Annotated in this window: 61 protein-coding genes (2 of these 61 running past the window's edge); 27 read left to right on the top strand and 34 right to left on the bottom strand. The window is 70.5% G+C overall.

The genetic code is table 11. The annotated features are described in order from the left end of the window. Positions 1–441, bottom strand: the 5' end (the start) of a protein-coding gene (locus RISW2_RS05870; RefSeq protein ID WP_043767841.1) for a porin. 699 nt of this gene lie to the left of the window's left edge; the window shows 441 of its 1,140 coding nt (coding positions 1–441); its start codon is at positions 439–441; the stop codon falls past the left edge of the window. Between the two features lie 282 nt (positions 442–723). Here RISW2_RS05870 and RISW2_RS05865 point away from each other — a divergent pair, with 282 nt between their 5' ends. Beyond that, positions 724–1,230 carry a DUF3576 domain-containing protein gene (locus RISW2_RS05865; RefSeq protein WP_043767839.1) on the top strand — a complete coding sequence of 169 codons (507 nt, stop codon included), beginning with the start codon at positions 724–726 and terminating at the stop codon, positions 1,228–1,230. 12 nt (positions 1,231–1,242) lie between these two features. Here the strand turns inward: RISW2_RS05865 and RISW2_RS05860 are convergent, their stop codons facing one another. Beyond that, positions 1,243–2,502, bottom strand: coding sequence for a glycosyltransferase (locus RISW2_RS05860; protein ID WP_043767837.1), 1,260 nt, complete (start codon positions 2,500–2,502; stop codon positions 1,243–1,245). 231 nt (positions 2,503–2,733) lie between these two features. Here RISW2_RS05860 and leuS point away from each other — a divergent pair, with 231 nt between their 5' ends. The 4 genes from leuS to RISW2_RS05840 all read left to right on the top strand — a co-directional run bounded on the left by leuS (position 2,734) and on the right by RISW2_RS05840 (position 7,486). Further along, entirely contained in the window at positions 2,734–5,310 is a 2,577-nt protein-coding gene (gene leuS / locus RISW2_RS05855) for a leucine--tRNA ligase (RefSeq protein ID WP_043767835.1), read from the top strand. Further along, on the top strand, positions 5,297–5,794 hold the full coding sequence (lptE, locus tag RISW2_RS05850; RefSeq protein WP_043767833.1) for an LPS assembly lipoprotein LptE: 498 nt from the start codon (positions 5,297–5,299) through the stop codon (positions 5,792–5,794). Before leuS ends, lptE begins: the two co-directional genes overlap by 14 nt. Further along, positions 5,791–6,816, top strand: coding sequence for a DNA polymerase III subunit delta (gene holA, locus RISW2_RS05845; RefSeq protein ID WP_043767830.1), 1,026 nt, complete (start codon positions 5,791–5,793; stop codon positions 6,814–6,816). The genes lptE and holA overlap by 4 nt, the downstream gene beginning before the upstream one ends. Positions 6,817–6,895: 79 nt before the next feature. Beyond that, a complete protein-coding gene (locus RISW2_RS05840) occupies positions 6,896–7,486 on the top strand; it encodes a glutathione S-transferase family protein (protein ID WP_043767828.1) in 591 nt (196 codons plus the stop codon). Positions 7,487–7,504: 18 nt separating this feature from the next. On the opposite strand, the gene RISW2_RS25910 is transcribed toward RISW2_RS05840, so the two are convergent. Both RISW2_RS25910 and RISW2_RS05835 read right to left on the bottom strand, forming a co-directional pair. Continuing rightward, entirely contained in the window at positions 7,505–7,651 is a 147-nt protein-coding gene (locus tag RISW2_RS25910) for a hypothetical protein (protein ID WP_425277785.1), read from the bottom strand. Then, complete coding sequence (locus RISW2_RS05835) at positions 7,651–8,706, bottom strand: TIGR03862 family flavoprotein (protein WP_341872007.1); 1,056 nt, start codon at positions 8,704–8,706, stop codon at positions 7,651–7,653. Before RISW2_RS05835 ends, RISW2_RS25910 begins: the two co-directional genes overlap by 1 nt. Positions 8,707–8,799: 93 nt before the next feature. Here RISW2_RS05835 and RISW2_RS05830 point away from each other — a divergent pair, with 93 nt between their 5' ends. Continuing rightward, positions 8,800–9,108, top strand: a complete 309-nt coding sequence (locus tag RISW2_RS05830; RefSeq protein WP_043767961.1) for an HNH endonuclease family protein — start codon at positions 8,800–8,802, stop codon at positions 9,106–9,108. A 6-nt stretch (positions 9,109–9,114) separates the two neighbouring features. On the opposite strand, the gene smc is transcribed toward RISW2_RS05830, so the two are convergent. Further along, positions 9,115–12,570, bottom strand: a complete 3,456-nt coding sequence (gene smc / locus RISW2_RS05825) for a chromosome segregation protein SMC (RefSeq protein WP_043767825.1) — start codon at positions 12,568–12,570, stop codon at positions 9,115–9,117. A 172-nt stretch (positions 12,571–12,742) separates the two neighbouring features. On the opposite strand from smc, the gene RISW2_RS05820 reads away from it, so the two are divergent. Continuing rightward, complete coding sequence (locus RISW2_RS05820; protein WP_043767823.1) at positions 12,743–13,204, top strand: GNAT family N-acetyltransferase; 462 nt, start codon at positions 12,743–12,745, stop codon at positions 13,202–13,204. Here RISW2_RS05820 and RISW2_RS05815 read toward each other — a convergent pair. From RISW2_RS05815 to RISW2_RS05745, 15 genes are all read right to left on the bottom strand, one after another. Further along, on the bottom strand, positions 13,194–13,598 hold the full coding sequence (locus tag RISW2_RS05815; RefSeq protein WP_043767822.1) for a hypothetical protein: 405 nt from the start codon (positions 13,596–13,598) through the stop codon (positions 13,194–13,196). The genes RISW2_RS05820 and RISW2_RS05815 overlap by 11 nt on opposite strands. Positions 13,599–13,634: 36 nt before the next feature. Beyond that, complete coding sequence (locus RISW2_RS05810) at positions 13,635–13,850, bottom strand: hypothetical protein (protein ID WP_043767819.1); 216 nt, start codon at positions 13,848–13,850, stop codon at positions 13,635–13,637. A 1-nt stretch (position 13,851) separates the two neighbouring features. Next, entirely contained in the window at positions 13,852–14,661 is an 810-nt protein-coding gene (locus RISW2_RS05805) for a division plane positioning ATPase MipZ (protein WP_043767817.1), read from the bottom strand. A gap of 197 nt (positions 14,662–14,858) precedes the next feature. Then, a complete protein-coding gene (rpmE, locus tag RISW2_RS05800; RefSeq protein ID WP_043767816.1) occupies positions 14,859–15,080 on the bottom strand; it encodes a 50S ribosomal protein L31 in 222 nt (73 codons plus the stop codon). Further along, a complete protein-coding gene (gene rplS, locus RISW2_RS05795; RefSeq protein WP_043767814.1) occupies positions 15,077–15,484 on the bottom strand; it encodes a 50S ribosomal protein L19 in 408 nt (135 codons plus the stop codon). Before rplS ends, rpmE begins: the two co-directional genes overlap by 4 nt. 278 nt (positions 15,485–15,762) lie before the next feature. Next, positions 15,763–16,572, bottom strand: a complete 810-nt coding sequence (gene trmD, locus RISW2_RS05790) for a tRNA (guanosine(37)-N1)-methyltransferase TrmD (RefSeq protein ID WP_043767811.1) — start codon at positions 16,570–16,572, stop codon at positions 15,763–15,765. 69 nt (positions 16,573–16,641) lie between these two features. Beyond that, positions 16,642–17,847 (bottom strand): hypothetical protein, encoded by a 1,206-nt coding sequence (locus tag RISW2_RS05785; RefSeq protein ID WP_211238671.1) that lies wholly within the window; start codon positions 17,845–17,847, stop codon positions 16,642–16,644. Between the two features lie 183 nt (positions 17,848–18,030). Then, on the bottom strand, positions 18,031–18,546 hold the full coding sequence (rimM, locus tag RISW2_RS05780; protein WP_043767804.1) for a ribosome maturation factor RimM: 516 nt from the start codon (positions 18,544–18,546) through the stop codon (positions 18,031–18,033). A gap of 69 nt (positions 18,547–18,615) precedes the next feature. Further along, on the bottom strand, positions 18,616–19,449 hold the full coding sequence (locus tag RISW2_RS05775; protein ID WP_043767802.1) for a MipA/OmpV family protein: 834 nt from the start codon (positions 19,447–19,449) through the stop codon (positions 18,616–18,618). Positions 19,450–19,659: 210 nt separating this feature from the next. Beyond that, complete coding sequence (gene rpsP, locus RISW2_RS05770; protein WP_043767799.1) at positions 19,660–20,016, bottom strand: 30S ribosomal protein S16; 357 nt, start codon at positions 20,014–20,016, stop codon at positions 19,660–19,662. 52 nt (positions 20,017–20,068) lie between these two features. Then, on the bottom strand, positions 20,069–20,377 hold the full coding sequence (locus RISW2_RS05765; protein WP_156943786.1) for a chorismate mutase: 309 nt from the start codon (positions 20,375–20,377) through the stop codon (positions 20,069–20,071). Between the two features lie 58 nt (positions 20,378–20,435). Then, a complete protein-coding gene (locus tag RISW2_RS05760) occupies positions 20,436–20,954 on the bottom strand; it encodes a GNAT family N-acetyltransferase (protein ID WP_043767956.1) in 519 nt (172 codons plus the stop codon). Beyond that, a complete protein-coding gene (locus RISW2_RS05755; RefSeq protein WP_043767795.1) occupies positions 20,951–21,490 on the bottom strand; it encodes a GNAT family N-acetyltransferase in 540 nt (179 codons plus the stop codon). Before RISW2_RS05755 ends, RISW2_RS05760 begins: the two co-directional genes overlap by 4 nt. Before the next feature lie 101 nt (positions 21,491–21,591). Next, positions 21,592–23,100: a signal recognition particle protein gene (ffh, locus tag RISW2_RS05750; RefSeq protein ID WP_043767793.1), complete on the bottom strand. Its 1,509-nt coding sequence runs from the start codon at positions 23,098–23,100 to the stop codon at positions 21,592–21,594. A gap of 294 nt (positions 23,101–23,394) precedes the next feature. Beyond that, on the bottom strand, positions 23,395–23,976 hold the full coding sequence (locus RISW2_RS05745; protein WP_043767790.1) for an FMN-dependent NADH-azoreductase: 582 nt from the start codon (positions 23,974–23,976) through the stop codon (positions 23,395–23,397). A gap of 148 nt (positions 23,977–24,124) precedes the next feature. On the opposite strand from RISW2_RS05745, the gene RISW2_RS05740 reads away from it, so the two are divergent. Continuing rightward, entirely contained in the window at positions 24,125–25,006 is an 882-nt protein-coding gene (locus RISW2_RS05740) for a LysR family transcriptional regulator (protein ID WP_043767787.1), read from the top strand. A 4-nt stretch (positions 25,007–25,010) separates the two neighbouring features. On the opposite strand, the gene RISW2_RS05735 is transcribed toward RISW2_RS05740, so the two are convergent. Next, entirely contained in the window at positions 25,011–25,349 is a 339-nt protein-coding gene (locus RISW2_RS05735) for an ArsR/SmtB family transcription factor (protein ID WP_043767784.1), read from the bottom strand. A 222-nt stretch (positions 25,350–25,571) separates the two neighbouring features. Between RISW2_RS05735 and RISW2_RS05730 the strand changes: the two genes are divergently transcribed. From RISW2_RS05730 to RISW2_RS05705, 6 genes are all read left to right on the top strand, one after another. Next, the gene (locus tag RISW2_RS05730) at positions 25,572–26,108 is read left to right on the top strand and encodes an OmpA family protein (protein WP_043767781.1); all 537 of its coding nucleotides are present in this window, start codon (positions 25,572–25,574) and stop codon (positions 26,106–26,108) included. 259 nt (positions 26,109–26,367) lie between these two features. After that, positions 26,368–26,775 (top strand): AtpZ/AtpI family protein, encoded by a 408-nt coding sequence (locus RISW2_RS05725; RefSeq protein WP_043767780.1) that lies wholly within the window; start codon positions 26,368–26,370, stop codon positions 26,773–26,775. After that, positions 26,750–27,526: a F0F1 ATP synthase subunit A gene (locus RISW2_RS05720; RefSeq protein ID WP_043767777.1), complete on the top strand. Its 777-nt coding sequence runs from the start codon at positions 26,750–26,752 to the stop codon at positions 27,524–27,526. Before RISW2_RS05725 ends, RISW2_RS05720 begins: the two co-directional genes overlap by 26 nt. 88 nt (positions 27,527–27,614) lie before the next feature. Then, on the top strand, positions 27,615–27,839 hold the full coding sequence (locus RISW2_RS05715; RefSeq protein WP_043767776.1) for a F0F1 ATP synthase subunit C: 225 nt from the start codon (positions 27,615–27,617) through the stop codon (positions 27,837–27,839). Between the two features lie 90 nt (positions 27,840–27,929). Then, complete coding sequence (locus RISW2_RS05710; protein WP_043767773.1) at positions 27,930–28,481, top strand: F0F1 ATP synthase subunit B'; 552 nt, start codon at positions 27,930–27,932, stop codon at positions 28,479–28,481. Between the two features lie 5 nt (positions 28,482–28,486). Then, positions 28,487–29,047: a F0F1 ATP synthase subunit B gene (locus RISW2_RS05705; RefSeq protein ID WP_043767771.1), complete on the top strand. Its 561-nt coding sequence runs from the start codon at positions 28,487–28,489 to the stop codon at positions 29,045–29,047. Between the two features lie 75 nt (positions 29,048–29,122). On the opposite strand, the gene RISW2_RS24490 is transcribed toward RISW2_RS05705, so the two are convergent. Continuing rightward, on the bottom strand, positions 29,123–30,238 hold the full coding sequence (locus RISW2_RS24490; RefSeq protein ID WP_043767767.1) for a zinc-ribbon domain-containing protein: 1,116 nt from the start codon (positions 30,236–30,238) through the stop codon (positions 29,123–29,125). A 221-nt stretch (positions 30,239–30,459) separates the two neighbouring features. On the opposite strand from RISW2_RS24490, the gene RISW2_RS05695 reads away from it, so the two are divergent. Genes RISW2_RS05695 through RISW2_RS05680 form a run of 4 tightly spaced genes read left to right on the top strand, consistent with a single transcriptional unit; the run spans position 30,460 to position 33,365 of the window. Further along, complete coding sequence (locus RISW2_RS05695; protein WP_043767764.1) at positions 30,460–31,137, top strand: cell division ATP-binding protein FtsE; 678 nt, start codon at positions 30,460–30,462, stop codon at positions 31,135–31,137. Beyond that, positions 31,134–32,039, top strand: coding sequence for a cell division protein FtsX (locus RISW2_RS05690; RefSeq protein ID WP_043767762.1), 906 nt, complete (start codon positions 31,134–31,136; stop codon positions 32,037–32,039). The genes RISW2_RS05695 and RISW2_RS05690 overlap by 4 nt, the downstream gene beginning before the upstream one ends. Continuing rightward, positions 32,036–32,779, top strand: a complete 744-nt coding sequence (locus tag RISW2_RS05685) for a lysophospholipid acyltransferase family protein (protein WP_043767759.1) — start codon at positions 32,036–32,038, stop codon at positions 32,777–32,779. Before RISW2_RS05690 ends, RISW2_RS05685 begins: the two co-directional genes overlap by 4 nt. Further along, the gene (locus RISW2_RS05680; RefSeq protein ID WP_043767757.1) at positions 32,763–33,365 is read left to right on the top strand and encodes an MSMEG_1061 family FMN-dependent PPOX-type flavoprotein; all 603 of its coding nucleotides are present in this window, start codon (positions 32,763–32,765) and stop codon (positions 33,363–33,365) included. The genes RISW2_RS05685 and RISW2_RS05680 overlap by 17 nt, the downstream gene beginning before the upstream one ends. 34 nt (positions 33,366–33,399) lie before the next feature. Here the strand turns inward: RISW2_RS05680 and lpdA are convergent, their stop codons facing one another. From lpdA to RISW2_RS05630, 10 genes are all read right to left on the bottom strand, one after another. Continuing rightward, positions 33,400–34,788, bottom strand: coding sequence for a dihydrolipoyl dehydrogenase (gene lpdA / locus RISW2_RS05675; protein WP_043767754.1), 1,389 nt, complete (start codon positions 34,786–34,788; stop codon positions 33,400–33,402). Positions 34,789–34,885: 97 nt separating this feature from the next. Then, positions 34,886–35,281: an MAPEG family protein gene (locus tag RISW2_RS05670; protein WP_043767752.1), complete on the bottom strand. Its 396-nt coding sequence runs from the start codon at positions 35,279–35,281 to the stop codon at positions 34,886–34,888. Beyond that, positions 35,278–35,847: a uracil-DNA glycosylase family protein gene (locus RISW2_RS05665; protein WP_051491820.1), complete on the bottom strand. Its 570-nt coding sequence runs from the start codon at positions 35,845–35,847 to the stop codon at positions 35,278–35,280. The genes RISW2_RS05670 and RISW2_RS05665 overlap by 4 nt, the downstream gene beginning before the upstream one ends. Then, positions 35,844–36,227 (bottom strand): cupin domain-containing protein, encoded by a 384-nt coding sequence (locus tag RISW2_RS05660; RefSeq protein WP_043767748.1) that lies wholly within the window; start codon positions 36,225–36,227, stop codon positions 35,844–35,846. The genes RISW2_RS05665 and RISW2_RS05660 overlap by 4 nt, the downstream gene beginning before the upstream one ends. Before the next feature lie 182 nt (positions 36,228–36,409). Beyond that, the gene (gene odhB, locus RISW2_RS05655) at positions 36,410–38,011 is read right to left on the bottom strand and encodes a 2-oxoglutarate dehydrogenase complex dihydrolipoyllysine-residue succinyltransferase (RefSeq protein WP_043767745.1); all 1,602 of its coding nucleotides are present in this window, start codon (positions 38,009–38,011) and stop codon (positions 36,410–36,412) included. Positions 38,012–38,015: 4 nt separating this feature from the next. Beyond that, positions 38,016–40,991, bottom strand: coding sequence for a 2-oxoglutarate dehydrogenase E1 component (locus tag RISW2_RS05650; RefSeq protein ID WP_043767742.1), 2,976 nt, complete (start codon positions 40,989–40,991; stop codon positions 38,016–38,018). A gap of 109 nt (positions 40,992–41,100) precedes the next feature. Then, entirely contained in the window at positions 41,101–41,988 is an 888-nt protein-coding gene (gene sucD / locus RISW2_RS05645) for a succinate--CoA ligase subunit alpha (RefSeq protein ID WP_043767739.1), read from the bottom strand. 73 nt (positions 41,989–42,061) lie between these two features. Beyond that, positions 42,062–42,364, bottom strand: coding sequence for a hypothetical protein (locus RISW2_RS05640; protein WP_043767736.1), 303 nt, complete (start codon positions 42,362–42,364; stop codon positions 42,062–42,064). 76 nt (positions 42,365–42,440) lie between these two features. Next, entirely contained in the window at positions 42,441–43,634 is a 1,194-nt protein-coding gene (sucC, locus tag RISW2_RS05635; protein WP_043767732.1) for an ADP-forming succinate--CoA ligase subunit beta, read from the bottom strand. A gap of 318 nt (positions 43,635–43,952) precedes the next feature. Beyond that, entirely contained in the window at positions 43,953–44,876 is a 924-nt protein-coding gene (locus RISW2_RS05630; RefSeq protein WP_043767729.1) for a manganese-dependent inorganic pyrophosphatase, read from the bottom strand. Between the two features lie 146 nt (positions 44,877–45,022). Between RISW2_RS05630 and RISW2_RS05625 the strand changes: the two genes are divergently transcribed. Further along, positions 45,023–46,090, top strand: coding sequence for a glycosyltransferase family 2 protein (locus RISW2_RS05625; protein WP_043767726.1), 1,068 nt, complete (start codon positions 45,023–45,025; stop codon positions 46,088–46,090). Between the two features lie 22 nt (positions 46,091–46,112). Here the strand turns inward: RISW2_RS05625 and mdh are convergent, their stop codons facing one another. After that, complete coding sequence (mdh, locus tag RISW2_RS05620; RefSeq protein WP_043767723.1) at positions 46,113–47,075, bottom strand: malate dehydrogenase; 963 nt, start codon at positions 47,073–47,075, stop codon at positions 46,113–46,115. Between the two features lie 162 nt (positions 47,076–47,237). Here mdh and RISW2_RS05615 point away from each other — a divergent pair, with 162 nt between their 5' ends. Continuing rightward, positions 47,238–47,993, top strand: coding sequence for a sulfite exporter TauE/SafE family protein (locus tag RISW2_RS05615; protein WP_043767720.1), 756 nt, complete (start codon positions 47,238–47,240; stop codon positions 47,991–47,993). 10 nt (positions 47,994–48,003) lie between these two features. Here RISW2_RS05615 and RISW2_RS05610 read toward each other — a convergent pair whose 3' ends face one another. Then, on the bottom strand, positions 48,004–48,327 hold the full coding sequence (locus tag RISW2_RS05610; RefSeq protein ID WP_211238670.1) for a hypothetical protein: 324 nt from the start codon (positions 48,325–48,327) through the stop codon (positions 48,004–48,006). Between the two features lie 196 nt (positions 48,328–48,523). On the opposite strand from RISW2_RS05610, the gene RISW2_RS05605 reads away from it, so the two are divergent. The 7 genes from RISW2_RS05605 to sdhA form a co-directional block, all read left to right on the top strand. Continuing rightward, positions 48,524–49,375, top strand: coding sequence for an HpcH/HpaI aldolase/citrate lyase family protein (locus RISW2_RS05605; RefSeq protein WP_043767717.1), 852 nt, complete (start codon positions 48,524–48,526; stop codon positions 49,373–49,375). Between the two features lie 3 nt (positions 49,376–49,378). Beyond that, positions 49,379–49,924 (top strand): NnrU family protein, encoded by a 546-nt coding sequence (locus RISW2_RS05600; protein WP_043767715.1) that lies wholly within the window; start codon positions 49,379–49,381, stop codon positions 49,922–49,924. A gap of 5 nt (positions 49,925–49,929) precedes the next feature. Beyond that, positions 49,930–50,133, top strand: coding sequence for a DUF1737 domain-containing protein (locus RISW2_RS05595; protein WP_043767713.1), 204 nt, complete (start codon positions 49,930–49,932; stop codon positions 50,131–50,133). Next, complete coding sequence (locus tag RISW2_RS05590; RefSeq protein ID WP_043767711.1) at positions 50,133–51,182, top strand: MaoC family dehydratase; 1,050 nt, start codon at positions 50,133–50,135, stop codon at positions 51,180–51,182. The genes RISW2_RS05595 and RISW2_RS05590 overlap by 1 nt, the downstream gene beginning before the upstream one ends. A 226-nt stretch (positions 51,183–51,408) precedes the next feature. After that, complete coding sequence (gene sdhC / locus RISW2_RS05585; protein WP_043767709.1) at positions 51,409–51,795, top strand: succinate dehydrogenase, cytochrome b556 subunit; 387 nt, start codon at positions 51,409–51,411, stop codon at positions 51,793–51,795. A gap of 13 nt (positions 51,796–51,808) precedes the next feature. Further along, positions 51,809–52,180, top strand: coding sequence for a succinate dehydrogenase, hydrophobic membrane anchor protein (gene sdhD / locus RISW2_RS05580; RefSeq protein WP_043767705.1), 372 nt, complete (start codon positions 51,809–51,811; stop codon positions 52,178–52,180). A 32-nt stretch (positions 52,181–52,212) separates the two neighbouring features. After that, on the top strand, positions 52,213–53,606 hold the 5' portion of the coding sequence (gene sdhA, locus RISW2_RS05575) for a succinate dehydrogenase flavoprotein subunit (RefSeq protein WP_043767703.1). 427 nt of this gene lie beyond the right edge of the window; the window shows 1,394 of its 1,821 coding nt (coding positions 1–1,394); its start codon is at positions 52,213–52,215; its stop codon lies beyond the right edge, outside the window.

The following is a 53,606-nucleotide window of genomic DNA, read 5'->3' as shown; positions in this document are numbered from 1 at the left end:
GAAGCCGATGTGCGCGGTTTCATCGTCGTTGAGCGAGCCGCCTGCGAGGCCCATTTCCGGCAGAGCCGCGTCCATCGCGCCGTCGGTGTCGCCCATGGTCAGGGTCGCGCCGCCGAAGGAGACGAAGATGGTCTCGCCGCCCTGGGTGTTCGGGCTCTCGAAGGGCTGGCCGTTGCCGGCTTCGTCGATGTCGATGCTTGCACCGAACGACAGGCCGTTGTCGGCTTCACCGGTCATGGTGAAGGTGACGTCGATGTCGGTGAAGAACTGGGTGTCGCTGTCGCCGAAGTCCACGTCGCCGTTGGCATCGAAGCCGAAAGCGCCGGCGGGCTTGTAGATGCCCATTTCCGCCATACCGGTCAGTGCAACGCCGAGATCCTGGGCCGATGCGATGCCGGCCGACGCAACCAGTGCCGTGGATGCGAAAAGAAGCTTTTTCATGTGTTCCCTCATGTGTTCGTAAGGCACGTACCAATCCGGAAGCCCGGCCTTGATGGGATGTTCTATGCGCCCCGAGGCCGGCCGCTTGCAAGCCAAGCGCTCCGGCGTGTCGGGATCTACCTCCTCCATGGTGCAGTTTTGCCACAAGGCCGCGAGGGGCCCGGATGTGACGCCGGCGACCCCGCGCCGCGCGGGCGGATCCTGCCGTCTTGTCGCGCGGCGCCGGGACAGGTAAGGAGTTGCAAAGATTTGCCGGAAAGCAGCGCGGCGGGGACGGGAACGATGAAGGCAGGACGGGTTGCAGCCCTCGCGGCGATGACGGCCGCATCGCTGGCACTGGCAGGCTGCGGGGCGTTCAGCCGTTCGCCCGGCCGCGCGCCGGTGGAGACGAGGCCCGCGCAGGACATTCTCGACGACGAGATCTACGGCCGCGGCCGCGCGCCCACCTCGACCATCTGGGACATCTTCCGCCCGCGGCAGGACCCGGGCCAGATCGGCGCGGTGAACAAGTATATCTGGAACGCTTCGCTCGAGACGCTGAGCTTCCTGCCGCTCGAGAGCGTCGATCCGTTCACCGGCGTCTTCGTCACCGGATTCGGGACGCCCCCGGGCGGTGGCCAGCCCTACCGCGCGACGGTCTACGTGACCGATCCCGCGCTCGATGCGCGCTCGCTCAACATCGCGATCCTGACCCGGTCGGGACCGGCGAGCGCCGCCACCGTGCGCGCGGTCGAGGACGCGATTCTCACCCGCGCGCGCCAGCTCCGCCGCGAGGACTCGCGGTTCTGATCGCGGGCCGCGTCAGTCGCGCGGCGGTCGCGGATCGCGCGCCGCAAGCGTGTCGACCCACGCCACCTGCCGCGGCAGGCACACCCGCCTGAGATCGTAGTCGGCGACGATGCGCGCCCGCGCCGCCCGGCCGAGCCGCGCGCGCAGGTCCGCGTCGCCGAGCAGCGATTCGAGCCGATCGACGAGGCCCGCGCCGTCGAAGAAGTCCACCAGAAGCCCGGTCTCGCCGTCGGCGATCACCTCGCGCACGGGCGCGGTGTCCGAGGCGAGGATCGCGCATTCCGCGCTCATCGATTCGAGAAGCGACCAGGACAGCACGAACGGGTAGGTCAGGTAGACATGCGCCCGGCTCACCTGCAAAAGCGACAGGAATCGCGGGTAGGGAACGCGGCCGAGGAAATGCACCCGAGCCCAGTCGGCATCGGGGATCCGGCCCCGCACCTCGTCGATGAAAATCTGCTTCCACGTCCGCCCTTCGGGAGCGCGCGCGCCGTAGCTCACCTCGTCCCCGCCCAGCATCACCACGTGCGCGGCGGGCCGGCGGCGCAGGATCTCGGGCAGCGCGCGCATGAAGACATGGTAGCCGCGATAGGGCTCGAGGTTGCGGTTCACGAAGGTGATCACCTCGTCCGCGCGGGTCAGGACACGGCCGTCCGCGACCTCGAGCCGCGCGTCCGGGTCGGGGCGCACCTGGTCGGTGTCGATGCCGTCATGCGAGACGGTGATGCGGTCCCGCCAGGGGTCCGGGAACGTGGAGGCCTGGAACCGCGTGGGGCTGATGCCGGCGTCCATGACCTCCTCGTGCAGGCGGTTGTTGAGGTTCTTCATGCGGATGCGCAGGCGTTCGTTATCGGCCCCCGGCCGCTCGAATTCGGGGTCGAAGTTCACGAAGTCCTCGGTCGTGAGGTGGTAGAGCTCGCAGTAGAGTCCGAGCCGCGCCTTGGGCCAGACATCCTTGAGGAACAGGCTCTCGCCCCAGCCGTGATGGGCGAGGATCACGTCCGGGGTGAAACCCTGCGCGCGCAACGCCAGCGCGCCGCGATAGCACGAGCCGCCGCGCAGGAGCTTGGTCTCGAAATCCTGGAGCCAGGGATGGATGCCCTCGGTCGACCGGCCCTGGATCGCGTAGGGCATGACGGCGACCCCGTTCCAGCGCGTGGCCTCCTTCACCTTGGGCGTCAGGGCCACCACGCGGTGCCCGGCCCGCGCCAGCTCGGGGGCGAGGTGCTTGTACTGTCCGGGAAAATTCTGGTGAATGATCAGGATGTTCATGGCCGTCCGCGTCGCTGGTCCCGGGGTCCCTGACGGTTCTGCCACATCGCGCGCCGCAGGGGAACGCGCGGCGGCAAGGCCTGGCGCGCGCGGGCGTCCTCCTGTTGCCCCTGGGCCTGCGATGCGGGCGCGGGGCCGCTTCGTCACTGGACGCTCAAGCGCGCGCGTCCTATCACCCGCAGGACCATCCATTCCGTCCGCCGCACTGATCCCGCCCGAGGAAGACCCGACATGTCCCGCTACGACCCCGCCGCGATCGAGCCGAAATGGCAGAAGGCCTGGGACGAGGCCCTGACCTTCCGCGCCGACCGAAGCCAGGACCGCCCGAAATACTACGTGCTCGAGATGTTCCCCTACCCGTCGGGGCGCATCCACATCGGCCACGTGCGCAACTACACGATGGGCGACGTCATCGCGCGCTACAAGCGCTCCACGGGGCACAACGTGCTGCACCCGATGGGGTTCGACGCCTTCGGCATGCCCGCCGAGAACGCCGCCATGGCCTCGGGCGGGCACCCCAAGACGTGGACCTACGACAACATCGACACGATGGTCGACCAGATGAAGCCGCTGGGCTTCTCGATCGACTGGAGCCGGATGTTCGCGACCTGCGACCCGGACTATTACGGACAGCAGCAGGCGCTGTTCCTCGACTTCCTCGAGGCGGGGCTCGTCTACCGCAAGAACGCCGTGGTGAACTGGGACCCGGTCGACATGACCGTGCTCGCCAACGAGCAGGTCGAGAACGGCCGCGGCTGGCGCTCGGGGGCGCTGGTGGAGCGGCGCGAGCTCACGCAGTGGTTCTTCCGCATCTCGGACTTCGCCGAGGACCTGCTCGACGCGCTCGACGGGCTCGACGACTGGCCGGCCAAGGTCAAGCTGATGCAGGCCAACTGGATCGGCCGCTCGCGCGGGCTGCAGTTCGCCTTCTCGACCGTGGACGCGCCCGAGGGATTCGACCGGATCGAGGTCTACACCACGCGGCCCGACACGCTGATGGGGGCGTCCTTCGTGGGCGTGTCGCCCGATCACCCGCTCGCGCGGCAGCTGGCCCGCGACAATCCCGAGATCGCCGCCTTCTGCGACGAGTGCCGCCGCATGGGCACCTCGGAGGAGGAGCTCGAGAAGGCCGAGAAGCGCGGCTTCGACACCGGCCTGACCGTGCGCCATCCCTTCGACACGAGTTGGGAACTGCCGGTCTGGATCGCGAACTTCATCCTCATGGATTACGGCACCGGCGCCATCTTCGGCTGCCCGGCCCATGACCAGCGCGACCTCGACTTCGCCCGCAAGTACGACCTGCCAGTGCGGTCCGTCTTCGTGCCGGCCATGGGCGAGGAGGGGACGTTCATCCTCCCAGAGGAGGGCGGGCCGGCCTACGTGCCGCCCAAGCCCGAGACCGTGCGCTACGTGGCGGGCTTTGCCGGCGGCGAGGCGCAGACCGGCGACGCGGCCGTCGAGGCCGCCATCGGCTTCTGCGAGGAGAACGGCGTGGGGCAGGGCGTGACCCGGTTCCGCCTGCGCGACTGGGGGCTCTCGCGGCAGCGCTACTGGGGCTGCCCGATCCCGGTGGTGCACTGCGACACCTGCGGCGTCGTGCCCGAGAAGAAGGAGAACCTGCCGGTCGTCCTGCCCGACGATGTCAGCTTCGACGTGCCGGGCAACCCGCTCGACCGGCACCCGACCTGGCGCGACGTGGACTGCCCCTCCTGCGGCGCGCCCGCGCGGCGCGAGACCGACACCATGGACACCTTCGTCGATTCGTCGTGGTACTTCGCGCGCTTCACCGCGCCCGACGCCGCGACGCCCACCGATCCCGACGAGGCCCGCTACTGGATGAACGTCGACCAGTACATCGGCGGCATCGAGCACGCGATCCTGCACCTGCTCTATGCGCGCTTCTTCGCGCGGGCCATGCACCTGACCGGCCACCTGCCGGAAAGCGCGCGCGAGCCCTTCGACGCGCTCTTCACCCAGGGGATGGTGACGCACGCGATCTACCGCAGCACGGGGGCCGACGGGCGCCCCGAATACCACTTCCCCGAGGCGGTGGAACTGCGCGAGGGGCGCGCCTTCCTCAGGGAGGGTGGCGCCGAGGTCGAGGTCGTGCCCTCGGCCAAGATGTCGAAATCCAAGAAGAACGTGGTCGATCCGGTCGAGATCGTGTCGCAATACGGCGCCGACACCGCGCGCTGGTTCGTGCTGTCGGACAGCCCGCCCGAGCGCGACGTGGAATGGACCGCCGCGGGCGCAGAGGCGGCGCACCGCCACCTCGCCCGCGTGCACCGCATCGTGTCCGAGGCGGCGGAGGCCGACAGCGAAGCCCGGCCCGGCGACGAGGACCTCCTGCGCGAGATGCACAAGACCATCCACGACGTAACGCAGGGCATCGAGAGCTTCGGCTTCAACGCGGCGATCGCGCGGCTCTACGCCTTCACCGCGACGCTGTCCAAGGCCGAGGCCGGCGGCGAGGCCCGCCGTGCCGCCGCGCGCACGCTCGCGCAGCTCATGTCTCCCATGACGCCGCACCTGTCAGAGGAGCTGTGGCAGGTTCTGGGCGGAGAAGGCCTCGTGGCCGACGCGCCCTGGCCCGTCGCGGACGAGGCGATGATGGTCGAGGACACCGTGACGCTGCCGATCCAGGTCAACGGCAAGCGGCGCGGCGAGATCGTGGTGCCCAAGGACATGGCCAAGGACGAGGTCGAGTCGCTCGCGCTGTCGCATCACGCCGTGCTCAAGGCGCTCGACGGCGGGACGCCCAAGAAGGTGATCGTGGTGCCGGGACGGATCGTCAATGTGGTGCTCTGAGCGCCGCGCCGTCCTCGCCGCGCTCGCGGCGCTGGCCGTCCTGCCGGCCTGCGGCTTCACCCCCGCCTACGGGCCCGGGGGCAGCGCGGGGCGGCTGACGGGCGAGGTCGCGCTGACCGCGCCCGAGGACCAGGCGGGCTACCTCTTCAACCGCCGGATCGAGGAACGCCTCGACCGCGCGGCGCTCGGGCGCTACACGCTCGAGGCGACGGTCGAGACCGAGCAGACCGACCTCGGCACCACCTCGACGGGTTCTACCACGCGCTACCGCATCCTCGGCTCGGCGCGCTACCGCCTGACCGAGACCGGCACCGGGCGGCTCCTGCTCGAGGACCGGATCGAGAGCTTCACCGGCTATTCCGCGACCGGCTCGAACGTCTCGACGCTCGCCTCCGAGAGGGACGCGCTGCAGCGCGTGACGACGATCCTCGCCGACCGGGTGGTGGACGCGCTGATCCTCGCGGCGCCGACCCTGCCGGAATGAAACTCTCGGCCCGCGACGCGCCGGCCTTCTTCGCGCGGCCCGATCCGGATGCGGCGGGCCTGCTCATCTGGGGCGAGGACGCGATGCGCGTGGCGCTGCGCCGGCAGGAGGTCATCGCCGCCCTGATCGGTCCCGAGGGCGAGGCCGAGATGCGGCTCACGCGAATCCCCGGCCCGGACCTGCGCAAGGACGCGGCGCTCCTCCTCGACGCGGTCAAGGCACAGGGATTCTTTCCCGGCCCGCGCGTCGCCTTCGTCGAGGACGCCAATGACGGGACCGCCGAGGCGGTCGCGACCGCGCTCGACGCGTGGCGGCCGGGCGATGCGCAGGTCGTGGTGACCGCGGGCGTGCTCAAGGGCGGCTCGAAGCTGCGCAAGCTCTTCGAGGGCGCGCGGAACGCGCACGCGGCGGCGATCTACAACGACCCGCCCGGGCGCGCCGAGATCGAGGCGACGCTGTCCAAGGCCGGGCTCACGGAGATCGAGCGCGCGGCGTCGGACGCGCTCTTCGACCTCGCGCGGCACCTCGATCCCGGCGACTTCCGCCAGACCGTGGAGAAGATCGCGCTCTACAAGCACGGCGATTCGGCGCCGCTCACGGCCGAGGAGGTCGCGCTGATGGCGCCGGCCACGTCCGAGGCCGCGGTCGACGACGTGCTGCACGCGGTCGCCGAGGGCGAGACCGGCGCGATCGGCCCGCTGATGCAGCGGCTCGAGGCGCAGGGCGTGGCAGCGGTCACGCTGGTGATCTTCGCCACCCGCCATTTCCGCGCGCTGCACGCCGCCGCCGCCGACCCCGCGGGCCCCGCGCAGGGCATGGCACGGCTGCGCCCGCCGGTTTTCGGGCCGCGCCGCGACCGGATGCTGCGCCAGGCGCAGGGCTGGGGGATGCTGCGGCTCGAACAGGCGCTGCGGCTCCTGACGGACACCGACCTCTCGCTGCGCTCGGCCGGGCAGCGCGCGCCGGCCATGGCGCTGGTGGAACGCGCGCTCATCCGCCTCGCCATGCTCGCGCGGCGCTGAACGGCGCGGGACTTGCCGCGGGACCGACGCTCGGGCAGTGTCCGCGCGGACATAGGCCCTGACGCCAAGGATGCGCGCGATGAGCTATACCCTGATCGGCACCCGCCAGAGCCGCGCCTTCCGCGCGCTCTGGCTTCTCGAGGAGATCGGTGCGGACTATGCCCACGTGCCCGCCGCGCCGCGCTCGGACGAGGTGACGCGGGTCTCGGCGCTGGGCAAGATCCCGGTGCTGGTGGATGGCGAGACGGTCGTCCCCGATTCCTCGGCGATCCTGACCTACCTCGCGGACCGGCACGCCGCGCTGACCTTTCCCGCCGGCACGCCGGAACGGGCGCGGCAGGACGCCTGGACCTTCCGCATCCTCGACGAGCTCGACGCGCTGCTCTGGACTGCCGCCCGGCACAGCTTCGTCCTGCCCGAGGCCGCGCGCGTGCCGGCCGTGAAGGACAGCCTCAAGGGCGAGTTCGCGGCGAATCTCGAGCGGCTCACGGCCGAGATCCCCGGCCCGTTCCTGATGGGCGAGACCATGACCGTGCCCGATATCGTGCTGGTGCATTGCGGCGGCTGGGCGGTATCGGCGAAGTTTCCCGAACCGCCCGCCGCGTTCAAGGACTACGCCCGCGGGCTGCGCGCCCGACCGGCCTATGCCCGGGCCAGCGAGAAGAGCTGAGACCGGGGGCGCCTGCGCTCAGGTCGGCCCGTCGAGGCGCCGCGCCGCGGCCAGCCCGGCCCAGCGGCCGGTGGCGAGGCAGGCGGTCAGCAGATAGCCGCCGGTCGGCGCCTCCCAGTCGAGCATCTCGCCCGCGGCGTAGGTGCCGGGCCGCGCGACCAGCATCAGGTCTTCGTCGAGCCCCGCGAAGGCAAGGCCCCCCGCGGTCGAGATCGCCTCGTCGAGCGGTCTGAGGCCGTCATGGGGGACCGGCAGCGCCTTGAGCAGCGCCGCCAGCGTGCGCGGCTCCGCGGGCAGGGGCGCGCCACCTCGGCCACCAGCGCACGCGCCACGGGGCCGAGCCGCGCGGCCTTGCGCACCCGGTTCGAGGCGCTCTCGCGGGAGGGCCGCGCGGCGAGGCGGGCGGCAAGCGTGTCGGCCGCCACGTCCGGGCAGAGGTCGATCGCCAGCGGGGCGCCCGTGCGCAGCGCGGGGGACAGCGGGTAGAGGCCGCCTCCCTCGAGGCCCCCGGCGCTCAGGACCGCCTCGCCGCGGCTCTCGATTCCGCCCGACCGGAAGACCACGTTCTTGAGAGGCCGGCCCAGATGCGGCGCCATGTGGTCCGACCACGGGATCTTGAGCCCCGCATTGGCCGGCGCGAAGGGCACGAGGGGCGCGCCGATCTCCGCGAGTGCCCCGGTCCAGCGCCAGTCCGAGCCGAGCCGCGCCCAGCTCGCCCCGCCGAGCGCGAGGATCGTCGTGCGGGCGGCGACCCGCACCGGGCCCTCCGGCGTCTCGAACGTGGCCGCGTCGTCCGTCCAGCCCGTCCAGCGCCATCGTGTGCGCACCGCGAGCCCCGCGGCGCCGAGCCGCCCGAGCCACGCGCGCACCAATGGCGAGGCCTTCATCGCCTCGGGAAAGACGCGGCCAGAACTGCCGGTGAAGAGCGGCTGTCCGAGCCCCTCGGCCCAGGAGCGGACGGCCTCGGGCGGGAAGGCGCGGATCATCGGCCCGAGCCGGCCGGCCGCCCCGCCATAGGCCTGCAGGCACGTCTCGACGTCCTCGTCCTTGGTCAGGTTCAGCCCGGACTTGCCCGCCATCAGGAGCTTGCGTGCAAGGCTCGGGCGCTGGTCCGCCAGCAGGACCGACCGTCCCGCGGCCAGCAGCATCTCGGCCGCCATCAGGCCCGCAGGGCCGCCACCGATCACCAGCGCGTCGGGCGTGAGGGGGGCGGATGGCATGGCGGGGCGGGTCCTCGTGCTTGATCCCGGCGGCGGTGGCGCCAGCTACATCGCGCAGGCCGGGCAGGGGAACAAGGGCCGGGGCGCATGCACATGACCGACGATCAGGGCGATCCGATCTGCCCGCTCTGCCTGCGGCCGATCCCGCCCGAGGCGCGGTCGAGCCTGCACCACCTCGTGCCCAAGCTGAAGGGCGGCAAGGGCGGGCCGACGGTGCTGCTGCACCAGATCTGCCATTCCGAGATCCACGCGCGGTTCACCGAGGCGGAACTCGCGCGCGACCTCGACACGCCGGAAAAGCTGCGCGCAGATCCGCGGCTCGCGCGGTTCCTCGACTGGGTGGCGCGCCGGCCGCCGACCTTCCACAAGCGCAGCGCGGGCGGGCGGCGCAAGCGGCGCTGAGATGTGTCAGGCGACCATCTTCTCCGCCCGGCGCAGGTCGACCGAGACGAGCTGGCTCACGCCCTGTTCCTGCATCGTGACGCCGAACAGCCGGTCCATCCGCGCCATCGTCACCGCGTGGTGCGTGATGATCAGGAACCGTGTGTCGGTGCGGCGGCACATCTCGTCGAGCATGTCGCAGAACCGCGTGACGTTCGCGTCGTCGAGTGGTGCGTCCACCTCGTCGAGCACGCAGATCGGCGCGGGGTTCGCGAGGAACACCGCGAAGATCAGGGCCAGCGCCGTCAGCGTCTGCTCGCCCCCGGACAGGAGCGACAGCGTCGACAGCTTCTTGCCCGGCGGCTGGCAGAGGATCTCGAGCCCGGCCTCCAGCGGGTCGTCCGATTCGACCATCACGAGGTTGGCCTCGCCGCCGTTGAAGAGGTGCCGGAAGAGCAGGCCGAAATTCGCGTTCACCTGCTCGAAGGCGGTCAGCAGCCTTTCGCGGCCCTCGCGGTTGAGGCTCGCGATGCCGGCGCGCAGGGTGCGGATCGCCTCCTCGAGATCGGATTTCTCGGACACGAGGGTGTCGTGCTCGGCCTGCACCTCGCGGGCGTCCTCCTCGGCGCGCAGGTTCACGGCGCCGAGCGCGTCGCGCTGGCGCTTGAGCTGGTTCACGCGCGCCTCGATCTCCTCGGCGCGGGGCAGGGCGTCGGCATCGGTGCCGAGCCGTTCGAGCAGCGCTTCGGGCGTCGTCTCCTGCTCGTCGGCGATGCGCTCGGCCGCGGCGGCGGCGGCGGCCTCGGCGGCCTCGGCCCGGGCCTCGGCACGGGCGCGGCTCTCGCGCGCCTCGGACGCGGTCCGCTCTGCGTCGCGTTCGGTGGCGACGGCGTCGCGCAGCGCGGCCTCGGCCGCGGCCAGCGCGTCGCCCGCGGCGCGGCGGCGCTCCTCTGCGGTCTCGATGCGCTGGCCGAGCTCCTCGCGCGTCTCGGCCAGTTCCGCGGGCCTCGCGGCGGCATCGGCCAGCTCGTCCTCCGCGGCGGCGCGGCGGTCCTCGAGCTCTGCCCCGCGCGACTTCGCGGTCTCGAGCCGGGTGCGCCAGCCCGACAGTTCCTTGGCCACCTGCTGGGTGCGGGTCTTGCGCGCCTCGCCCTCGCGGCGGCATTCGTCGTGGGCGGACCGGCGCGCCATCATGGTCATGCGCGCGGCCTCGACGGTCATGCGGATGTCCTCGAGCTCGGCGCGGGCGGCGTCGAGATCGGGCAGGGCGGCCACCGCGCGTTCCGCCTCGACGCGCCGCGCGCGGGCCTCGGTCATCTCGTCGGCATGCCGCGCCACGGCGAGGCGCGCGCTTTCGAGCCGGGTCTCGGCCATGTCGCGGTCGGCTTCGGCGCGGCTCGCGGCGCGCGTCGCCTCGGTCACCGCCTGGTCGGCCTGTCTGCGGGCCTCGCGCGCGGCCTTGTCGGCGCGGGTGAGGTCCGCGAGGCGCGCGCTCAGCCCCTCGTGGGTGGCGCGCGCGCCGTCGAGTCGCGATTCGGCCTCGGCGCTCTCGGCCCTGAGGGCCTCGAGCCGGTTCAGCTGCTCGAGCCGGAGTGCCGCGGCGGACGGCATGTCCGACGCGGCGGCCCGGTAGCCGTCCCAGCGCCAGAGGTCGCCCGCGGGGCTGACGAGCCGCTGCCCGGGCCCGAGCGCCGCCTGCAGCCGGTCGCCCTCGGAGGCGTCGACGAGGCCGATCTGCGACATCCGCCGGACCAGGACGTCCGGCACCGACACGTGCCGCGACAGGGGCGTCACGCCCGCGGGCAGCGGCTGGTCGGCGTCGTAGGCCGGCAGCACGCGCCAGCCCGATCCGCCTTCCGAATCGCTTTCGGGCGCGCGCAGGTCGTCGGCGAGCGCGGCCCCCAGCGCCTTCTCGAAGCCGTGCTCGACCTGCAGCCGGTCGAGCACCTGCCCGCCTTCCGCGGTGTCGCGGTCGAGAAGCCGGGCCAGCGCGCCGACCTCGGCCCGCAGCGCCGACAGCTCGCCCTCGGCCGCCGACCGCGCGGCGCGGGCGTCGGCCTCGCGCGACTGGGTCTCGGCACGGGCATGCTCGGCCTCGGCCAGCACGTCCTCGGCGCGTTCGGCGGTACCGCGGGCACGTTCCGCCTGCGCCTCGCTCTCCGCGCGCGTGGCCTCCGCGGTCGCGAGCCGGGTCTCGGCCTCGGTCACGCTGGCGCCGGCGCGGGTCGCCTCGGCCTCGGCCCGCTCGTAGAGCTTGACCGCGTCCGACAGGCTCCGATGCGCCGACTGGTGGCGCGCCGACAGCCGCGCCAGGTCCTCGGTGCGCTCGGACAGCGCCGCCTCGCGCGCCTCGAGCACCGCGGCCGCCTCGCGCGCCGCCTCCGCCGTCTCCTCGAGCCGCGCCTCGTGGCCCTCGCCGGCCTGGGCCAGCTCCTCCGCCTCGCGTTCGAGCGCCGCGATGGTCTCGCCGGCGTCCCGGTTCAGCCCGCCCTCGCGCTCCATGTCGCGGGTCAGCTGCTCGATCCGGGCCTTGAGCGTGGCGATGGCGTCCGCGGCGCGGCGCTCCGCCTCGGTCAGCGCGTCGCGCTCGACGGTCAGGCGCTGCAGGACGGCGGCCGCGATGGCCTCCTCCTCGCGCAGGGGCGGCAGCGCCTCCTCTCGGCCCTCGCGGACGGCGGTCGCCTCGCGCGCGGCCTTCTCGGCACGGGCGGCCTCGGTCATGGCGGCCCGGAGCGCCGCGCCCGCCTCGGCGCGTGCGGCATCCGCATCGCGCCAGCGGCGGTAGAGAAGCTGCCCCTCGGCATGGCGCAGGTCGGTGCCGATGGCGCGGTAGCGCGCCGCCTGCCGGGCCTGCCGGGCGAGCGATTGCAGCTGCGTGGCGAGCCCCTCGACCACGTCGTCGACGCGGGTCAGGTTGGTCTCGGTGTTCTTGAGCTTCAGCTCCGCCTCGTGGCGGCGCTGGTAGAGCCCGCCGATCCCCGCGGCGTCCTCGAGCACGCGGCGCCGCGCCTTGGGCTTGGCGTTGATGAGTTCGGAGATCTGGCCCTGCCGCACCAGCGCCGGGGATTGCGAGCCGGTCGAGGCGTCGGCGAACAGCATGGCCACGTCGCGCGCCCGCGTCTCCTTGCCGTTGGCCTTGTAGGCGCTGCCGGCGTCGCGGGTGATGCGGCGCACGATCTCGAGCTGGTCGGCATCGTTGAACCCCGCGGGCGCCAGGCGCTCGGCGTTGTCGATGGTCAGCGTGACCTCGGCGAAGTTGCGCGCGGGCCGCGAGGCGGCGCCGGCGAAGATCACGTCCTCCATCCCGCCGCCGCGCATGGCGGTCGGACGGTTCTCGCCCATGACCCAGCGCAGCGCCTCGAGCAGGTTCGACTTGCCGCAGCCGTTCGGCCCGACGACGCCGGTCAGGCCGTCCTGGATCACCAGTTCGGTCGGATCGACGAAGCTCTTGAAACCCGACAGTCTCAGTCGTGAAAAACGCATGGGCGGTGCGCCCCCGGATTGTGCCTGCGGTCCGCATTGTGCGGGTCAGGGGGAGGACGAGTCAATCGCCTTGGGCTGCATGTCGCGGCGGAATGCCAGGTTCTCCACAAGATATTGCGAACCTCCATAGGGTAGTCTTATCCTTGGCCTGTTCGGCAATGCAGAGGACGCGATGGACATCGTCATCGAGGAAGGCTCGCCCCTGGCGCCTGGGGCCCGCGCGCTGCTGGAGGAGAGCCACGCGCTGATGACGCGTCTCTATCCGCCCGAGCAGAACCATGCGCTTGCCCCCGAGGCGCTGGCGTCGGCGGACACGACCTTCTTCGTGGCCTCCCGCGGTGGCGCGGCGCTGGGCTGCGTCGCGGTCAAGCGCCATGCCGATTGCGCGGAGCTCAAGTCGTTCTTCGTGCGGGCGGACGCGCGGGGCGCGGGCCTCGGCGCGCGGCTTCTCGCACGGGCAGAGGACGCGGCGCGGGCGGAGGGCCTCGCGGTGATGCGGCTCGAGACCGGCGATGCGCTCGCAGCGGCGACGGCGCTCTACGTGCGGTCGGGCTACGTGCGCTGCGGCCCGTTCGCCGCGTACGATGAGAGCCCCGGCAGCGTGTTCTACGAGAAGCGGCTGCCTAGAGGCTGACACAGTCGAGCGACAGCTCGGCCGGGTCACCGTCCGCATCCTCCGCCTCGGCCAGCACGGCGCAGTCGAGGAGCAGGGGCGGCGCCGGCCGGGGCGGTGCCGGCGCCCCGCCGCAGGACAGCCCGATCCGCAGAAGCGTCACGTCGCCCGTGGCCCACGCGGCGGTGCAGCCGGTCCAGTCCTCGACCGCGCGCGCCGCGCGGTCCGAGACGAGCGGCCACCGCGGCAGCGGGTCGAAATCGGTGCGGATCGCCTCGACCACGGCGCCGTTGCGGCGGACGACGAAATCCGATCCGCCCTCGGACAGCCGCATCGCGGGACGGCCGGCAAAGCCCGGACCGCCGGCGGTGCAGGCCCCGAGGGCAAGGCAGAAAAGGAGGAGCAGGGCGCGCATGGCGCCAGCATATCCCGGGATCCGGTTAAGGCGCGCCTAATCCCGGCGGTCGCGGTCCCTGCGCCGCCACAGCGCGCGCGCGGTCCAGAGCGCCGTCCCGCCGAAGAAGAGCCCGGCGATGCCGATCACCTCGACAAGGGCCGCGCTGTTCGCGATGCCACGCACCGCCACCGTCAGCACGACGAGCGCGAGCCCGCAGAGGCTGAACACCAGCCGGAAGATCAGCTCGCCGCGCGACGGTCCCCCGGACACGTCAGAAGGTCACCTGCACGCCGGGCAGCTTCAGCGCCTTGATGAGGTCGCGCAGTTCCTGCCGGGCCGCCACGTTCGAGATGTTCAGCTGCTTCACGCCGATGTCCTTGAGGTCGAGCAGCGTCAGGCCGCGCGGAAAGAGCTCGCGGAAGATCACGCGTTCCGAGAACCCCGGCCCGACGCGGAAGCCGATGCGCTTGGCCAGCCGGTCGAGCGCGCGCTCCATCTTGAGCTTGTTGACCATGGCCTGCGCGCCGAGCCGGTTGCGCAGCACGACCCAGTCGATGGGCTGCAGGCCCGCCTGCGCGCGCAGCTGCCGCGCGTTCCAGACCATCTCGGCATAGACCGAGGGCCCGAGGATCTTCTCGCCGTCGCCGTCGATGCGCGCGAGCAGGTCGAAATCGACGAAACTGTCGTTGAGCGGCGTGATCAGCGTGTCGCCCAGCGAATGCGCGACCTGGCTCAGCCGCGTGTGCGAGCCCGGGCAGTCGATCAGGATGAAGGCGCACGCCGCCTCGAGTTCCGCCACCGCGGCCGACAGCCGGTGGTCATAGGCGTTCTCGCCCGGTGCCAGCGCGGCCGGGTCGATCTCGGGCAGCTCCAGATAGCGCGGCGAGGGCAGGTCGAGCCCCTCCCGCGCGAGGAAGGCGCGGCGGTTGTCGATGTAGCGGCCGGTCGTCTTCTGGCGGAGGTCAAGGTCCAGCACGCCGGTCGGATGCCCCATCCGCGCCAGCGCGGTCGCCACGTGCATCGACACCGTGGACTTTCCGGCGCCGCCCTTCTCGTTTCCCACGACGATGATATGCGCCACGACCGCTCCCCCGACACTCGATCCCGAAATGCGGGACGTCCCCTGCCTCGGTCCCCCGATAGCCGGGGGCGCGCCCCAGAGAAAGCCGGCCCGCGCATAAGGGGCACAAGTCGTGGCAGGACCGCCGCAGGCGGGTAGCGGAAACGACAACGCCGCCCCGGAGGGCGGCGCTGCGAATTCCGTCGAGAGGGCGGCGATCAGAAGCCGAGGCCCTCGTACTTCTTCTTGAAGCGCGAGACGCGGCCGCCGGTGTCCATCAGGCGCGAGGAGCCGCCGGTCCAGGCCGGGTGCACGGTCGGGTCGATGTCGAGCGTCAGCGTGTCGCCTTCCTTGCCCCACACGGTGCGGGTCTGGAAGGTGGTGCCGTCCGTCATCTTGACCGTGACCACGTGGTAGTCGGGGTGGATGTCCTTTTTCATGTCGACGCTCCTTGCACGGGCTTCTTGCCGTCGCCCTTGAGAACCTTGTAGTTCGCGTCCTCGGCGATACGGGCCGATTTGCCGCGACGCGACCGCAGGTAGTAGAGCTTGGCGCGGCGGACCCGGCCGCGGCGCACCACCTCGATCGATTCGATGTTGGTGGAGTAGAGCGGGAACACGCGCTCCACGCCTTCACCGAAGGAAATCTTGCGCACTGTGAACGAGCCGGCGATGCCCTGGCCGTTCTTGCGGCTGATGCAGACGCCCTCGTAGTTCTGCACGCGGGTGCGCGTGCCCTCGGTCACCTTGTAGCCGACGCGCACGGTGTCGCCGGCCTTGAAATCGGGAATTGTCTTCCCGAGCGAGGCGATCTGTTCCGCCTCGAGCTGTGCGATCAGATCCATCTGATCTACTCCTTTGCGATGCCCACGGTTTTCCCGCGGAGGTGTGTCGCGGTCCCAGAGCTCCGGTCTTCGTCCGGGTCCGCCGGCCCGCGTAGGGGGCGCCCGCCAGAGATTCGGTCCGTCTTGTCGTGTCTCGCGTGGCCGGCCCCCTCGCCGCGTCGAAGAAACGCGGGGTGCCGATGCGGGGACATTGGCCACGGGTCCGGTTGGCCTCGCGGCCCCGGACGCGCGCCCGTATAGGACCGGGGCGGCCCGCGATCAAGCGGATTCTCGTCGCGTCACTCGCCGTCGCGGCGGGCGAGATGCGCGGCCCAGAGGTCGGGCCGGCGCGCCCTGGTCAGGCGCTCGGCCTCGTCCCGGCGCCACGCCGCGATGCGCGCGTGGTTGCCCGACAGGAGCGCCTCGGGAATCGGCCTTCCGCGCCATTCCGCCGGGCGGGTGTAGTGCGGATGCTCGAGCAGCCCGTCGGAAAAGCTTTCTTCCTCGGCCGAGGCGGCGTTGCTGAGAACGCCGGGCAGCAGCCGCACGCAGGCGTCGATCAGGGCCTGCGCGGCGATCTCGCCGCCGGTCAGCACGAAGTCGCCCATCGACACCTCGGCCACGTCGTATGCGTCGATCAGGCGCTGGTCGAGCCCCTCGAACCGGCCGCAGATCAGCGTGGCCCCGGGCCCCGCCGCCAGCCGCCGCGCCATCTCCTGGTCGAAGGGCCGCCCGCGCGGCGAGAGGTAGATCAGGGGGGCGGCACGATCCATGCGCGCGCGCGCCTCGTCGAGCGCGCGGCCCATGACGTCGGCCCGCAGGACCATGCCGGCGCCGCCGCCCGCGGGCGTGTCGTCGACGTTGCGGTGCCGGCCCTCGCCGAAATCCCGCAGCGCCACGGTGTCGAGCTGCCAGAGCCGGTCCTTGAGCGCCCGGCCGGTCAGCGACAGGCCCAGCACGCCCGGGAACGCCTCGGGCATCAGCGTCACGACCTGCGCGGTCCAGATGCCGTTCAGCATCGCGCCCGGCTCCATCAACTCGCGCGGGCGCAGCGACGCGGCGATGCGCTTGCGGCCGTGGGACCGGGGCGGGCTTTCTTCTTCGGACATCGTGACCTGCGGATGCGGGAACCGGCGGCGGTCATAGCGCGGCGCCGCGCGGAAGGCAAAGGGCGGGCGTCAGGGCGTGCGTGCCGCCCGCTCGCCGGCCTGCGGGTCGAGGTAGTCGGCCGGGCGCGGGGCGCGCACGAGCCCGGTGCGCAGGCTCCACGCGTCGCGCGGCTGCGGCAGGCGACCGCGATATTCCACGAAGAGGCCGACCGGGTCAGGCAGCCGCGGGGTCCCCGTCACCGCCGCGGCACGGGTCAGGGCGGCCGACAGCATCGGCGCGCAGTCGACCACCTGGTCGGGCGGCTCGAGCGCGATCTCGCGGCGCAGGTAGAGGCCCGCGTTCCACTGCTCGAGGATGCGGCGCACCTCGGCGAGGAAGGCGAGGTCGCCCGCCCGCGCCGCGCGGTCGAGCTGCCCCGACGCGGCCAGCGCGCCGAGATAGATCGCGACGCTCGCCTGGTCGCAGTTGCGCTGGCGCACGCACCAGAGCGCGGCCATGGCCTGGTCCGGGTCCTCGGGATCGTGTTCGGTGACCACCTTGTGCCAGAGATCCTGGTCGGGTGCGCCGAGAGATTGCAGTGCCGCCACGAGGTCGGTGCGGCCGGAGGTCCGGCCCGACTGCGCCCGCCAGGCCGTGCGCGTCGCCTCGAGCGCGCCGCAGCTTTCCTCGAACCGGCGGCGGCGCTCGGCGATCTCGGCCACCTTGTCGCGCAGCGACAGCACGCGGTCGGGATGGCGGAACAGGGTCGCGAGCCCGCCGGCCTCGTCGGGCGGCAGCGTCAGCACGCGGTCGAGCATGAAGAGGTCGAGCACCTGTCCGTCGCTCAGGTCGTCGCAGCGGAACACGCCCCAGACGCCCGCGATGCGCGCGAGGATCGCGGCGATGGCGGCGTCGGCATGCTGCGGCACCTGGCCCCCGACCTCGGCCGGGTCGGGATCCTCGAGCGCGGGACCGGCGAGGCGCAAGGCGACGTGGGCGCGCCGCGCCTCTGGCGGCGGCAGGGAGGCGGAGGGGTTGCGCCGGACGAGGCCGCGCAGCAGGCTGCTCGACGGATCGGGCGCAGTGCCGCCGCGCGCTCCCTGCGCGATGCCGGCGGCGGGGCCGGGACGGAAGGCGAAGAGCACACCGCCCCCGGCAAGAAGCGTCGTGGCGACGGGGCCGAGCGCGGGATCGGTCCCCGCGGCGGCGACACCCGGGTCCGCGAAGAGCACCAGAAGGAGCGCGGGCGACAGCGCCGCCACACTCCGGATTATCCTGGCGCGTGCCAAATCCACGTCCAGTCCTCACCTTTTGCACGTGAGGCCGTGTTACCGGCCGTTTGAGGCGGAATCGCGGCGCGGCACCGCCGCACTCGCCTCGGACGTTTCAACTATAGGGAGAATCGCCTTGCTGCCATACGACCGTCACGGTGCCGGCAACAATTCGCCGGCGCCGTGCCAGGAACGCCTCGAATCGGGTCAGTCGTCGAACAGGCCCGCAGGCGGATCGGCGACGATCCGGCCCGCTGCAAGGTCCACGGTCGGCACCGCCGCCTGCGTGAACGGCAGCAGAACGGTCGCGCTCCGGCCCGGCACTGCAACCTCCAGGAGGTCGGACGCCCCGTGGTTCTGCACCGTGCGCACGGTCCCGAGCGCGACGCCGCCGGTGTCGTAGACCGCGAGCCCGATCAGGTCGGCATGGTAGAACTCGTCGTCGGGCAGCTGCGGCAGCCGGTCGCGCGGCGCGAAGAGGCGCACGCCCTTCAGCGCGTCGGCCTCCTCCTTGCTGCGCACGCCGGTGAGGCGGGCGGCAAAGCCCTGCGCGATGGCGCGCACGATCTGCACGTCGAAGACATGCGCGCCATCCTCGGAGGTCAGGGGGGCGTAGTCGGCGATGGCCTCGGGTTCGGCGGTGAAGCTTTTCAGCCGCACCTCGCCGTGCACGCCGAAGGCGCCACCGATCGCGCCCACGCAGATCCGTTTCTCGTCATCCATGGCGCCAGCCCATAGCGCAGGGACCGGGCGGCAGGCAATCGTCCGCGCGCCGCCCGTCCGGTCGTGCCGTCAGCCGCCGACGCGGAAGACGCGCGTCAGGCCGATACGCGCGCCCCACTGGTCGCGGTCGCCCTGCCGGACGATCGGGCTGTCCTCGGCGTCGTGGGTGAACTGGTCCCAGGTCACGGCGCCCTCGATGCCCCAGTTCTCGTTGAGCTTGTAGCGCATGCCGAGCTCGACGCCCGCGGACAGAAGGCCCCCCTCGGCGTCGAATTCGGTCAGGGTCGGCGATGCCGCCGCCTCGTCGGCCGAGACGCCGAAATAGGTGTCGGCATAGCCGTCCGCGCCGTAGAAGAGCCGCGGCCCGAAGGTGACCATCAGCGCCTCGGAGGGACGCACGATGATGTCGCCGCCGATCTCGCCCACGACCGCCTCGTGGCCGCCGAAGCCGCGGCGGATGTCCGCGAAGACCGACCAGTTGCGCTCGGTGTAGCCCACGCCGAAGCCGAGCTCGACCGCGGCGTCGATGTCGTCGAGGCCGTCGAGCTCGTCGTAATCGTCCGCATCGCGTTCGCCGATGTAGTTGAACGACCCGCGGAAGCCGAAGCCGCGCGAGGCCGCCCACGGGTCGGGATCGCCGAACTCGAGCCCGCCGAGGCGCGCGTAGCGCAGGCCGAAGCCCAGGTCGGGCACGACCTCGTATTCGTCCGAGCCGAAATATTCGGGCGCCGTGCCGACGCCGCCGCGGAGCGTGAAGACCAGCGCCGGTCCGGACGACTGGGTCGAGATCACGGGGAGCCCGGGCGCGGCGGCCGCACGATCGGTGCCGGCATCCTGGGCGGCGGTGATGCCGGGCAGCGCGAGGCTGGCGGCAGCGGCAAGGCAGGCGGCGCGCAGGTCCATGAGGTCGTCCTTTATGTCGCGGAAGTCTTCGTCCGGTCGAGTGTTAACCCGCGCCGGCCCCAGTTCAAGGGCGGGCCCGCCGGTGACCACGCGGGCGTGATCTTGCGGCTGCAGGGGACATGGGCCCCCGGACAGGCGAACGGCGCGCGGTGGGCTTCCCCCGCGCGCCGTCCTCGTCTCGTCCTGCCGTCCGGAAGCGGACGGAAGGGATCACTCGGCCTCGGCGCCGGCTGCGGCCTTCTCGGCCTTGGCGGCGGCGCGGTCCTGCGCGGCCTTGCCCGGCGTGCCCTTCTTCGGGTTGCTGCGTTCCTTCTTCTCGGCAAGGCCCGCATTCTCGAGGAAGCGCTGGATGCGGTCGGTGGGCTGGGCGCCCTTCGACAGCCAGAACTGCACGCGCTCGACGTTCATCTGCACGCGGCGCTCGTCGCCCTTGGGCAGGAGCGGGTTGTAGGTGCCGAGCTTCTCGAGGAAGCGGCCGTCGCGCGGCATCCGGCTGTCGGCGGCGACGATGGCGTAGTGGGGGCGCTTCTTGGAACCGCCGCGGGACAGTCTGATCTTCATGGCCATGATGGGTGTCTCCTTGATCGTGTAGGGTGCGCAGGTGCGGGGGAGGCCCGCCCTACGCCTGGTGGCGTTCGTGGTGCTTGATGACTTCCTGAATCACGAAATTCAGGAACTTCTCGGCGAAGTCCGGGTCGAGATCGGCCTGGACCGCCAATTCCTTGAGCCGCGCGATCTGCGTCGCCTCGCGGGCGGGATCGGACGGGGGCAGGGCGTGGTGCGCCTTGAGCACGCCCACTTCCTGCGTGTGCTTGAACCGTTCGGCCAGCGTGAAGACGAGGATCGCGTCGAGCCGGTCGATGGACGCGCGGTGCTGCGCGAGCAGCGTCTGCGCGCGCGCGATCGGGTCTTCGGTCGTGTCGTGCATCTGGGTCAACGGCCCGGCCTTTCACTTGGGAACGGGAAAACGGTGCAGGGGCGCGGGGTCATGCGGCGCCCTCCGCCGGCGGGTGGCGGAACACCAGCACGTCGTGGTCGCGGATCCGGGTCTCGCGCTCGAACCGCGCGCCGAGCCGCTTGGCCAGCCGCAGCGACCGCGTGTTGTCCGGCGCGACGAGGCTGATGGGCGCCGTGATGCCGAAGTGCTCGGCCGCGGCGGCCCGCGCCGCGCCCGCCGCCTCGAAGGCGTAGCCCTTGCCTTCCCACGCGGCGAAGATCGAGTAGGCAAGTTCCGGCTCGGGCCAGTCGATGTGGTGCAGGATGCCTGCGTGGCCCACGGGTTCGCCCGTGGTGCGGCGCGCCGCGACCCAGAGCCCGAAGCCGCGGATCTGCCAGTGCCCGGCCATGCTGATCAAGGCGCGCCACACCTCCTCGCGGTCGAGCGGGCCGCCCACGAAGTGCGACCGTCGGTCCGCGTAGAACAGCGCGAAGGCGTCGAGGTCGGTCAACCGCGGTGCGCGCAGGACCAGGCGATCGGTCTCGATCTCGGGAACGGTCACGGTCATCGCGCGGCCTCCGCCGGTGCCGGGTGACGCCACAGCTCTTCCTCGCCCATCATCGGGTTGTCATAGACCCGTTCGAGCGTCGCCCCGAGCCGGCGGGCCAGCGCCTGCGACCGGGTATTGCCGGGCTTGATGTTCGAGGTGAGCGCGGGCAGGCCCAGCGTGTCGTAGGCCCAGCCGCGCGCGGCCAGGGCCGCCTCGTAGGCGATGCCGCGGCCCTCGAAGCCCTCGAACACCACCCAGCCGACCTCGGGCTCGGGCCAGCCCTCGGGGTTCCAGATGCCGCAGATGCCGGCGGGCGTGCCGCTCGCGCGGTCCTCGATGGTGAAGTAGCCGTAACCGTGGATGTGCCAGTGGCCGATGTTGCACGCCCACCAGCGCCACGAATCCGCGCGGCTGTAGACGGGCCCGAAGCCGAGGCAGCGGGTCTCGTCGGCGTGGAACGCCGCGAAGGCGTCGAACTCGACGAGCGACGGCCCCCGCAGGACCAGCCGTTCGGTCTGGAGCGTCGGCGCGGCGGTGAGGGCGGGGGACGTCATCGCGCGCTCCCGTCCCCGGGTGCGACGACGCAGGCCGAGAGACCCCGCAGGGCGGGGCAGGCGTGCCGAAGGCGCGCGGGATATGCGGCGGGCCGGATCACCTACTTCTTCTTTCCGAATCCCGAGAGGCCCGGCGGCAGCGCGCCGCCACCCATGCCGCCGCCCAGTCCGCCGGGCATCGAGCCGCCCATGGCCTTTGCCGCCGCCTCGAGCTGCTTGGGGTCCATCTGCGAGGGATCCATGCCCGGAGGCATCCCCCCCTTGCCGAACATGCCGCGCATCGCCTGCTTGAGCGCGCCACCTTTGCCCATCTTGCCCATCTTCTTCATCATGTCGGCCATCTGCCGCTGCATCTTGAGAAGCTTGTTGAGCTCGGACACCTCCATGCCGGCGCCTGCCGCGATGCGCTTCTTCCGGCTGGCCTGCAGGATCTGCGGGTTGGCGCGTTCCTTCTTCGTCATGGAATTGATCAGCGCGACCTGCTGGCGCAGCATCCGGTCGTCGATGCCCGAGCCCTCCATCTGCTTCTGCATCTTGGCGGCGCCGGGCATCATGGCGAGCATGCCTTCCATGCCGCCCATCTTCATCATCTGCTCGAGCTGCATCTTGAGGTCGTTCATGTTGAACTGACCCTTCTGGAAGCGCTTCATCATGCGCTCGGCCTGCTCCTGCTCGAGCGTGGCCTGCGCCTTTTCCACCAGCGCGACGATGTCGCCCATCCCGAGGATGCGGCCGGCGACGCGCTCGGGCTCGAAGGTCTCGAGCGCGTCCATCTTCTCGCCGAGGCCGACGAAGCGGATGGGCTTGCCGGTGATCGCGCGCATCGACAGCGCCGCACCGCCGCGGCCGTCGCCGTCCATGCGGGTCAGCACCACGCCCGAGACGCCGATCTTGTCGTCGAACTCGGTCGCGACGTTCACAGCGTCCTGCCCGGTCAGGCCGTCGACCACGAGCAGGGTCTCGCGCGGGTTGACGGCGTCACGCACCGCGGCCGCCTGCGCGATCAGTTCCTGGTCGATGTGCAGCCGGCCGGCGGTGTCGAGCATGTAGACGTCGTAGCCGCCGAGGCTCGCCTGCGTCTTCGCGCGCCGCGCGATGGCGACGGGGTCCTCGCCCTTGACGATGGGCAGGGTGTCGACGCCGATCTGGGTGCCGAGGATCTGCAGCTGCTCCATGGCCGCGGGGCGGTTGACGTCGAGCGACGCCATCAGGACCTTCTTCTTCTCTCGGTCCTTCAGCCGCTTGGCGAGCTTGGCGGTGGTCGTGGTCTTGCCCGAACCCTGCAGGCCGACCATCAGGATCGGCGCGGGCGCGTTGTCGATGCGCAGCGACCCGGGGTCGCCCTCGCCCGCCAGCACGCCGATCAGCTCGTCGTGCACGATCTTCACGACCTGCTGGCCGGGCGTGACGGATTTCGTCACCGCCTGGCCGGTCGCCTTCTTCTCCACCGCCTTGACGAAATCGCGGGCCACGGGCAGCGACACGTCCGCCTCGAGAAGCGCCACGCGCACCTCGCGCAGCGCCGTGCGCACGTCGTCCTCGGAAAGCGCCCCCTGCTTGGTCAGCCGGTCGAAGACGCCGCCAAGGCGTTCTGAGAGAGATTCGAACATTGCTGCGGCCTCCTCGTGCCGGTCTCTCGGATCCTGTCCCCAAGGTAGGGGCGCGCGTCTTCGGTCACAAACGGTCCGCGCCTCGGGCGCGGGGGCGGAACGGACCAAACGACGAGCGCCCCCGTGGGCGCAACGCGCTGACGGGGGGCGATCCCGGGCATGGCCCAAGGGACCGGAAGCGGTTCACTTCCGGGACATGCGGCGCGCGATAGACCGGGAGGAGGCGGGAGTCAAGCGCGGCCGGGGACGGCCCGCCCGCGGATCGCGGACGGGCCGGGCGTCGATCGGCCGCGATCAGGCGGCCAGGCTGTCGACCTGCGCCTCGGCGTCCTTCAGCGTCGCCTCGGCGTCGATCATCAGGCGGTCGGCGCTGACGAAGGTCACGTCGGTGATGCCGATGAAGGCCAGCATGTGACGCACGTAGCCGGTGGCGAAGTCGATGTCCGACCCGACCTCGGTGCCGCCGGAGGCGACCGCGACGATGGCGCGCTTGTCCTTCAGCAGGCCCTCGGGGCCGGCCTCGGTGTAGCGGAAGGTGACGCCGGCGCGGGCGACGAGGTCGATCCATGCCTTGAACGTCGCGGGCACGCCGAAATTGTAGATCGGCAGGCCGATTACCAGCGTGTCCACCGCCTCGATCTCGGCGATCAGTTCGTCGGACAGGGCCAGCGCGGCGCGCTGCTCGTCGGTGCGCTGGTCGGCGGGCGTGAAGTTCGCGCCGATCCAGGTCTCGTCGATCAGCGGCAGCGGGTCCGCGAGGTCGCGCCGCGTGACCGAGGCCGGCGCGAACCGGTCGAGGATGCGGTCGACGAGGCGCCGGGAGATGGAGCCGTCGCGGCGGGCGGAGGCGTCGATGCGGAGAACGTTCTGTGCCATGTGTCTTTTCCTCTCGGGGTCTAGCAATGGGGCGGAGCCGGACCTGCCGGCGACGACCAGAACATGGCCCTTGCAAATTCACACTCAATCACGACAAATCCACAGAAAGCGTGTTCAGATGCACAACGGACCGAACGGGAGCCGCCGCGTGGAGAACTGGGACGAGATCCGCACCGCCTATCACGTGGCCCGGCTCGGGACCGTGTCGGGCGCGGCAGAGGCGCTGGGCGTGCATCATGCCACCGTCATCCGCCACATCGACGCGCTCGAGCAGCGGCTGGGCGTCAAGCTGTTCCAGCGCCATCCGCGCGGCTATACCTCGACCGAGGCGGGGGAGGACCTGCTGCGCGTGGCCGACACCACCGCCGACCAGTTCCGCCAGCTCGAGAGCCGCATCCGCGGCCGCGGGTCGGAAGTGTCGGGCGAGCTCATCGTCACCTCGCTGATCTCCTTCGCGCCACTCATGGTGCCGGCGCTCGCCACCTTCCGCGAGGCCTATCCCGAGGTGCGGGTGCGCTACCTGACCGACGACCGCGTCTTCCGACTGGAATACGGCGAGGCGCACGTGGCGCTGCGCGCGGGCTCGGTGCCGCAGGAGCCCGACAACGTGGTGCGCCGCTTCGCAAGCGAGCCGATCGGTCTTTACGCCTCTGCCAGCTACATCAAGCGGCACGGCAAGCCGGCCAGCACGACCGAGTTCGCCGGCCACAGCTTCGTCGGGCCCGAGGATCTCGACAGCCGCGCGCCGTTCTTCCGCTGGTTGCGCCGGCACGTGGAGCCCGACCAGATCGTATTCCGCAGCACCGACACCCGCGTGCTCGAACAGGCGGTGCTGACCGGCGTGGGGATCGGTTTCTACCTCCGGCGCGAGGCGGCGCGCCATACGAGCCTCGTCGAGGTGCAGCCGCCCGAGCCCGAATGGGAGACGCCGCTCTGGCTCGTGACCCACGTGGACCTGCACCGCACCGCAAAGGTCCAGGCCTTCCTGCAGCATCTCAAGGATTTCGCGGCCCGGACGCAGGACGTCTGAGGCGTCAGTCGTCGGAGCCGGTCTGGCCGAGCTCGCCCACGAGGAAGCGCTCGAAGGCATCGAGGTGCACCGGCTCGAACTGGCCGAAGCCCTGCATCCAGACGCTGGCCGCCCGCAGCGCGTCGGGCTCGAGCTGGCACCACTTCACGCGCCCGCGCTTGTCCTGCGTGATCAGCCCGGCCTGCGCGAGGATCGCGAGGTGCTTCGAGATCGCCGCGAGCGACATGTCGAAGGGTTCTGCCACGTCGGTCACGGCCATGTCGTCCTCGAGCAGCATGGACAGGATTCGCCGGCGCGTGGGGTCGGCCAGCGCGCCGAACACGAGGTCGAGATCGGCGGTCATCTGCGGGCCTCCGCCACGCGGCGCGCACGGGACTTGCGTTCCCGAGCGAAATCCTGCTTATTTTTGTTGCGAATTTCGCACACGCAGCAATTTCCTCCGATCTGCGCCGGGCGCACCAGTCGCCTCCGACGTTTGCACTGTTATCGTGAGGAGCGACAAAGTAGTGTCTCACACGGCGGTCGAATCAACCGAACCCGGACCAAAGTCAAAAGGATTGAACCCATGACGCTTATCAAGGGCATTCTGGCGGCCACCGCTGCCTTTGCAACGCTTTCCGCGCCCGCGATCGCGCAGGAAGCTGGCCAGTGCGGTGTCTATGTCTTCTTCAACAGCGGCCAGCGCACCCTTGGTGCCGACGCTTCCGCGATCCTCGCGGAATACGCACGTTCGAACCCGGGCGCACAGATCAGCGTGACCGGCTATGCTGACGCACCGGGCAGCGCCACGACCAACCAGGCGGTGTCGCTCGAGCGTGCACAGGCCGTCGCGGCAGCGCTCGGTGGCACCAACGTGGTCTCCGTGACCGGCGCCGGCGAAGCCGTCCGCCCGGGCACCTCGGGCCCGAACGATCCGGCCAACCGCCGCGTCGAGGCGCTGAAGCAGGGCTGCACCGGCCCGGTGACCGCCATGGACAACACCGGCCTGATCGCCGCGGCCGGCATCGGCGCGCTGGCGCTCGGCGCCGCGCTTGCAGGTGACGACGACGACGACAACGACGGCACCGGCACCACCACGACGACCTCGTCGACCACGAACTGATCCCGGTCGCATCGTCGAAGACAATCCGAAGGGGCGCGCCTTGGTCGCGCCCCTTTTTTCATGCCCTGGCGGCCACGCCATGTTCAACGAGGAGGTTGAATGTGCGGAGCGGCTGCAGCGCCGCGCCATGGTCGCCGCCCTGCCGGGTTCTCCCGATAAATATGAAATGATATCAGCGCTTTGCGTTCCGGCCGTGCGCGCTTGACTCCGGCGCCGGTGCCGCATAGCACACCTGCAACACTCCGACTGGGACGCAGCCGTGACGGACCCCGACCAGAAGACCCGGCTGGCCGCCCTCGAAGCGCGGATCGCCGCGGCGAAGGCGGCCAAGGCTCCTCCGAAGGCGCACCAGGAGGAACATTACAGTCAGGCGCAGCTTGCCTGGCGCATGGTGATCGAGCTGGTGGCCGGACTGGGCATCGGCTTCGGGATCGGCTTCGGGCTGGACACGCTGTTCGGCACGCTGCCTTTCCTGATGGTGATCTTCACCTTGCTGGGCTTCGTGGCCGGCGTGCAGACGATGGTGCGCAGCGCGAACGAGCTCCAGCGGAAACGCATCGCCGAGGCCGACGCGGCCGCGGCAGGGAACAACGCGGACACGTCCGACGGGGCGATGTCCGGGCAGGACGAGGACGAGGGTCATGGCGACGGAAACGCACGGAGCTGAGGCGGCGGGCCACGGAGAGGGCGGCGGTCTCGTCTTCCATCCGATGGACCAGTTCATCGTGAAGCCGCTCTTCGGCGACGGCGCCGTGGGCATCTTCACCGTCACCAACGTCACGCTGTGGCTGGCGCTCGCGGTGCTCTGCGTGATCGCGCTGATGGTGCTCGGCACCTCGCGCCGCGGCATCGTGCCGAACCGCATGCAGTCCGTGGCCGAGCTCGCCTACGGCTTCGTCTACAAGATGGTCGAGGACGTCGCCGGCAAGGACGGTGTGAAGTACTTCCCCTACATCATGACGCTGTTCATGTTCATCGTCTTCGCGAACTTCCTCGGGCTGCTGCCGATGGCGTTCACCACCACCTCGCACTTCGCGGTGACGGTGGTGCTGGCGCTCGCCGTGTTCATCGCGGTCACCGTGCTGGGCTTCCTCAAGCATGGCGCGAAATTCCTCGAGCTTTTCTGGGTGTCGAGCGCGCCGCTCGCGCTGCGGCCCGTCCTCGCGCTGATCGAGGTCATCTCGTACTTCGTGCGCCCGGTCAGCCACTCCATCCGTCTTGCGGGCAACCTCATGGCAGGCCACGCGGTGATCAAGGTCTTCGCGGGCTTCGCGGCCATCGCCGCGGTGTCGCCGATCTCGGTCCTCGCCATCACCGCGATGTACGGTCTCGAGATCCTCGTGGCCTTCATCCAGGCCTACGTCTTCACCATCCTGACCTGCGTCTACCTCAAGGACGCGCTTCATCCGCATCACTGATCCCTGCGGGGCATCCGCCTCGCTGGACGGCGCGCCCGCGCCGGAACGACCACGAACGCCAACTTCCAATTCGTAAGGAGACATCATCATGGAAGGCGAACTCGCACATATCGGCGCCGGCCTCGCAGGTCTTGGCTGCGGCCTCGCAGCTCTCGGCGTCGGCAACGTTGCCGCGAACTACCTCTCGGGTGCCCTGCGCAACCCCTCGGCGGCCGCATCGCAGACCGCGACGCTCTTCATCGGCATCGCGTTCGCCGAAGCACTGGGCATCTTCTCGTTCCTGGTCGCGCTCCTGCTGATGTTCGCCGTCTGATCGGCGCACGTCTGTTATCCTTGCGTGCGGGCGGTGCCGGACTCCCGGCCCGCCCGTTCATCGACACATGAGGTTTGACCGGAGGACGCCATGGCGGAAGAACCGATAGCCCAGGAACTGGCCAGCGCGTGCATCGGGCCGGACGGCTCTGCCATCGGCATGCCGCAGCTCTGCGGCGAATGGGTGGGCAACCAGGTCTTCTGGCTGATCCTCACGCTGGTGGCCATCTACTTCGTGCTGAGCCGGGTGGCGTTGCCGCGCATCGCGGCGATCCTCGCCGAGCGGCAGGGCACGATCAGCAACGACCTGGCCAAGGCCGAGGATCTGAAGCGGCAGGCCGAGGAGGCCGAGAAGGCCTACGAGAAGGCGCTCGTCGATGCCCGCGCCGAGGCGCAGCGCATCGCCGAGGAAACCCGCGCGGAGATCCGCGACGAGGTGGCCAAGGCCCAGGAGGACGCGGACCGGCAGATCGCCGCGAAGACCGCCGAATCCGAACAGCAGATCGCAGCGATCCGGGCGTCCGCGCTCGAGAACGTGGAAGCGGTCGCCAAGGATACGGCCGAGGCGTTCATGGGCGCGCTCGGGCTCGGTGCGGACCGGGCGGAACTCGACGGTGCCGTCGACCAGCGGCTGAAGGGGTGAGAACCATGCGGACACTTGCAGCCCTTGCCCTGACCCTTGCGGCGGCATCGCCCGCCGCGGCGGCGACGGGGCCGTTCTTCTCGCTGAACAACACGGACTTCATCGTCCTGCTGGCGTTCATCCTGTTCATCGCCGTGCTGATGTACTTCAACGTGCCGTCGATGATCGCCAAGATGCTCGACCAGCGCGCAGACGGCATCCAGAAGGACCTAGACGAGGCCCGGGCGCTGCGCGAGGAGGCCCAGAGCCTCCTGGCGTCCTACGAGCGCCGCAGCCGCGAGGTGCAGGCGCAGGCCGACCGCATCGTGGCGCAGGCCCGCGACGATGCACGGTCCAATGCCGAACAGGCGAAGGCCGATCTCGAGCGGTCGATCGAGCGCCGGCTGGCCGCCGCCGAGGACCAGATCGCCTCGGCCGAGGCCGCCGCCGTCAAGGAAGTGCGCGACCGTGCCATCGCCGTGGCGATCGCCGCCGCGCGCGACGTGGCGAGCCGCCGCATCGGCGCCGAGAAGCAGTCGGAACTGGTGGATTCGTCGATCGACGTCGTCGGGCAGCGCCTGAACTGACGACCGCCTGCGGGCACCGCGAACAGGAAACGGCGCGTCCCCCGGGGCGCGCCGTTTTCCGTTGCGCGGGGCGTGTCAGCTCTCGCCGGCCTCGGAGCTGAGCGCGTCGAGCCGCACGAGCAGGTCGCGCACGGCCGCGTCGAGCCAGGTCCGCGCGCCGTCCACCGCCTCGACATAGGCCGCGAGCGGCGGCTCCGCCGCAGGCACCGCCGCGGCAATGCGCGGCGCGTAGGCGTAGAGCGCGATCAGCGCCGCGCCGAGCACGAGGACGGTCAGGAACCCGCGGCCGAACCCGCCCTCGTCCGTGTCCTCGGGGGCGCTCATGCGGCCCTGCGGGGTCTCCATCGGCCGGCGCGTGTCGGTGGCGCGCAGCGTCTGGTTGATCTCGTCGATGTCGGGCAGGAGGTCGCGCCGCGGCGCGTTCGACGCCGACGCGGGCTCGTCCGGATCGGGACGCGGCGCGGGGTCAGGTTGCGGCGACGGTTCGGGACGCGGATCCGGCTCGGGCTGGCGCTGCGCCGCGGGCGGCTCTGCCGGGTCGGTGTCGCCGGTGTCGAAGTCGCGCCCGAGGCCCACGGCGCCGGTCGCTGCGGCCGCGGCTGCGGCGCGCGTGCGGGCATCGGCCGGAGCGGGCTCGCCCCGCATCTTCGCCATGCGCTCGCGGGATTCCCGGGCGCGGCGGGCGGTGTCGTCCTCGTGCCAGTTGTCGAGACCCAGGTCGGGCTGGCTCTCGATCCCGCCGGCATCGACCGCGCGGTGGCGTGCCTCGTATTCGGCTTCCTGCCGCAGAAGCTCCGCGACCTCGGGATCGAGGCTGCGCCGCGCGGCCGGGCGCCGCTGCGGACCAGGGGCGCCGACGGGGGCGGGCAACGTGTCCTCGCCCTCGTCCTCGTCCTCATCGTCCCGAGACGCGTCGTCCCGATCGTCGTCATCGTCAGGCCGGGTCTCCGGTGCGTCGTCCGCGACGGGCGGCGGAGGCGCGTCGGGTTCCTCCGCAACCGGCTCGGCCACGGGATCGGCGGCGATCTCCTCCGGACCGGAGGCGGGATCGGCCGCGTCCGGGGCATCGTCGGGATGCGCCTGGAACCACACGGTGCCGCAATTCGAACATTGCACGTCGCGCCCGCCCGCGGGGATCACCGCGGTGGGAACCTCGTACTGTGCGTCGCAATTGGGGCAGATCAGCCGCATCGTCCCGTCCCGTCTCCCGCCTCGTGCCGGCGCGTTCCGCGCCCCCACGTCCGGGGCGCGGCGTCGCCTGTCCTTCGGGGGAATCTATGTTGCCGCCGGATCACGCGAAAGCCCATTCGGACGGCGGTGCGCGCATTGAAACCGGTGCGAGGCTCGGGCACAACAGGGCGACCCGTCCCGGCGGCCTCCTGCGTGCCGTCCCTCCCAGCCCGGAATTTCTCGTGATCGCGTTCGATAATGTGGCCTATTCCTACGGCGGTGGAGAGCTCCTGACCGGCATCACGCTGGCGCTGGCACCGGGCTCGTTCCACTTCCTCACGGGTCCCTCGGGCGCGGGCAAGACCACCTTCCTCAAGCTGTGCTATGCCGCGCTGCGCCCCACCGGCGGAGAGGTGCGGCTCTTCGACCGCAGCGTCTTCGCGCTCGACCGCGACGGGGTGGCGGCGGCCCGGCGGCGCATCGGCGTGGTGCACCAGGACTGCCAGTTCCTCGACCACCTGAGCGTGGCGGACAACGTCGCGCTGCCGCTGACGGTCGCGGGGCTCGACGGGCAAGCGGCGCGGCGGGACCTGGCCGAGCTTCTGGCCTGGGTCGGGCTGACCCACCGTGCCGAGGCGCGGCCGCCCGAACTGTCGGGCGGCGAGCGGCAGCGCGCCGCGCTCGCCCGCGCGGTCATCGTGTCGCCCGACGCGATCCTCGCCGACGAGCCCACCGGCAACGTCGACTGGGAGATGTCGCAGCGCCTGCTGACCCTGCTGCTGGAGCTCAACCGCATGGGCAAGGCGGTGATGATCGCGACCCACGACCTGGCGCTGATCCGGTCGGCCAAGTCGCAGGTGCAGGCGCGCGTCCTGCGGATCTCGAACCGCCGCGTGCAGCTTGCCGGGGCCGACCTGTGAAGGGGCTCGCCCGGCAGCTCGCCGCGCTGGCCCGGGGCGACGCGGCCGCGGACCGCGTGGTGCCGCCCGCGGGGTTCACCGTGCGGCTCACGCTCTTCGCCGCCGCCGCAATGGCGTTCCTCGCGGTCTTCGCGCTGGCGCTGTCGCTGGCCGCCGGCCGCCTCGCCGACCGGTGGGGAGAGGAGCTTGCCCGCGGCGCGACGCTGCGCATCCAGGCCGCGCCCGAGGAGATGGACCGCCAGGTTGCCGCGGCGCTGCGCGTGCTCGAGACGACGCCGGGCGTCAGCGGCGCGCGTGCCCTCGACGATGCCGAACAGCGCGCGCTGCTCGAGCCGTGGCTCGGGCCGGACATCCCGGTCGACCGCCTGCCGATCCCGCGGCTCGTCACCTTCTCGGAAACCGGGGACGGCTACGACGCGGCCGGGCTGCGCCTGCGCCTTTCGGCCGAGGTGCCGGGGGCGGTGCTCGACGACCATGCCCGCTGGCGGGCCCCGCTCGTCGCGGCAGCCGGCGGGCTCCGGCTCTTCGGCTGGATGGCGCTCCTGCTGATCTTCGGCGCGATGGCCGCCATGGTCACGCTCGCCGCCAACGCGGCCCTCGCGGCCAATGCGCAGGTCATCGCGGTCCTGCGGCTGATCGGTGCCACCGACGCCTACATCGCGGGCGCCTTCGTGCGCCGCTTCACGGCGCGGGCGCTCGCCGGTGCCGCCGCCGGGACCGGCGCGGGCGTTCTCGCCGTGGCGCTCCTGCCGGGGACGGGCGACGCGGCCGGCGTGCTGACGGGTCTGGGGTTCGCCGGGTGGCACTGGCTCGTGCCGCTCCTCGTGCCGCCGCTCGCCGCGGCGACCGCGCTTCTTGCCACCCGCGCCGCCGCGCGCCGCGTCCTGAGGGATCTCGCATGACTGGCCCCGTCTCCGCCCTGCAATGGCTGCGATCGCTCATCTTCGTGGTGCAGGGCTCCGTCGCCATGGTACTCTGGGGCATCGTGCTCCTGCCGGGAGCGCTGGTGTCGCGGCGGGTCGCGCGCTTCGCCTGCAGGTCCTATGCGTACTACGCCATGTGGACCGCGCGCTGGATGGTCGGCATCCGCACCGAGATCCGCGGCACGCCCCCGACGGACGAGGTGCTGGTCGCGGCCAAGCACCAGTCCTTTCTCGACATCATGATGATCTTCGCGGTCCTGCCGCAGGCAAAGTTCATCATGAAGCGCGAGCTGCTCTGGACGCCGGCCATCGGCCAGTACGCCTGGCGCATCGGCTGCGTGCCCGTGGACCGCGGCAAGCGCGGGCAGGCGATCCGCAAGATGGTGGCCGACGTGGAGAAGGGCCGGGCCTATCCGGGCCAGCTGGTGATCTACCCGCAGGGCACGCGCGTCGCGCCGCATGCCCGCGTCCCCTACAAGGTGGGCACCGCGGTCCTGTTCCGCGAGCTCGGGCAGGATTGCGTGCCCGTCGCCACCAATGTCGGCCTCTTCTGGCCGCGGAGCGGGATCCTCAAGCGGCCGGGTCTCGGCGTGGTGGAATTCCTGCCGCGCATCCCCGCCGACACCCCGCCCGAAACCTTTCTGGCCCGCGTCGAGACCGAGATCGAGCGCGCCACGGACCGGCTCTTGACGGAGGCTGAACATGCGCAGGATCGATGACATCGCAACGCTCGAGGGGCTCTACGGCGCCCCGGTGCCCGCGTCCCTGAGCAAGGTGGCGCGCCGGATCGGCCCCGAACACGGACGCTGGATCGCCGCCTCGCGGTTCTGCGTGCTGTCGACGGTCGGTCCCGGCGGTACCGACGGCTCGCCGCGGGGCGACGACGGCCCGGTGGCCGAGGTGGCGGACCCGCGCACGGTGCTGATCCCCGACTGGTCGGGCAACAACCGGCTCGACAGCTTGCGCAACATCGTGGCGGACGGGCGCGTGTCGCTCATGTTCATGGTGTCGGGGTCGACCGCGGTCGTGCGGGTGAACGGCCGCGCCTTCCTCACCGACGACGCGGACCTGCGCGCGCGCTTCGACCGGAACGGCCGGCTGCCGGCCACGGTGATCGTGGTCGAGGTGGGCGAGGTCTACGTGCAATGCGCCAAGGCGGTGCTGCGTTCCGGCATCTGGGGCCGCGACGACAGCGCGGACCTGCCAAGCCCCGGAAGCCTGATCCGCGAGGCCGCGGACGGCGCCTTCGACGCCGAGGATTACGACCGGGACTACGCCGAGCGCGCGCGCCCGCGGATGTGGTAGGCGCGCGCGGGCCGGACCCCGCGCGCGCCGTCCGTCACATGTGGATCGGGCCGTCGCCGCAGGCGAGCGCCGCCTCGCGCACCGCTTCGGAATAGGTCGGGTGGGCGTGGCAGGTGAGCGCCACGTCCTCGGCCGCCGCGCCGAATTCCATCGCCACGCAGAGCTCGTGGATCAGGTCGCCCGCCATGGGGCCGATGATGTGCGCGCCGAGGATGCGGTCGGTCTCCTTGTCGGCGAGGATCTTGACGAAGCCGTCGGCGGCGAAGTTCGCCTTGGCCCGGCCGTTGCCCATGAAGGAGAACTTGCCGACCTTGTAGGCGCGGCCCGCCTCCTTGAGCTCCTCCTCGGTCTGGCCGACGGCGGCGACCTCGGGATGGGTGTAGATGACCGACGGGATCACGCCGTAGTTCACGTGGCCGGCCCGCCCGGCGATGGTCTCGGCCGCCGCCATGCCCTCGTCCTCGGCCTTGTGGGCGAGCATCGGTCCCTCGGTCGCGTCGCCGATGGCGTAGACGCCCTCGACGGAGGTGCGGAAGTGGCCGTCGGTCTTGACGAAGCCGCGCTCGGTCACCTCGACGCCCAGCTCCTTGAGCCCGAGCCCGTCGGTGAAGGGCCGTCGCCCGGTCGCGACGAGAACCGCGTCGGCATCGAGCGTCGCCGTGCTGTCGTCCTTGCGGAGCGTGTAGGACACGGTCGCCTTGCCGTTCTTCACCTCGACGCCCGAGACCGCGGCGCCGAGCACGAATTTCAGCCCCTGCTTGCCGAGGATCTTCTGGAACTGCTTCTGCACCTCGCCGTCCATGGTGGGCGTGACCGTGTCGAGGAACTCGACCACCGTCACCTCGGCGCCCAGCCGCGCGTAGACCGAGCCCATCTCGAGCCCGATGACGCCGGCGCCGATCACCACCATCTTCTTCGGGATCTTGGCGAGCTCGAGCGCGCCGGTGGAGGAGACCACGACCTTCTCGTCGATCTCGACGCCCTTGAGCTGCGCCACCTCGGAACCGGTGGCGACGATGATGTTCCCGGCCTCGTGGACCTCGTCGCCGACCTTGACCTTGCCCTTTTCCGGGATCGAGCCCCAGCCCTTGAGCCAGTCGATCTTGTTCTTCTTGAACAGGAACTCGATGCCCTTGGTGTTGGTCTCGATGGTCTCGGCCTTGTAGGTCAGCATCTGCTTCCAGTCGACCGTGGGCGCCTTGCCCTTGAGGCCCATCTTGGCGAAGTTGTGCTCCGCCTCGTGCAGCTGGTGCGTGGCGTGCAGGAGCGCCTTCGAGGGGATGCAGCCGACGTTGAGGCAGGTGCCGCCCAGCGTCTCGCGTCCCTCGACGCAGGCGACCTTCAGCCCCAGTTGCGCGGCGCGGATCGCGGCGACGTAGCCGCCGGGGCCCGAGCCGATCACGATGACGTCGTAGCTTGCCATGGGAGGGGTCCTTTCCTTGTGGTTGACGGGGGAGGGGCGCTGCCCCTCTTGGCCTGACGGCCAATTCACCCCGGGATATTTCCGCCAAGAAGAAGCATCAGAAGAGGGCGGAGAGAAGCAGGATCACGGTGGCGAGGAACCCGAGCGCCCAGATCAGCGAGCGCCAGGGCCTGAGGCCGAGCCAGTAGGCGGGGACGTAGAGCAGCCGCGCGGCGAGGTAGGTCCAGGCGGCGAGCGCGCTGATCGCGCTGCCCTTGTCGGCGAAGGTCACCAGGAAGACCGCGATCGAGAAGAGGATGAGCCCCTCGAAATGGTTGCCGAGCGCGCGCTGCAGCCGCGCGGTGCCCTCGGAGAGCGGGCGCGAGGGCGGCCGGTCCCGCGCCGACATGGTGTAGCCGGGGCCGAGCTCGCGGTTCGCGGGCACGGCGAAGAGCACGTACTGCACCACCTGCAGGAGGGTGGCGAGCGCGAGCGCGGTCAGTTCGGGGGTCATGCGGCCTCCAGTGCGCGGGCGATGCGGACGGCGCGGTCCTCGAAGGGCAGGCCGCGCGCGGACGGATGGATCGTGGGCACGTGCGCGACGCCGGCTGCCCGCAGCACCCGCTGCGCGTCGGTGCCCGCGGCGACCGGGCGGCGCCCCATGAGCTCGAAGCCGGTGACCGCCTCGAACGAGGCGCGGGCATCCGCCAGGGGCAGCCGGTGCGAGCGCACCGGCGGCAGGAGGCAGAAGACCGGCGCCACGTAGATGTCGGCGCGGGTGAGCCCGGCGAGCGCCAGCGCGCGGTCGAGCACCCGGTTGAACGGCGTCTCGGGCAGGTAGCCCGCGAGCGCGAGCCGGCGGCGGTGCGCCCGCGCGGACGGCGCGTCGAGCCAGTCCTTCGACAGGATCATCGGCCCGTAGAGGTTGCCCGAGCTCATCTGGATCGGGGACACGTAGTCGCCGTCGAAGCCCGCCTCGGCCAGCGTCTCGTAACCCGGCAGGGCGAAGGCGCGGCGCCGCGCCACCGCGTCGCGGTAGGCGCGGGCGCGCGAGCAGGGCGCCTGCCGGGCGAGGCTCACGCCGCCTCGCCGTAATCGTAGTCGACCTCGGCGAACCGGTCGGCGGGGAAGGTGAAGAACAGCGTCATGTCGTCGTCGGCAGCGAAGCCGTGACGCGTGCCCGCCGGGATGAAGAGCGTGTCGCCGGTCTTGATCGCGATCTCGCGGTCGCCCAGCACCGCGTGGCCGGTGCCCTCGACCACGTGCACGGTCTCGGTCACGCCGTGGCGGTGGCGCGTCTCCGCGTGCCCGCCGTCGAGGTAGAACATGCCCTGCGTCACGCCCGAGGAGGGGCCGTGGTCGGCGTCGACCATCAGCCGGTAGCGCAGGCCGCCGCGCGTCGCCTCCTCCATCACCTTCACCTCGGGGGTCTCGTAGGGAATGTGGATCGGTTGGGTCATCGCGTGTCTCCTTTCGCGGGACCGCAGGCGCGGTCCCTCCCCGAAAGGTGTGTCGCGGAGCCCCGGATGCCAAGTCCGGGGTGCGGCGCGGTCCGCGCGGGGTCGGGTCGTCCTGCCAATCGGGGCGCTCCGTGCCGGGGCCGGGAACGGGGCGCCCGCGCAGGCGCGCGCCCCTGACCGCTTCAGAGATCCATGAGCAGGCGGCGCGGATCCTCGAGCGCCTCCTTCACGCGGACGAGGAAGGTGACCGCGCCCTTGCCGTCGACGATGCGGTGATCGTAGCTGAGGGCCAGGTACATCATCGGCCGCGCCTCGATCCGGCCATCCACGACCATGGGCCGCTGCTGGATCTTGTGCATGCCGAGGATGCCCGATTGCGGCGGGTTGAGGATCGGCGAGGACATGAGCGAGCCGTAGACGCCGCCGTTCGAGATGGTGAACGTGCCGCCCTGCATCTCGGCCATGGAGAGCTTGCCGTCGCGGGCGCGCTTGCCCTTCTCGGCGATGGCCTTCTCGATCCCGGCGAAGGACAGCGAATCCGCGTCGCGGATCACCGGCACCACGAGGCCCGTGGGCGTGCCCGTGGCGATGCCCATGTGCACGAAGTTCTTGTAGACGATGTCGGTGCCGTCGATCTCGGCATTGACCTCGGGCACTTCCTTCAGCGCGTGGCAGCAGGCCTTGGTGAAGAAGGACATGAAGCCGAGCCGCACGCCGTGCTTCTTCTCGAAGAGGTCCTTGTACTCGTTCCGGAGCGCCATGACCTCGGTCATGTCCACCTCGTTGTAGGTGGTGAGCATGGCCGCGGTGTTCTGCGCGTCCTTGAGGCGGCGCGCGATGGTCTGGCGCAGGCGGGTCATCTTGACCCGCTCCTCGCGGCCGGCATCCTCGGCGGCCACCGGGGCGCGCGGCGCCTTCGACGCCTCGGCCTCGGCGCGCGGCGCGGAGGCGGCGGCGAGCGCGCGGCCCACGTCCTCCTTCATCACCCGGCCGTCGCGGCCCGAGCCCTGCACGTCGTCGCGGTTGAGGCCCTTCTCAGCCATGGCCTTCTTGGCGGAGGGCGCGTCCTCGACATCCGACCGGCCTGGCCCGCCGTTGCCGGCCTCGGGCTGGGCGTATTGCGAGCCCTTGCCCTCGGCCGGGGGCTCGTCCGCCTCGGGCTTCGAGGGCTGGGCGCCGCCGCCCTCGCCGCCCGCGATCACCGCGAGCTGGGCGTCGGCCTGAACTGTCGTGCCCTCGGGCGCGATGATCTTGGAAAGCGTGCCGGCTGCGGGCGCGGGCACCTCGACCGACACCTTGTCGGTCTCGAGCTCGCAGAGCGTCTCGTCCTGCGCGACGCTGTCGCCTTCCTTCTTGAACCAGGTGGCGACGGTCGCCTCGGACACCGATTCCCCGAGGGTCGGCACCATCACCTTGGTCTCGCCGCCGCCGTCCGACGTCGACGGCTTGGACGTGGGCGCCGCATCACCCGCGGCGCGGGCCGTGCCGGCGGGTTCCGAGGCGCGTGCGCCGCGGTCGGCATCCTTGTCCTCGTCGGGCGCGGCCGAGGCGCCCTCCGAGATGTTGGCGAGGAGCGCGTCGACGCCCACGGTCTCGCCCTCGCCCGCGACGATGTCCGACAGGGTGCCCGCGACGGGGGAGGGGACCTCCACCGTCACCTTGTCGGTCTCGAGCTCGCACAGCATCTCGTCCACGGCGACGCTGTCGCCGGGCTTCTTGAACCAGGTCGCCACCGTGGCTTCGGTCACGGACTCGCCCAGGGTGGGCACGCGCACTTCGGTCATGGGGTCACTTTCCTTCGATCGTCAGCGCTTCGTCGACGAGCGCCGCTTGCTGGGCTTTGTGCGTGGAGGCCAGGCCCGTGGCGGGCGAGGCCGACGTGGCGCGGCCCACATAGCGGGGCCGGGAATGCTTGGCGTCGATCCGGCCGAGCACCCATTCGATGTTGGGCTCGATGAAGGTCCAGGCGCCCTGGTTCTTGGGCTCCTCCTGGCACCAGATCACCTCGGCCTGCTTGAAGCGCTCGAGTTCCTTCACCAGCGACACCGCCGGGAACGGGTAGAACTGTTCGAGCCGGAGCAGGTAGACGTCGTCGAGCCCGCGGGCGTCGCGCTCCTCGAGGAGGTCGTAGTAGACCTTGCCCGAGCAGATCACCACGCGCCGGATCTCGCTGTCGGGCTTCAGCTTGAATTCCCAGTCCTTGTGGTCCGCCTCGTCCCAGAGCACGCGGTGGAAGGACGACCCGTCGAGGAACATCTCGGCCCCCGACACGCAGAGCTTGTGCCGCAGCAGCGATTTCGGCGTCATCAGCATCAGCGGCTTGCGGAACGAGCGGTGCAGCTGCCGGCGCAGGATGTGGAAGTAGTTGGCCGGGGTCGAGCAGTTCGCCACGATCCAGTTGTCCTGCCCGCAGAGCTGCAGCCAGCGCTCGAGACGCGCCGAGGAATGCTCGGGGCCCTGGCCCTCGTAGCCGTGCGGCATCAGGCAGACGAGGCCCGACATGCGCAGCCACTTCGATTCGCCCGACGAGATGAACTGGTCGAACATGATCTGCGCACCGTTGGCGAAGTCGCCGAACTGCGCCTCCCACAGCACGAGGGCGTTGGGCTCGGCCAGGCTGTAGCCGTATTCGAAGCCCAGCACCGCGTATTCCGACAGCGCGGAATCGATCGCCTCGTACCGCGCCTGCCCGTCGCGGATGTGGTTCAGCGGGTAGTACCGGTCCTCGGTGTCCTGGTCGACGAGCGCCGAATGCCGCTGGCTGAAGGTGCCGCGCGTCGAATCCTGTCCGGCGAGCCGGACCGGGTAGCCCTCGAGCAGCAGCGAGCCGAAGGCCATCGCCTCGGCCGTGGCCCAGTCGAAGCCCTTGCCGCTGTCGAACATCTCCTTGCGGCTGTCGAGCAGGCGGTTGACGGTGCGGTGCAGCGAGAAGCCGTCCGGCACGCGGGTCAGCGCGGTGCCGATGTCGTCGAGGGTCTTCTGCTTGATCGAGGTCTTGCCGCGCTGGTAGCGGCCCTGCTTCTGGCGGTCGAGATGCGACCAGCGCCCGTCGAGCCAGTCGGCCTTGTTGGGCTTGTAGTTCTTGCCGGCCTCGAACTCCTCGTTGAGCTGGGACTGGAAGGCGGCCTTCATGTCCTCGATCTCGCCCTCGGGGATCAGGCCGTCCTTCACCAGCCGCTCGGTGTAGAGCGTGAGGGTCGTCTTGTGGCCCTTGATCTGCTTGTACATCAGCGGGTTCGTGAACATGGGCTCGTCGCCCTCGTTGTGCCCGAACCGCCGGTAGCAGAAGATGTCGATGACCACGTCCTTGCCGAACTTCTGGCGGAACTCGGTGGCGACCTTGGCCGCGTGCACCACCGCCTCGGGGTCGTCGCCGTTCACGTGGAAGATCGGCGCCTCGACCACCAGCGCGTTGTCGGTGGGGTAGGGCGAGGAGCGCGAGAAGTGCGGCGCGGTGGTGAAGCCGATCTGGTTGTTCACCACGATGTGGATGGTGCCGCCGGTGCGGTGGCCGCGCAGGCCCGAGAGCGCGAAGCATTCCGCCACCACGCCCTGGCCCGCGAAGGCCGCGTCGCCGTGCAGGAGGATCGGCAGCACCTTGGTGCGCGTCTCGTCCTTGATCTGGTCCTGCTTGGCGCGGACCTTGCCCAGCACCACCGGGTTCACCGCCTCGAGATGCGAGGGGTTCGCGGTCAGCGACAGGTGCACGTTGTTGCCGTCGAACTCGCGGTCGTGGCTGGCGCCGAGGTGGTACTTCACGTCGCCCGATCCATCGACGTCCTCGGGCTTGAAGCTGCCGCCCTGGAACTCGTTGAAGATCGCGCGGTAGGGCTTGCCCATCACGTTCGCCAGCACGCTGAGCCGGCCGCGGTGCGGCATGCCGATCACGATGTCCGAGACGCCCAGCGCGCCGCCGCGCTTGATGATCTGCTCCATCGCCGGGATCAGGCTCTCGCCGCCGTCGAGACCGAAGCGCTTGGTGCCGGTGTACTTCACGTGCAGGAACTTCTCGAAGCCCTCGGCCTGCACCATCTTGTTGAGGATAGCCTTGCGGCCCTCGCGGGTGAACTTCACCTCCTTGCCGTAGCCCTCGATCCGCTCCTTGAGCCAGGCGGACTGCTCGGGGTCGGAGATGTGCATGTACTGGAGCGCGAACGTACCGCAATAGGTGCGCTTCACGATGGCGAGGATCTCGCGCAGCGACGCGATCTCGAGGCCGAGCACGTTGTCGATGAAGATCGGCCGGTCCATGTCGGCATCGGTGAAGCCGTAGGACTTGGCGTCGAGCTCGGGATGCTCCTCCTCGACATTGCGCATGCCGAGGGGATCGAGCTGCGCCGCGAGATGGCCGCGGATGCGGTAGGCGCGGATGATCATCAGCGCCCGGATCGAATCGAGCACCGCGCGCTGGACCTGGTCGTCGGTGACCTTGACGTCCATCGCCTCGGCCTTCTCGGCGATCTTGCGGCCCGCGCCCTTCGCCTCGGCAGGCACCATGGGCATCGGCCACTCGCCGGTCAGCGCGGCCGTCAGGTCATCGTTCGGAGCCGGTGGCCAGTCGCTGCGGGCCCAGGACGGGCCCGCAGCCTCCTTCTTGACCGACACGCCGTCATCTCCGAGCCCCTCGAAGAACGCGCGCCACGCCTCGTCGACGGCCCCGGGATCGTTCGCATAGCGCGCGTACATCTGTTCGAGGTAGTCCGCGTTCGCGCCCTGCATGAACGAGGAGGCGCGGAAGAGGTCGTTCGGAGATTGGTCGGTCATGTCTCTGGTCTCCTGATGCACCCGGTGCCGGGCATGGACGCGCCCCGGACCGCCGTCCGGGGCCTCCGGTATCCTGTGGGCCCGCGCCGGTCGCGGGCCGGTCGGGGCCTCAGCCCTTGTCGATCGCGGCCAGCACCGCCTCGCCCAGCGTCGCCGGGCTGTCGGCCACCACGATGCCCGCGGACTTCATCGCCTCGATCTTGTCCTCGGCGCCGCCCTTGCCGCCGGCGACGATCGCCCCGGCATGGCCCATGCGGCGGCCCGGAGGTGCCGTGCGACCCGCGATGAAGCCGGCGGTCGGCTTCCAGCGGCCGGCCTTGCGCTCGTCCGCGAGGAAACGCGCGGCGTCCTCCTCGGCCGAGCCGCCGATCTCGCCGATCATGATGATCGCCTCGGTCTCGGGGTCGCCGAGGAACCATTCCAGCACGTCCAGATGCTCCGTCCCCTTGATCGGGTCGCCGCCGATGCCGACGCAGGTCGACTGGCCGAGCCCCACGTCGGTGGTCTGCTTCACCGCCTCGTAGGTAAGCGTGCCGGAGCGGGAAACAACGCCCACCTTGCCGCGCTTGTGGATATGGCCGGGCATGATGCCGATCTTGCAGGCGTCGGGCGTGATGACGCCCGGGCAGTTCGGACCGATCAGCTTCGACTTCGATCCCTCGAGCGCGCGCTTGACCTTCATCATGTCGAGCACCGGGATGCCCTCGGTGATGCAGACGATCAGCTCCATCTCGGCGTCGATCGCCTCCATGATGGAATCCGCGGCGAAGGGCGGCGGCACGTAGATCACGCTGGCGTTCGCCTCGGTGCGGGCCTTGGCCTCGTGCACGCTGTCGAAGACCGGCAGGTCGAGATGGGTCTGCCCGCCCTTTCCGGGCGTCACGCCGCCGACCATCTTGGTGCCGTAGGCAATCGCCTGCTCGGAGTGGAACGTGCCCTGCGAGCCGGTGAAGCCCTGGCAGATCACCTTGGTGTTTTCGTCAACGAGAACGGCCATGAAGGTCCCTCTTTGTCAGTGTCGGTGCGGGCGCGGGGACCGGGCGCGCGGACGCGCCCGGGGCCGTGCCCGGTCAGTACTCCGCGGAATCGTCGTCCACGAGTTCGTCGAGGGCGCGCACCGCGATCAGCGCCGCGCCCATGAGGATCATCGTCCGGCCCACCGACCGCGTCAGGTTCGACGGCAGGAGCCCCGCAAGCCCGTCCCGCGCCGCGCGCGCCGCATCGCGGCCCGAGCGCACGTCGCGCAGCCGCGCCTTTGCGCCGGGCTTCGGCAGCCGCAGCGCCTCGGGTTCGACCTGCCGTGCGGCAAGGCCGACGCCGACCATGGCGAGACCGATGAGGAACGGGGCGTAATCGTCGAGACGGGTGGTCATCTGGGCGTCCTTTCGCAGGGGCGGGCGCGCGGGGATCGCGGGCCCGGACCGGACCCAACGCCCCGGACGGCCATCCTTATCCCTTCACGGCCTTCACGATCTTCTGGGCGCCGTCCTTCAGGTCGTCCGCCGCGATCACGTCGAGGCCGGAATTGGAGATGATCTCCTTGCCCTTGTCGACATTGGTGCCCTCGAGGCGCACCACCAGCGGAACCTTGAGGCCGACCTCCTTGACCGCGGCGATCACGCCCTCGGCGATCACGTCGCAGCGCATGATGCCGCCGAAGATGTTCACGAGGATGCCCTTCACGTTCTTGTCGGACGTGATGATCTTGAACGCCTCGGTCACCTTCTCCTTGGTCGCGCCGCCGCCCACGTCGAGGAAGTTGGCAGGCTCCGCGCCGTAGAGCTTGATGATGTCCATGGTCGCCATGGCGAGGCCCGCGCCGTTCACCATGCAGCCGATCTCGCCGTCGAGCGCGATGTAGTTGAGGTCGTATTTCGAGGCCTGCAGCTCCTTCGGGTCCTCCTCGGTCTCGTCGCGCAGCTCGGCCACGTCGGACTGCCGGTAGAGCGAGTTCGAATCGAAGCTGAGCTTGGCGTCGAGCACCTTGAGATCGCCCTTGTCGGTCACGATCAGCGGGTTGATCTCGAGCATCTCCATGTCGCGCTCGACGAAGGCGGTGTAGAGGATGCCCATCAGCTTGACGCACTGCTTGACCTGCGGGCCGGTGAGGCCCAGCGAGAAGGCGATGCGCCGGCCGTGGAACGGCTGGTAGCCGGTGGCGGGGTCGACGGAGAAGGACAGGATCTTCTCCGGCGTGTTGGCCGCGACCTCCTCGATGTCCATGCCGCCCTCGGTCGAGCACACGAACGAGATGCGCGAGCTCACCCGGTCGACCAGCAGCGCGAGGTAGAGTTCGCGCTCGATGTCCGAGCCTTCCTCGATGTAGATGCGGCCGACCGACTTGCCCGCGGGCCCGGTCTGGTGCGTCACGAGCGTCTTGCCGAGCATGCGCTTGGCTTCCTCGGCGGCCTCCTCGACCGACTTGGCCAGGCGGACGCCGCCCTTCTCGCCGGCATCCGCTTCCTTGAACGAGCCCTTGCCCCGGCCGCCCGCGTGGATCTGCGCCTTGACGACCCAGAGCGGTCCGTCGAGCGCGCCGGCGGCGGTCTTGGCCTCTTCGGCGCGCAGCACCACGCGGCCGTCCGAAACCGGAGCCCCGTAACCGCGCAGAAGTGCCTTGGCCTGATACTCGTGGATGTTCATGAGAAAACCGTCCCCGGATTGCTGCAATTTCTCCCGGTATAGGCATGTCGCGCCGCGCTGTTTAACCGGTTTCTGCGCCCGATCCGTCCTTTGGGGGCGATTTCCCGCCTTTGTGGTCACAGGCCCGCAACGTGTGATCACAATGCTTGCGGTAACGGGCGCCGCAAGTGCGAAGGCGTGCGCGCGCAGAATCAAGCGCGCCCCGGAGGGCGTGCGGGGCGGCTGGGCGTCGGGATCGAGGGGAGGGTGCGAGGCCGGCACGGAGGCCGGCGGCGCCCCTGCCCCGGCACGTGTCCGGGGCAGGGGCGGGAACGCGGATCAGGCGGCCTTGAGGACCGGGATGATCTGCTTCTTGCGGCTCATGACGCCCGGCAGGACCACGTGGTCGCCCGAGACGGACGTGCCGAAGCTCGCCTCGGCGATGGCCTTCACCCGGTCGTTCGGGACGAGGAGCGTCGCCTCCTCCTTCAGGATATCGACCACGAACAGCAGCACCTCGTCGGCGCCGTCCTCGGCGGCCACGTCCTTCATCGCCGCCATGAGCGCGTCCTTGCGGTCGAGCACCTGCGCCGGCGCCGTGGTCTCGAGCACCGAGACCCGCAGCTTGGTGCCGTCGACGGCGTATTCCTTGGAATCCATCCGCAGCAGTTCCGCCTCGGAGAACGCCGAGACGTCGGACTTCGCCGCGAACATCTCGGCCGCGTAGTCCGCGATGTCGATGCCCAGCTCCTCGGCCAGCGCGTGGGCGACGGCGCGGTCCTCCTGCGTGGTGGTGGGCGAGCGGAACTCGAGCGTGTCGGACAGGATGCAGGTCAGCATCGCGCCCTTCACCGCCTCGGGCGCCCGCGCCATGTCCTTGCCGATCATCTTGTGCAGGATCGTCGCGGTGCACGCGAGCGGCTCGATGCGGATCTCGATCGGGCCCTTGGTCTCGAGCCCGCCCACCAGCTTGTGGTGATCGACGATGCCGCGGATGTCGGCCTTGTTGATCGACGCGGGCAGTTCGGCGGGATTGTTGGTGTCGACGATGACGACCGGCGCGCCCTCGTCCACGTCCGCAATGATCTCGGGCTTCCCGAGACCCCAGCGCTGCAGCATGAACGCCGCCTCGGTGTTGGGTTCGCCGAGCAGGACCGCCTTCGCGTCCTCGCCGCGGACCTCCTTCAGGTACCAGGCCCAGGCGATGGGGCTGCCGGTGGAATCGGTGTCGGGGGACTTGTGTCCGAAAACCTGGATGGTCATGGAACTCCTCGTTCGGGCGATGTCGCTTTTCCGCGCGCCTTATAGGGGCGCGCTCCGGCGATGTCACGCTGACACGCACGCCGCGCGCTCGATCCTCTGGGGCCCGGCCGATAGCACCCGGCCGAACCCGGGACATGAGAGCTGCCGTGAGAAGTCTATTTCGTGCAGGGGCGGACCGATCCGACCGGAACGCCACGCCGGTCGTCGCGCTCGCCCACAACGAGGCGAACATCCTGCGCGAATTCCTCGCGCATTACCGGTCGATCTGCCGGCCTTCCTTCTTCATCGTGGACGACCGTTCCGACGACGGCACGGCCGAGATTCTCGCCGGCGAGCCTGACGTGACAGTGTTCCACCCCGTGCTGGGGTCGGACTACCGGCAGCATCAGGCCACCTGGCGCAACGAGATTCTCGACGCCTACGGTGACGGCCTCTGGTGCCTTGTCCCGGATATTGACGAGCATTTCGTCTGGCCCGACGCGGAGGACCGCCCGTTCGCCGACTATTGCGACGCTCTCGCGGACGAGGGCGCGGAGGCGGTCGTTACCCTCATGGTTGACATGTATGCCGATGCCGGGTTGCGCGACCACGTCTTCGATGCGGGCCTCGGGCATTCGCTCCGCGAGGCGTTCCCCTATTTCGATGGTCCGGCTCCCGCACCGCATGGATACTTCATGCGGCGGCTGCGTCGCAGAGCGCTCAGCCAGTACGCGACGCCACCGGTTCGGCTCCTCGGCGGAATGCGGGCGCGACTCTTCGACGGTATCGACGTTCCCTCGCCAATTGCGTCCTTCCTGCTCGAGAGGTTGCACCGGCTCGATCGCCCGATCCATGCCGCGCTGCCCGAACGCGCTGCAGAACGGCTCGCGTGGCGCCTGACAAAGCACACGCTCAAGGGCCAGGCGACGAAGGTGGGGCTACTGCGCTGGCGTCGCGGCCTGTCGTTCAACGCCGGTCCGCACAAGGTCGACGGTCATCTGCCCGTCTCGGAAAGCATCGCTGCCTTCCTGCATTATCGGTTCACGAGGGGAATCGGCGGGGTCGAATATGCCCTTGCGCGGGGCAATCATCATGACGGATCGCGGGCCTACCGCGAGGTTCTCGAGAGGGCCGAGCTGATGGCGCGCTCGCCGGTCTGGACGTATTCGCGACGCTATTGGAGCAGCCGCTCCCTTGACGGTCTCATCCGGGATATCCCGGCGGCGCGGTCGTAACCGGCGCCGCCGGGCAGAGGGCTCAGGCCAGCGAGGTGTCGATGCCCTTGCAGGCCTCGACCAGGCCCTTCACGGCGTTGACCGAGTTGTCGAACATCGCCTGCTCGTCCTTGGTCATCTTGATGTCGGCGATGCGCTCGATGCCGCCGGCGCCGATCACGGTGGGCACGCCCACGTAGAGGCCCTTCAGGCCGAACTCGCCGTCGCACCAGGCCGCGCAGGGCAGGAGGCGCTTCTGGTCCTTCAGGTAGGCCTCGGCCATCTCGATCGCGCTCGTCGCGGGGGCGTAGAAGGCCGAGCCGGTCTTCAGCAGGCCCACGATCTCGGCGCCGCCGTCGCGGGTGCGCTGCACGATCGCGTCGAGCTTCTCCTTGGTGGTCCAACCCATCTCCACGAGGTCGGGCAGCGGGATGCCCGCCACGGTCGAGTAGCGCACGAGCGGCACCATGGTGTCGCCGTGGCCGCCGAGGACGAAGGCCGAGACGTCCTTCATGGACACGCCGAACTCGAGGCTGAGGAAGTGCCGGAACCGTGCCGAATCGAGCACGCCCGCCATGCCGCAGACCTTGTTGTGCGGCAGGCCCGAGAATTCGCGCAGCGCCCAGACCATCGCGTCGAGCGGGTTGGTGATGCAGATCACGAAGGCGTCGGGCGCGTTCGCGGCGATGCCCTCGCCCACGGCCTTCATGACCTTGAGGTTGATGCCCAGCAGGTCGTCGCGGCTCATTCCCGGCTTGCGCGGCACGCCGGCGGTCACGATGCAGACGTCGGCGCCGGCGATGTCGGCATAGTCCGAGGTGCCCTTGAGCGCCGCGTCGAAGCCTTCGGCCGGTCCCGACTCGGCGATGTCGAGCGCCTTGCCCTCGGGAATGCCCTCGGCGATGTCGAACAGCACGACGTCGCCAAGCTCCTTCATCGCGGCGAGGTGGGCGAGCGTGCCGCCGATCTGGCCCGCGCCGATGAGCGCGATCTTGGGTCTGGCCATGGGAAGTCTCTCCGGTTCCGTTTGAACTTTTTGCGATGGCTACGCGCTCGAAACCCTGCGCGCAAGGGCGCCGCAACGCGGCATCCGGGGCCGCGGGGGCTGTCGCATCCGGCCTGCGAGCGCTAAACCCGCGTGGAAAGAGCGTGTTGCGGGGCGCGGGCCATGGAGCTTCTCGGCTGGACAGTCTACCTCGTCGCGGTGCCCGCGGTGATCTTCGCGGGCGTCTCGAAGGGCGGGTTCGGCTCGGGCGCGGCTTTCGCGTCGTCCTCGATTCTCGCCCTCGTGCTCGCCCCGGGCGCGGCGCTCGGGATCATGCTGCCGCTCCTCATGCTGATCGACGTCTCGAGCCTCGGACCCTACTGGCGGCGCTGGTCGTGGGCCGATGCGCGGCTCCTCATCCTGTCCGGGCTGCCGGGCGTGGTGCTGGGCGCGGTCTTCTACGACTGGGCCGATCCCGACGCGATCCGCTTCCTCATCGGGGCGGTGTGCCTGGCCTTCGTCGCCTGGACGATCGCCACGAAATCGGGGCGGCTCAGGCTCGGCCAGCGGCCGATGGGCCGGGCGGCGGGCAGCGTGGCGGGGCTGGTCGTGGGCTTCACGAGCTTCGTCAGCCATGCGGGCGGTCCGGCGGCGGCGGTTTACCTGCTTGGCCGAAAGCTCGACAAGACGACGTTCCAGGCGACGACGGTCCTGGTGTTCTGGGCGCTGAACCTCGCCAAGGCCGGGGTCTATGCCGGCATGGGCATCTTCACCCGCGACACGCTGATCCTCGCCCTCGCCCTCGCGCCCTTCGCGGTTCTCGGCACCTGGATCGGCGTGCGGCTTCACCACGCGGTGCCCGAGCGGCTGTTCTTCGGCGTGACCTACGTGCTGCTGACCGTGACCGGGTCCAAGCTGATCTGGGACGCGCTGACCTGAGGCGGGCGGCTCAGGCCGGGTCGCCCTCGGGCACCTTGGCGACCTGCCATGGCTGCCAGGCCTGGCCCGACGCCATCAGGCAGGTGACCCCTGCCGGCGTGGTCATCAGGATGGTCCAGGTCCCCGTGTCCTCGGAGGCATAGACCTCGAGCATGGACTGGTTCGCGGCCAGCCCGACCGATTGCCGTGTCTCGCCGAACCGGCCCTCGAGCCGGGCGAGCACGTCCGCCCGCGGTCCGCAGGCGCGCGTGCCCTGCGCCGTGGCCGCGCCCGCGGCCGAGAGGCCGGCAAGCGCGAGAATCGATGTCTTCAGCAGTCCTGATCGTGCCGGCATCATCATCCCCTCCGGACCCGAACGCGATGCGGGACACTGGCACGAGAGCCGCTGCGAAACCGTTAAGGGCCCGCTGGCGCGCAACGCGGTCGACCTCGGCATACAAATCTGCTGCAACGCGGCATTTTTCGCTTGAACTTTTCGGCACGAAATGGCCCTGCTGGCGCAACTTTGTTTCGCAGGAGGAGCTCGAGCCATGCTGACCCGTCCCTTCCGTTCGGTCCTCTACATCCCCGGCTCCAAGGCGCGGGCCATCGACAAGGCGCGCGGGCTGCCCGTCGATGCCGTGATCCTCGACCTCGAGGATGCCGTGGCGGTAGAGGAGAAGGCGCGCGCCCGCGCCACCCTCGCCGAGGCCCTGGCAGAGGGCGGGTTCGGCCACCGCTACCGCGTCGTGCGGATCAACGGGCTCGACACCGGCTGGGGGCGGGACGACGCCCGGGCCGTGGCGGACACGGCGTGCGATGCCGTGCTTCTGCCCAAGGTCGAGAGCCCCGCGCAGATCGACGCCCTGGCCGCGATCACGGGCGACCGCCCGGTCTGGGCGATGATGGAGACGCCGCTTGGCATCCTCGAGGCGCGCGCCATCGCCGCGCATCCGCGGCTGCAGGGCATGGTCATGGGCACGAACGACCTCGTGAAAGATCTGGGCGCCCGCGCCACCCCCGACCGCGTCGCGGTGATGGCCGCGCTCGGGCACTGCGTGCTCGCCGCCAGGGCCCACGGCGTCACGGTCATCGACGGCGTCTACAACGCCTTCAAGGACGAGGAGGGCCTGCGCGCCGAATGCGCGCAGGGCCGCGACATGGGCTTCGACGGCAAGACGCTGATCCATCCCGCCCAGATCGACACGGCAAACGCGGTCTTCGGCCCCTCGGACGCCGAGATCGACCTCGCCCGGCGGCAGATCGCGGCCTACGAGGCCGCGCGCGCCGAGGGGCAGGGCGTCGCGGTGGTCGACGGCCGCATCGTCGAGAACCTGCACGTGGACACCGCCCGCAAGGTTCTGGCACAAGCCGAGGCAATCGGACAGATCGCAGCGGAGTAAGCCATGATCCTCCTGGTCCTCGGCCTCGCCCTCTGGGTGGGTGCCCATCTCTTCAAGCGCCTCGCGCCCGACGCGCGCGCCGGGCTCGGCTCCTCGGGCAAGGCGCTGGTGGCGGTCGCCATCGTCGCGGCGCTGGTGCTGATGATCCTAGGCTACCGCGCGGCGCCCTTCGTCGCGGTCTGGACCCCGCCGCCCTTCATGGTCCACGTCAACAACCTGCTGATGGTCGTGGCCGTCTTCATCTACGGCATGAGCGCCACGACGGGCCGGTTGCGGGGAAAGATGCGCCACCCGCAGCTGACCGCCGTCAAGATCTGGGCGGTGGCACACCTGCTCGTGAACGGCGATCTGGCCGCGATCGTGCTCTTCGGCGGCCTGCTTCTCTGGGCGGTGGCCGAGGTCGTGATCATCAACCGGTCCGAACCGTGGGACCGCCCTGCGCCCGGCCCGGCGAAGAAGGACGTGACGCTCGTCATCGTCACCATCGCCATGTTCGCCGTCATCACCGCCATCCACGCCTGGCTCGGCGTCTGGCCCTTCCCGGGGTGAGCACCATGAAGATCTACCGCTTCCTCTCGGCCGACGACACCTCGGCCTTCTGCCACAAGGTCTCGGACGCCCTGTCCAGGGGGTGGGAGCTCTACGGCTCGCCCACCTACGCCTTCGACGCCGCCAACGGCGTCATGCGCTGCGGGCAGGCGGTGACCAAGGACGTGGAGACGCCCTATTCGCCCGACATGAAGCTCGGAGAGCAGTGATGAGGGACCACGCCCGCGCCACCAAGACCAATCCCGGCCGCTTCTTCGAGGATTACCGCGTCGGCGAGACGCTGGTCCACGGGGTGCCGCGCACGGTGGGCGCGGGCGAACGGGCGCTCTACCACGCGCTCTACCCGATGCGGCACGCGCTGCATTCCGCGGACACCTTCGCGCAGGCCTGCGGGCTTGCAGCCTCGCCGCTCGACGACCTCCTCGCGTTCCACGTGGTGTTCGGCAAGACGGTGCCGGACGTGTCGCTCAACGCCCGCGCCAATCTCGGCTACGCCGAGGGCCGCTGGCTGAAGCCCGTCTGGCCTGGCGACACGCTGCGCGCGGTATCCGAGGTGATCGGCGTCAAGCAGAACTCGAACGGCCGCACCGGTGTCGTCTGGGTGCGCACGCGCGGGCTCGACCAGAACGACGAGGTGGTGCTCGAATACGTCCGCTGGGTCATGGTCAAGAAGCGCGACGAGGCGTCGCCCGCCCCGGAACCCGTGGTGCCCGACCTCAAGCCCGCGCTCGACGCCGCCGACCTCGTGCTGCCCGAGGGGCTCGACTTCACCCGCTACGACACGGTGCGTGCCGGCGAGCCGCACCGCTTCGGCGACTACGCTGTGGGCGAGGTGATCGACCATGTGGACGGCGTGACGCTGGAGGAGGCCGAGCACATGATGGCGACGCGGCTCTGGCAGAACACGTCCAAGACGCATTTCGACGGCACCGGCCGCGAGGACGGCAAGCGGCTGATCTACGGCGGGCACGTGATCTCGATGGCGCGCGCGCTGTCCTTCAACGGACTGGCCAACGCGCAGATGATCGCGGGCCTGAACGCGGGCGCGCACGCGAACCCCTGCTTCGCCGGCGACACGGTCCGCGCCTGGTCCGAGGTTCTCGACATGGCAGAGACCGACCGCCCGGGCGTCGGTGCCCTGCGCCTGCGGCTCGTGGCCACCAGGGACGGCAGCGTCGGCACGCTGCGCGACGAGGCCGGGCGCTACCTGCCGGGCGTGCTGCTCGATCTCGACTACTGGGCGCTCGTGCCGCTCTGAGCGCCGGCGGTGCGCCCGGCACGGGCGCCGCGCCGCAGAATCACCGCGGCCGCCTACCGGACGGCCGTTACCGCAAGCATTGTGATCACGCATTCCGGCCGCGTGATCACACATCCCCGGAAATCGTGCCCTTGCGCCAATAAACCGCGGCCGGATCGTCGCAGGCGCCGTGACACGTCGGAAAAAACGATTAGAACCCGGGGCAGGGAAGCGAAAGGACGTCACCATGGCAGACGTGAACCGCGGCAACCGCCCGCTGTCACCCCACCTTCAGGTCTACCGCCCGCAACTGACCTCGATCACCTCGATCCTCACCCGCATCACCGGCAACGCGCTGCTCCTGTCGATGCTGATGATCGTCTGGTGGCTGATCGCCGCGGCGACGGGGCCCGAGACCTTCGCGACCGTCGACGGCATCGTCACCGGCTGGCTCGGCACGCTGATCTTCGCGCTGTCGATCTGGGCGCTGTGGTACCACTTCCTCGCCGGTGTCCGTCACCTGATCTGGGACAACGTCATGATGCTCGAGATCGACAAGGCCGAAAAGCTCGGCTGGGCCTGCGTCGGCGGCTCGGTGGTGCTGGCGCTGCTGACCCTCATCGCGCTCGCCTGACGGAGATATCCCCATGTCCTACATGACCGACCGCAAGCGCGCCAACCGCTGGGGCAGCGCCAAGTCCGGCACCCAGCACTTCTGGCGCGTCAAGGTGCAGTCCGTGGCGCTCCTCGTCCTGGTGCCCCTGTTCCTGCTCTTCGTGGCGCCGGTGATCGGCGCCGATTACGACACCGTGACCGCGCATTTCGCCCGGCCATGGCCCGCCATCGTCGCGGCCCTGACCACCGTCGTCGCCTTCGTGCACTTCGCCGACGGTTTCCAGGTGCTGGTCGAGGATTACGTCCACGGCATCTGGGGAAAGATGCTGATCATCGGCATGACCTGCCTCTGCTGGGGCGCCGCCGCGGTGGGCGTCTTCGCCGTCGCCCGCCTCGCGCTCTGAGCGCCGCGCAAGAGATCGGAGTAACGAGACACATGGCTGCATACGATTACGAGACGCACGACTACGACGTCGTGGTTGTGGGGGCCGGCGGGTCCGGCCTGCGCGCGACCCTCGGCATGGCCGAGCAGGGCCTGCGCACCGCCTGCGTGACCAAGGTCTTCCCGACCCGCTCGCACACCGTCGCGGCGCAGGGCGGCATCGCCGCGTCGCTGTCGAACATGGGCCCCGACCACTGGCAGTGGCACATGTACGACACGGTCAAGGGCTCGGACTGGCTGGGCGACACCGACGCGATGGAATACCTCGCCCGCCACGCGCCCGAGGCGGTCTACGAGCTCGAACACTACGGCGTGCCGTTCTCGCGCACCGAGGAAGGCAAGATATACCAGCGTCCGTTCGGCGGCCACACGACCGAGTTCGGCGAGGGCCCCCCTGTGCAGCGCACCTGCGCCGCCGCCGACCGCACGGGCCACGCGATCCTGCACACGCTCTACGGCCAGAGCCTCAAGAACAACGCCGAGTTCTACATCGAGTACTTCGCCATCGACCTGATGATGAGCGCCGACGGCGCCTGCACCGGGGTCGTCTGCTGGAAGCTCGACGACGGCACCATCCATGTCTTCAACGCCAAGATGGTGGTGCTCGCCACGGGCGGCTACGGCCGCGCCTACTTCTCCGCCACCTCGGCGCATACCTGCACCGGCGACGGCGGCGGCATGGTGGCGCGCGCGGGTCTGCCGCTCCAGGACATGGAATTCGTGCAGTTCCACCCGACCGGCATCTACGGCGCGGGCTGCCTCATCACCGAGGGCGCGCGCGGCGAGGGCGGCTACCTCACCAATTCCGAGGGCGAGCGCTTCATGGAACGCTACGCCCCCACCTACAAGGACCTCGCGCCCCGCGACTACGTCTCGCGTTCCATGACCATGGAGATCCGCGAGGGTCGCGGCGTGGGCGAACACGGCGACCACATCCACCTCAACCTGTCGCACCTGCCCAAGGAGGCGCTGCAGCTGCGCCTGCCCGGCATCTCGGAAAGCGCCCGCATCTTCGCCGGCGTCGACGTGACCAAGGAGCCGATCCCGGTCATTCCGACGGTGCACTACAACATGGGCGGCATCCCGACGAACTACTGGGGCGAGGTGCTGAACCCGACCGAGGACGATCCGAACCGCGTGGTCCCGGGCCTCATGGCCGTGGGCGAGGCGGGCTGCGCCAGCGTGCACGGGGCGAACCGCCTCGGGTCGAACTCGCTCATCGACCTCGTGGTCTTCGGCCGCGCCGCGGCGATCCGCGCCGGCAAGGTGGTCGACCGTGCCGCAGCGCCGCGCGCCCTCGACAAGGGGCAGGTGGACGCGGCCCTCGACCGCTTCGACACCCTGCGCCACGCCGACGGCACGGTGCCGACCGCCGAGCTGCGCCTCGA

This window comes from Roseivivax isoporae LMG 25204, from assembly GCF_000521865.1.
GTDB lineage: Bacteria > Pseudomonadota > Alphaproteobacteria > Rhodobacterales > Rhodobacteraceae > Roseivivax > Roseivivax isoporae.
Note: the sequence above shows the minus strand (reverse complement) of the source record. Positions and strands in the feature narration are given on the sequence as shown.

What these genes read in the sequence shown, in the direction of transcription:
- RISW2_RS05735 (WP_043767784.1), bottom strand. Translation starts at nt 25,349, where the DNA reads ATGACCGCCGATCTCGACCTCGTGTTCGGCGCGCTGGCCGACCCCACG.
- smc (WP_043767825.1), bottom strand. Translation starts at nt 12,570, where the DNA reads ATGCGTTTTTCACGACTGAGACTGTCGGGTTTCAAGAGCTTCGTCGAT.
- sdhD (WP_043767705.1), top strand. Translation starts at nt 51,809, where the DNA reads ATGTCCTACATGACCGACCGCAAGCGCGCCAACCGCTGGGGCAGCGCC.
- RISW2_RS05860 (WP_043767837.1), bottom strand. Translation starts at nt 2,502, where the DNA reads ATGAACATCCTGATCATTCACCAGAATTTTCCCGGACAGTACAAGCAC.
- lpdA (WP_043767754.1), bottom strand. Translation starts at nt 34,788, where the DNA reads ATGGCAAGCTACGACGTCATCGTGATCGGCTCGGGCCCCGGCGGCTAC.
- RISW2_RS05685 (WP_043767759.1), top strand. Translation starts at nt 32,036, where the DNA reads ATGACTGGCCCCGTCTCCGCCCTGCAATGGCTGCGATCGCTCATCTTC.
- ffh (WP_043767793.1), bottom strand. Translation starts at nt 23,100, where the DNA reads ATGTTCGAATCTCTCTCAGAACGCCTTGGCGGCGTCTTCGACCGGCTG.
- sucD (WP_043767739.1), bottom strand. Translation starts at nt 41,988, where the DNA reads ATGGCCGTTCTCGTTGACGAAAACACCAAGGTGATCTGCCAGGGCTTC.
- RISW2_RS05765 (WP_156943786.1), bottom strand. Translation starts at nt 20,377, where the DNA reads ATGCACGACACGACCGAAGACCCGATCGCGCGCGCGCAGACGCTGCTC.
- odhB (WP_043767745.1), bottom strand. Translation starts at nt 38,011, where the DNA reads ATGACCGAAGTGCGCGTGCCCACCCTGGGCGAGTCCGTGACCGAAGCC.
- RISW2_RS05865 (WP_043767839.1), top strand. Translation starts at nt 724, where the DNA reads ATGAAGGCAGGACGGGTTGCAGCCCTCGCGGCGATGACGGCCGCATCG.
- RISW2_RS05705 (WP_043767771.1), top strand. Translation starts at nt 28,487, where the DNA reads ATGCGGACACTTGCAGCCCTTGCCCTGACCCTTGCGGCGGCATCGCCC.
- leuS (WP_043767835.1), top strand. Translation starts at nt 2,734, where the DNA reads ATGTCCCGCTACGACCCCGCCGCGATCGAGCCGAAATGGCAGAAGGCC.
- rplS (WP_043767814.1), bottom strand. Translation starts at nt 15,484, where the DNA reads ATGGATCTGATCGCACAGCTCGAGGCGGAACAGATCGCCTCGCTCGGG.
- rpmE (WP_043767816.1), bottom strand. Translation starts at nt 15,080, where the DNA reads ATGAAAAAGGACATCCACCCCGACTACCACGTGGTCACGGTCAAGATG.
- RISW2_RS05830 (WP_043767961.1), top strand. Translation starts at nt 8,800, where the DNA reads ATGACCGACGATCAGGGCGATCCGATCTGCCCGCTCTGCCTGCGGCCG.
- sdhC (WP_043767709.1), top strand. Translation starts at nt 51,409, where the DNA reads ATGGCAGACGTGAACCGCGGCAACCGCCCGCTGTCACCCCACCTTCAG.
- trmD (WP_043767811.1), bottom strand. Translation starts at nt 16,572, where the DNA reads ATGTCCGAAGAAGAAAGCCCGCCCCGGTCCCACGGCCGCAAGCGCATC.
- RISW2_RS05815 (WP_043767822.1), bottom strand. Translation starts at nt 13,598, where the DNA reads ATGCGCGCCCTGCTCCTCCTTTTCTGCCTTGCCCTCGGGGCCTGCACC.
- RISW2_RS05605 (WP_043767717.1), top strand. Translation starts at nt 48,524, where the DNA reads ATGCTGACCCGTCCCTTCCGTTCGGTCCTCTACATCCCCGGCTCCAAG.
- holA (WP_043767830.1), top strand. Translation starts at nt 5,791, where the DNA reads ATGAAACTCTCGGCCCGCGACGCGCCGGCCTTCTTCGCGCGGCCCGAT.
- RISW2_RS05775 (WP_043767802.1), bottom strand. Translation starts at nt 19,449, where the DNA reads ATGGACCTGCGCGCCGCCTGCCTTGCCGCTGCCGCCAGCCTCGCGCTG.
- RISW2_RS05760 (WP_043767956.1), bottom strand. Translation starts at nt 20,954, where the DNA reads ATGACCGTGACCGTTCCCGAGATCGAGACCGATCGCCTGGTCCTGCGC.
- RISW2_RS05720 (WP_043767777.1), top strand. Translation starts at nt 26,750, where the DNA reads ATGGCGACGGAAACGCACGGAGCTGAGGCGGCGGGCCACGGAGAGGGC.
- RISW2_RS05710 (WP_043767773.1), top strand. Translation starts at nt 27,930, where the DNA reads ATGGCGGAAGAACCGATAGCCCAGGAACTGGCCAGCGCGTGCATCGGG.
- RISW2_RS05630 (WP_043767729.1), bottom strand. Translation starts at nt 44,876, where the DNA reads ATGACCATCCAGGTTTTCGGACACAAGTCCCCCGACACCGATTCCACC.
- RISW2_RS05715 (WP_043767776.1), top strand. Translation starts at nt 27,615, where the DNA reads ATGGAAGGCGAACTCGCACATATCGGCGCCGGCCTCGCAGGTCTTGGC.
- RISW2_RS05680 (WP_043767757.1), top strand. Translation starts at nt 32,763, where the DNA reads ATGCGCAGGATCGATGACATCGCAACGCTCGAGGGGCTCTACGGCGCC.
- RISW2_RS05840 (WP_043767828.1), top strand. Translation starts at nt 6,896, where the DNA reads ATGAGCTATACCCTGATCGGCACCCGCCAGAGCCGCGCCTTCCGCGCG.
- RISW2_RS05670 (WP_043767752.1), bottom strand. Translation starts at nt 35,281, where the DNA reads ATGACCCCCGAACTGACCGCGCTCGCGCTCGCCACCCTCCTGCAGGTG.
- RISW2_RS05650 (WP_043767742.1), bottom strand. Translation starts at nt 40,991, where the DNA reads ATGACCGACCAATCTCCGAACGACCTCTTCCGCGCCTCCTCGTTCATG.
- RISW2_RS24490 (WP_043767767.1), bottom strand. Translation starts at nt 30,238, where the DNA reads ATGCGGCTGATCTGCCCCAATTGCGACGCACAGTACGAGGTTCCCACC.
- RISW2_RS05745 (WP_043767790.1), bottom strand. Translation starts at nt 23,976, where the DNA reads ATGGCACAGAACGTTCTCCGCATCGACGCCTCCGCCCGCCGCGACGGC.
- RISW2_RS05615 (WP_043767720.1), top strand. Translation starts at nt 47,238, where the DNA reads ATGGAGCTTCTCGGCTGGACAGTCTACCTCGTCGCGGTGCCCGCGGTG.
- RISW2_RS25910 (WP_425277785.1), bottom strand. Translation starts at nt 7,651, where the DNA reads ATGCTGGTCGCGCGGCCCGGCACCTACGCCGCGGGCGAGATGCTCGAC.
- RISW2_RS05660 (WP_043767748.1), bottom strand. Translation starts at nt 36,227, where the DNA reads ATGACCCAACCGATCCACATTCCCTACGAGACCCCCGAGGTGAAGGTG.
- RISW2_RS05730 (WP_043767781.1), top strand. Translation starts at nt 25,572, where the DNA reads ATGACGCTTATCAAGGGCATTCTGGCGGCCACCGCTGCCTTTGCAACG.
- RISW2_RS05590 (WP_043767711.1), top strand. Translation starts at nt 50,133, where the DNA reads ATGAGGGACCACGCCCGCGCCACCAAGACCAATCCCGGCCGCTTCTTC.
- sucC (WP_043767732.1), bottom strand. Translation starts at nt 43,634, where the DNA reads ATGAACATCCACGAGTATCAGGCCAAGGCACTTCTGCGCGGTTACGGG.
- mdh (WP_043767723.1), bottom strand. Translation starts at nt 47,075, where the DNA reads ATGGCCAGACCCAAGATCGCGCTCATCGGCGCGGGCCAGATCGGCGGC.
- RISW2_RS05755 (WP_043767795.1), bottom strand. Translation starts at nt 21,490, where the DNA reads ATGACGTCCCCCGCCCTCACCGCCGCGCCGACGCTCCAGACCGAACGG.
- rimM (WP_043767804.1), bottom strand. Translation starts at nt 18,546, where the DNA reads ATGGATGACGAGAAACGGATCTGCGTGGGCGCGATCGGTGGCGCCTTC.
- RISW2_RS05595 (WP_043767713.1), top strand. Translation starts at nt 49,930, where the DNA reads ATGAAGATCTACCGCTTCCTCTCGGCCGACGACACCTCGGCCTTCTGC.
- RISW2_RS05600 (WP_043767715.1), top strand. Translation starts at nt 49,379, where the DNA reads ATGATCCTCCTGGTCCTCGGCCTCGCCCTCTGGGTGGGTGCCCATCTC.
- RISW2_RS05610 (WP_211238670.1), bottom strand. Translation starts at nt 48,327, where the DNA reads ATGCCGGCACGATCAGGACTGCTGAAGACATCGATTCTCGCGCTTGCC.
- rpsP (WP_043767799.1), bottom strand. Translation starts at nt 20,016, where the DNA reads ATGGCCATGAAGATCAGACTGTCCCGCGGCGGTTCCAAGAAGCGCCCC.
- RISW2_RS05820 (WP_043767823.1), top strand. Translation starts at nt 12,743, where the DNA reads ATGGACATCGTCATCGAGGAAGGCTCGCCCCTGGCGCCTGGGGCCCGC.
- lptE (WP_043767833.1), top strand. Translation starts at nt 5,297, where the DNA reads ATGTGGTGCTCTGAGCGCCGCGCCGTCCTCGCCGCGCTCGCGGCGCTG.
- RISW2_RS05835 (WP_341872007.1), bottom strand. Translation starts at nt 8,706, where the DNA reads ATGCCATCCGCCCCCCTCACGCCCGACGCGCTGGTGATCGGTGGCGGC.
- RISW2_RS05640 (WP_043767736.1), bottom strand. Translation starts at nt 42,364, where the DNA reads ATGACCACCCGTCTCGACGATTACGCCCCGTTCCTCATCGGTCTCGCC.